At 71.7% G+C, this 53,438-nt stretch carries 59 protein-coding genes and 2 pseudogenes (2 of these 61 only partly in view); 29 read left to right on the forward strand and 32 right to left on the reverse strand.

The features are described from left to right. Both ACFYO8_RS20755 and ACFYO8_RS20760 read right to left on the reverse strand, forming a co-directional pair. Positions 1 to 10 carry the 5' end (the start) of a Gfo/Idh/MocA family oxidoreductase gene (locus ACFYO8_RS20755; protein WP_354868597.1) on the reverse strand. 959 nt of this gene lie to the left of the window's left edge, so the window shows 10 of its 969 coding nt (coding positions 1-10); its start codon is at positions 8 to 10; its stop codon lies off the left edge, out of view. A gap of 61 nt (positions 11 to 71) precedes the next feature. Next, positions 72 to 659, reverse strand: coding sequence for a DinB family protein (locus ACFYO8_RS20760; RefSeq protein ID WP_354868594.1), 588 nt, complete (start codon positions 657 to 659; stop codon positions 72 to 74). A 431-nt stretch (positions 660 to 1,090) separates the two neighbouring features. On the opposite strand from ACFYO8_RS20760, the gene ACFYO8_RS20765 reads away from it, so the two are divergent. Next, on the forward strand, positions 1,091 to 1,918 hold the full coding sequence (locus tag ACFYO8_RS20765; protein ID WP_354868592.1) for an NUDIX hydrolase: 828 nt from the start codon (positions 1,091 to 1,093) through the stop codon (positions 1,916 to 1,918). A 3-nt stretch (positions 1,919 to 1,921) separates the two neighbouring features. On the opposite strand, the gene ACFYO8_RS20770 is transcribed toward ACFYO8_RS20765, so the two are convergent. After that, positions 1,922 to 2,800, reverse strand: a complete 879-nt coding sequence (locus tag ACFYO8_RS20770; protein ID WP_354868589.1) for a WYL domain-containing protein — start codon at positions 2,798 to 2,800, stop codon at positions 1,922 to 1,924. A gap of 63 nt (positions 2,801 to 2,863) precedes the next feature. Between ACFYO8_RS20770 and ACFYO8_RS20775 the strand changes: the two genes are divergently transcribed. Continuing rightward, a complete protein-coding gene (locus tag ACFYO8_RS20775) occupies positions 2,864 to 4,069 on the forward strand; it encodes an epoxide hydrolase family protein (RefSeq protein ID WP_354868586.1) in 1,206 nt (401 codons plus the stop codon). On the opposite strand, the gene pstB is transcribed toward ACFYO8_RS20775, so the two are convergent. The 7 genes from pstB to ACFYO8_RS20810 all read right to left on the reverse strand — a co-directional run bounded on the left by pstB (position 4,050) and on the right by ACFYO8_RS20810 (position 11,103). Continuing rightward, positions 4,050 to 4,826: a phosphate ABC transporter ATP-binding protein PstB gene (pstB, locus tag ACFYO8_RS20780; RefSeq protein WP_354868583.1), complete on the reverse strand. Its 777-nt coding sequence runs from the start codon at positions 4,824 to 4,826 to the stop codon at positions 4,050 to 4,052. The genes ACFYO8_RS20775 and pstB overlap by 20 nt on opposite strands. A 20-nt stretch (positions 4,827 to 4,846) precedes the next feature. Beyond that, positions 4,847 to 5,935: a phosphate ABC transporter permease PstA gene (gene pstA / locus ACFYO8_RS20785; protein ID WP_355094171.1), complete on the reverse strand. Its 1,089-nt coding sequence runs from the start codon at positions 5,933 to 5,935 to the stop codon at positions 4,847 to 4,849. Next, positions 5,932 to 7,017: a phosphate ABC transporter permease subunit PstC gene (gene pstC / locus ACFYO8_RS20790; protein WP_387257410.1), complete on the reverse strand. Its 1,086-nt coding sequence runs from the start codon at positions 7,015 to 7,017 to the stop codon at positions 5,932 to 5,934. Before pstC ends, pstA begins: the two co-directional genes overlap by 4 nt. A gap of 41 nt (positions 7,018 to 7,058) precedes the next feature. Beyond that, positions 7,059 to 8,156, reverse strand: coding sequence for a phosphate ABC transporter substrate-binding protein PstS (gene pstS / locus ACFYO8_RS20795; RefSeq protein ID WP_354868574.1), 1,098 nt, complete (start codon positions 8,154 to 8,156; stop codon positions 7,059 to 7,061). Between the two features lie 230 nt (positions 8,157 to 8,386). Then, positions 8,387 to 9,325: a mycothiol synthase gene (gene mshD, locus ACFYO8_RS20800; protein WP_354868572.1), complete on the reverse strand. Its 939-nt coding sequence runs from the start codon at positions 9,323 to 9,325 to the stop codon at positions 8,387 to 8,389. Between the two features lie 67 nt (positions 9,326 to 9,392). After that, positions 9,393 to 10,235: a polysaccharide deacetylase family protein gene (locus tag ACFYO8_RS20805; RefSeq protein ID WP_354869158.1), complete on the reverse strand. Its 843-nt coding sequence runs from the start codon at positions 10,233 to 10,235 to the stop codon at positions 9,393 to 9,395. Between the two features lie 148 nt (positions 10,236 to 10,383). Next, complete coding sequence (locus tag ACFYO8_RS20810) at positions 10,384 to 11,103, reverse strand: response regulator transcription factor (RefSeq protein WP_176722767.1); 720 nt, start codon at positions 11,101 to 11,103, stop codon at positions 10,384 to 10,386. Between the two features lie 247 nt (positions 11,104 to 11,350). On the opposite strand from ACFYO8_RS20810, the gene ACFYO8_RS20815 reads away from it, so the two are divergent. From ACFYO8_RS20815 to ACFYO8_RS20840, 6 genes are all read left to right on the forward strand, one after another. Then, positions 11,351 to 12,400 (forward strand): hypothetical protein, encoded by a 1,050-nt coding sequence (locus ACFYO8_RS20815; protein ID WP_354868570.1) that lies wholly within the window; start codon positions 11,351 to 11,353, stop codon positions 12,398 to 12,400. A gap of 78 nt (positions 12,401 to 12,478) precedes the next feature. Further along, entirely contained in the window at positions 12,479 to 13,261 is a 783-nt protein-coding gene (locus ACFYO8_RS20820) for a DUF2993 domain-containing protein (protein WP_354868567.1), read from the forward strand. A 136-nt stretch (positions 13,262 to 13,397) separates the two neighbouring features. Continuing rightward, a complete protein-coding gene (locus ACFYO8_RS20825) occupies positions 13,398 to 13,475 on the forward strand; it encodes an Ms5788A family Cys-rich leader peptide (RefSeq protein ID WP_310503780.1) in 78 nt (25 codons plus the stop codon). Positions 13,476 to 13,667: 192 nt separating this feature from the next. Then, positions 13,668 to 14,516 carry a sulfurtransferase gene (locus tag ACFYO8_RS20830; protein WP_354868564.1) on the forward strand — a complete coding sequence of 283 codons (849 nt, stop codon included), beginning with the start codon at positions 13,668 to 13,670 and terminating at the stop codon, positions 14,514 to 14,516. Continuing rightward, complete coding sequence (locus ACFYO8_RS20835; protein ID WP_354868562.1) at positions 14,516 to 14,854, forward strand: DUF1416 domain-containing protein; 339 nt, start codon at positions 14,516 to 14,518, stop codon at positions 14,852 to 14,854. The genes ACFYO8_RS20830 and ACFYO8_RS20835 overlap by 1 nt, the downstream gene beginning before the upstream one ends. A gap of 109 nt (positions 14,855 to 14,963) precedes the next feature. Further along, on the forward strand, positions 14,964 to 15,812 hold the full coding sequence (locus ACFYO8_RS20840; protein ID WP_354868559.1) for a hypothetical protein: 849 nt from the start codon (positions 14,964 to 14,966) through the stop codon (positions 15,810 to 15,812). Positions 15,813 to 15,814: 2 nt separating this feature from the next. Here the strand turns inward: ACFYO8_RS20840 and ACFYO8_RS20845 are convergent, their stop codons facing one another. The 3 genes from ACFYO8_RS20845 to ACFYO8_RS20855 all read right to left on the reverse strand — a co-directional run bounded on the left by ACFYO8_RS20845 (position 15,815) and on the right by ACFYO8_RS20855 (position 18,711). Beyond that, positions 15,815 to 17,890, reverse strand: a complete 2,076-nt coding sequence (locus ACFYO8_RS20845; protein WP_354868556.1) for a glycogen debranching N-terminal domain-containing protein — start codon at positions 17,888 to 17,890, stop codon at positions 15,815 to 15,817. Next, positions 17,887 to 18,237, reverse strand: coding sequence for an SCP2 sterol-binding domain-containing protein (locus ACFYO8_RS20850; protein WP_387188165.1), 351 nt, complete (start codon positions 18,235 to 18,237; stop codon positions 17,887 to 17,889). Before ACFYO8_RS20850 ends, ACFYO8_RS20845 begins: the two co-directional genes overlap by 4 nt. 111 nt (positions 18,238 to 18,348) lie before the next feature. Then, positions 18,349 to 18,711: a DsrE family protein gene (locus tag ACFYO8_RS20855; protein ID WP_354868550.1), complete on the reverse strand. Its 363-nt coding sequence runs from the start codon at positions 18,709 to 18,711 to the stop codon at positions 18,349 to 18,351. 23 nt (positions 18,712 to 18,734) lie between these two features. Between ACFYO8_RS20855 and mtfM the strand changes: the two genes are divergently transcribed. Next, on the forward strand, positions 18,735 to 18,839 hold the full coding sequence (mtfM, locus tag ACFYO8_RS20860; RefSeq protein ID WP_354868547.1) for a small membrane protein MtfM: 105 nt from the start codon (positions 18,735 to 18,737) through the stop codon (positions 18,837 to 18,839). A gap of 55 nt (positions 18,840 to 18,894) precedes the next feature. After that, positions 18,895 to 19,485 carry an FABP family protein gene (locus ACFYO8_RS20865; RefSeq protein ID WP_354868545.1) on the forward strand — a complete coding sequence of 197 codons (591 nt, stop codon included), beginning with the start codon at positions 18,895 to 18,897 and terminating at the stop codon, positions 19,483 to 19,485. Between the two features lie 76 nt (positions 19,486 to 19,561). On the opposite strand, the gene ACFYO8_RS20870 is transcribed toward ACFYO8_RS20865, so the two are convergent. Beyond that, on the reverse strand, positions 19,562 to 20,413 hold the full coding sequence (locus tag ACFYO8_RS20870) for an aminotransferase class IV (RefSeq protein ID WP_354868543.1): 852 nt from the start codon (positions 20,411 to 20,413) through the stop codon (positions 19,562 to 19,564). Between the two features lie 92 nt (positions 20,414 to 20,505). Here ACFYO8_RS20870 and ACFYO8_RS20875 point away from each other — a divergent pair, with 92 nt between their 5' ends. The 4 genes from ACFYO8_RS20875 (at position 20,506) to ACFYO8_RS20890 (ending at position 24,028) form a co-directional block, all read left to right on the forward strand. Next, positions 20,506 to 20,913 (forward strand): Fur family transcriptional regulator, encoded by a 408-nt coding sequence (locus ACFYO8_RS20875; protein WP_354869155.1) that lies wholly within the window; start codon positions 20,506 to 20,508, stop codon positions 20,911 to 20,913. Beyond that, a complete protein-coding gene (locus tag ACFYO8_RS20880) occupies positions 20,910 to 22,019 on the forward strand; it encodes a folate-binding protein (RefSeq protein ID WP_354868541.1) in 1,110 nt (369 codons plus the stop codon). The genes ACFYO8_RS20875 and ACFYO8_RS20880 overlap by 4 nt, the downstream gene beginning before the upstream one ends. 112 nt (positions 22,020 to 22,131) lie before the next feature. After that, a complete protein-coding gene (locus ACFYO8_RS20885; RefSeq protein ID WP_354868539.1) occupies positions 22,132 to 22,974 on the forward strand; it encodes a 3-keto-5-aminohexanoate cleavage protein in 843 nt (280 codons plus the stop codon). Between the two features lie 94 nt (positions 22,975 to 23,068). Beyond that, complete coding sequence (locus ACFYO8_RS20890) at positions 23,069 to 24,028, forward strand: asparaginase (RefSeq protein ID WP_354868536.1); 960 nt, start codon at positions 23,069 to 23,071, stop codon at positions 24,026 to 24,028. A gap of 98 nt (positions 24,029 to 24,126) precedes the next feature. Here the strand turns inward: ACFYO8_RS20890 and ACFYO8_RS20895 are convergent, their stop codons facing one another. Further along, entirely contained in the window at positions 24,127 to 24,924 is a 798-nt protein-coding gene (locus tag ACFYO8_RS20895) for an alpha/beta hydrolase (protein ID WP_354868534.1), read from the reverse strand. A 113-nt stretch (positions 24,925 to 25,037) separates the two neighbouring features. Here ACFYO8_RS20895 and ACFYO8_RS20900 point away from each other — a divergent pair, with 113 nt between their 5' ends. The 5 genes from ACFYO8_RS20900 to ACFYO8_RS20920 all read left to right on the forward strand — a co-directional run bounded on the left by ACFYO8_RS20900 (position 25,038) and on the right by ACFYO8_RS20920 (position 28,511). Next, entirely contained in the window at positions 25,038 to 25,709 is a 672-nt protein-coding gene (locus ACFYO8_RS20900; protein ID WP_355047188.1) for a helix-turn-helix transcriptional regulator, read from the forward strand. Next, the gene (locus ACFYO8_RS20905; protein WP_355047189.1) at positions 25,706 to 26,491 is read left to right on the forward strand and encodes a hypothetical protein; all 786 of its coding nucleotides are present in this window, start codon (positions 25,706 to 25,708) and stop codon (positions 26,489 to 26,491) included. The genes ACFYO8_RS20900 and ACFYO8_RS20905 overlap by 4 nt, the downstream gene beginning before the upstream one ends. Positions 26,492 to 26,563: 72 nt before the next feature. Then, positions 26,564 to 26,878 (forward strand): DUF2516 family protein, encoded by a 315-nt coding sequence (locus tag ACFYO8_RS20910; protein WP_030504568.1) that lies wholly within the window; start codon positions 26,564 to 26,566, stop codon positions 26,876 to 26,878. After that, the gene (locus ACFYO8_RS20915; RefSeq protein ID WP_184688886.1) at positions 26,875 to 27,762 is read left to right on the forward strand and encodes an alpha/beta fold hydrolase; all 888 of its coding nucleotides are present in this window, start codon (positions 26,875 to 26,877) and stop codon (positions 27,760 to 27,762) included. Before ACFYO8_RS20910 ends, ACFYO8_RS20915 begins: the two co-directional genes overlap by 4 nt. Positions 27,763 to 27,773: 11 nt before the next feature. Next, a complete protein-coding gene (locus ACFYO8_RS20920; protein ID WP_184688883.1) occupies positions 27,774 to 28,511 on the forward strand; it encodes an alanyl-tRNA editing protein in 738 nt (245 codons plus the stop codon). 9 nt (positions 28,512 to 28,520) lie between these two features. Here the strand turns inward: ACFYO8_RS20920 and ACFYO8_RS20925 are convergent, their stop codons facing one another. Further along, complete coding sequence (locus ACFYO8_RS20925) at positions 28,521 to 29,192, reverse strand: DNA polymerase beta superfamily protein (RefSeq protein WP_363927471.1); 672 nt, start codon at positions 29,190 to 29,192, stop codon at positions 28,521 to 28,523. A gap of 76 nt (positions 29,193 to 29,268) precedes the next feature. Here ACFYO8_RS20925 and ACFYO8_RS20930 point away from each other — a divergent pair, with 76 nt between their 5' ends. Then, positions 29,269 to 30,183, forward strand: coding sequence for an SDR family oxidoreductase (locus tag ACFYO8_RS20930; RefSeq protein ID WP_184688879.1), 915 nt, complete (start codon positions 29,269 to 29,271; stop codon positions 30,181 to 30,183). Here ACFYO8_RS20930 and ACFYO8_RS20935 read toward each other — a convergent pair. Continuing rightward, complete coding sequence (locus ACFYO8_RS20935) at positions 30,174 to 31,169, reverse strand: helix-turn-helix transcriptional regulator (RefSeq protein ID WP_387189784.1); 996 nt, start codon at positions 31,167 to 31,169, stop codon at positions 30,174 to 30,176. The two genes, ACFYO8_RS20930 and ACFYO8_RS20935, sit on opposite strands and share 10 nt — an antisense overlap. 40 nt (positions 31,170 to 31,209) lie before the next feature. Here ACFYO8_RS20935 and ACFYO8_RS20940 point away from each other — a divergent pair, with 40 nt between their 5' ends. Both ACFYO8_RS20940 and ACFYO8_RS20945 read left to right on the forward strand, forming a co-directional pair. Further along, positions 31,210 to 32,001 (forward strand): EI24 domain-containing protein, encoded by a 792-nt coding sequence (locus tag ACFYO8_RS20940; protein WP_354868513.1) that lies wholly within the window; start codon positions 31,210 to 31,212, stop codon positions 31,999 to 32,001. A gap of 1 nt (position 32,002) precedes the next feature. Continuing rightward, the gene (locus tag ACFYO8_RS20945) at positions 32,003 to 32,521 is read left to right on the forward strand and encodes an O-acetyl-ADP-ribose deacetylase (RefSeq protein WP_354868510.1); all 519 of its coding nucleotides are present in this window, start codon (positions 32,003 to 32,005) and stop codon (positions 32,519 to 32,521) included. Here the strand turns inward: ACFYO8_RS20945 and ACFYO8_RS20950 are convergent. Together ACFYO8_RS20950 and ACFYO8_RS20955 are read right to left on the reverse strand one after the other, a co-directional pair. Continuing rightward, positions 32,514 to 33,419, reverse strand: a complete 906-nt coding sequence (locus ACFYO8_RS20950) for a GNAT family N-acetyltransferase (RefSeq protein ID WP_354868507.1) — start codon at positions 33,417 to 33,419, stop codon at positions 32,514 to 32,516. The genes ACFYO8_RS20945 and ACFYO8_RS20950 overlap by 8 nt on opposite strands. An 84-nt stretch (positions 33,420 to 33,503) precedes the next feature. After that, positions 33,504 to 34,288, reverse strand: a pseudogene (locus ACFYO8_RS20955) (transposase family protein). A 296-nt stretch (positions 34,289 to 34,584) separates the two neighbouring features. Here ACFYO8_RS20955 and ACFYO8_RS20960 point away from each other — a divergent pair. Continuing rightward, positions 34,585 to 35,250, forward strand: a complete 666-nt coding sequence (locus ACFYO8_RS20960; RefSeq protein WP_355015058.1) for a hypothetical protein — start codon at positions 34,585 to 34,587, stop codon at positions 35,248 to 35,250. Positions 35,251 to 35,269: 19 nt separating this feature from the next. On the opposite strand, the gene ACFYO8_RS20965 is transcribed toward ACFYO8_RS20960, so the two are convergent. Next, positions 35,270 to 35,563 carry a hypothetical protein gene (locus ACFYO8_RS20965; RefSeq protein ID WP_354868502.1) on the reverse strand — a complete coding sequence of 98 codons (294 nt, stop codon included), beginning with the start codon at positions 35,561 to 35,563 and terminating at the stop codon, positions 35,270 to 35,272. Between the two features lie 255 nt (positions 35,564 to 35,818). Between ACFYO8_RS20965 and ACFYO8_RS20970 the strand changes: the two genes are divergently transcribed. Next, the gene (locus ACFYO8_RS20970) at positions 35,819 to 36,448 is read left to right on the forward strand and encodes a hypothetical protein (protein WP_354868500.1); all 630 of its coding nucleotides are present in this window, start codon (positions 35,819 to 35,821) and stop codon (positions 36,446 to 36,448) included. A 320-nt stretch (positions 36,449 to 36,768) separates the two neighbouring features. On the opposite strand, the gene ACFYO8_RS20975 is transcribed toward ACFYO8_RS20970, so the two are convergent. Both ACFYO8_RS20975 and ACFYO8_RS20980 read right to left on the reverse strand, forming a co-directional pair. Then, on the reverse strand, positions 36,769 to 37,473 hold the full coding sequence (locus ACFYO8_RS20975) for a hypothetical protein (protein WP_387257415.1): 705 nt from the start codon (positions 37,471 to 37,473) through the stop codon (positions 36,769 to 36,771). Between the two features lie 387 nt (positions 37,474 to 37,860). Further along, the gene (locus ACFYO8_RS20980; protein WP_354868494.1) at positions 37,861 to 38,139 is read right to left on the reverse strand and encodes an SUKH-4 family immunity protein; all 279 of its coding nucleotides are present in this window, start codon (positions 38,137 to 38,139) and stop codon (positions 37,861 to 37,863) included. A gap of 331 nt (positions 38,140 to 38,470) precedes the next feature. On the opposite strand from ACFYO8_RS20980, the pseudogene ACFYO8_RS20985 reads away from it, so the two are divergent. Further along, positions 38,471 to 39,254: pseudogene (locus tag ACFYO8_RS20985) on the forward strand (transposase family protein). A 45-nt stretch (positions 39,255 to 39,299) separates the two neighbouring features. Here ACFYO8_RS20985 and ACFYO8_RS20990 read toward each other — a convergent pair. From ACFYO8_RS20990 to ACFYO8_RS21015, 6 genes are all read right to left on the reverse strand, one after another. Continuing rightward, on the reverse strand, positions 39,300 to 40,307 hold the full coding sequence (locus tag ACFYO8_RS20990) for a LacI family DNA-binding transcriptional regulator (RefSeq protein ID WP_387189612.1): 1,008 nt from the start codon (positions 40,305 to 40,307) through the stop codon (positions 39,300 to 39,302). 19 nt (positions 40,308 to 40,326) lie between these two features. Then, positions 40,327 to 41,703 (reverse strand): GH1 family beta-glucosidase, encoded by a 1,377-nt coding sequence (locus tag ACFYO8_RS20995; protein WP_354868489.1) that lies wholly within the window; start codon positions 41,701 to 41,703, stop codon positions 40,327 to 40,329. Continuing rightward, the gene (locus tag ACFYO8_RS21000) at positions 41,700 to 42,533 is read right to left on the reverse strand and encodes a carbohydrate ABC transporter permease (RefSeq protein ID WP_354868486.1); all 834 of its coding nucleotides are present in this window, start codon (positions 42,531 to 42,533) and stop codon (positions 41,700 to 41,702) included. Before ACFYO8_RS21000 ends, ACFYO8_RS20995 begins: the two co-directional genes overlap by 4 nt. Continuing rightward, positions 42,530 to 43,519 (reverse strand): sugar ABC transporter permease, encoded by a 990-nt coding sequence (locus ACFYO8_RS21005; RefSeq protein WP_354868484.1) that lies wholly within the window; start codon positions 43,517 to 43,519, stop codon positions 42,530 to 42,532. The genes ACFYO8_RS21000 and ACFYO8_RS21005 overlap by 4 nt, the downstream gene beginning before the upstream one ends. 70 nt (positions 43,520 to 43,589) lie before the next feature. Next, a complete protein-coding gene (locus tag ACFYO8_RS21010) occupies positions 43,590 to 44,897 on the reverse strand; it encodes an extracellular solute-binding protein (RefSeq protein ID WP_354868482.1) in 1,308 nt (435 codons plus the stop codon). 177 nt (positions 44,898 to 45,074) lie between these two features. Then, entirely contained in the window at positions 45,075 to 45,830 is a 756-nt protein-coding gene (locus ACFYO8_RS21015; RefSeq protein WP_354868480.1) for a maleylpyruvate isomerase family mycothiol-dependent enzyme, read from the reverse strand. A gap of 70 nt (positions 45,831 to 45,900) precedes the next feature. Between ACFYO8_RS21015 and ACFYO8_RS21020 the strand changes: the two genes are divergently transcribed. After that, on the forward strand, positions 45,901 to 46,992 hold the full coding sequence (locus tag ACFYO8_RS21020; RefSeq protein ID WP_354868478.1) for a UDP-N-acetylmuramate dehydrogenase: 1,092 nt from the start codon (positions 45,901 to 45,903) through the stop codon (positions 46,990 to 46,992). Between the two features lie 93 nt (positions 46,993 to 47,085). Here ACFYO8_RS21020 and ACFYO8_RS21025 read toward each other — a convergent pair whose 3' ends face one another. Continuing rightward, complete coding sequence (locus tag ACFYO8_RS21025) at positions 47,086 to 47,868, reverse strand: class I SAM-dependent methyltransferase (RefSeq protein WP_354868475.1); 783 nt, start codon at positions 47,866 to 47,868, stop codon at positions 47,086 to 47,088. 56 nt (positions 47,869 to 47,924) lie between these two features. After that, the gene (locus tag ACFYO8_RS21030; protein WP_354868473.1) at positions 47,925 to 48,689 is read right to left on the reverse strand and encodes an SDR family oxidoreductase; all 765 of its coding nucleotides are present in this window, start codon (positions 48,687 to 48,689) and stop codon (positions 47,925 to 47,927) included. A 171-nt stretch (positions 48,690 to 48,860) separates the two neighbouring features. On the opposite strand from ACFYO8_RS21030, the gene mshA reads away from it, so the two are divergent. The 3 genes from mshA to ACFYO8_RS21045 all read left to right on the forward strand — a co-directional run bounded on the left by mshA (position 48,861) and on the right by ACFYO8_RS21045 (position 51,911). Then, complete coding sequence (gene mshA / locus ACFYO8_RS21035) at positions 48,861 to 50,222, forward strand: D-inositol-3-phosphate glycosyltransferase (protein ID WP_355015054.1); 1,362 nt, start codon at positions 48,861 to 48,863, stop codon at positions 50,220 to 50,222. A 49-nt stretch (positions 50,223 to 50,271) separates the two neighbouring features. Beyond that, on the forward strand, positions 50,272 to 50,805 hold the full coding sequence (locus ACFYO8_RS21040) for a YbjN domain-containing protein (RefSeq protein WP_354868468.1): 534 nt from the start codon (positions 50,272 to 50,274) through the stop codon (positions 50,803 to 50,805). A 287-nt stretch (positions 50,806 to 51,092) separates the two neighbouring features. Continuing rightward, positions 51,093 to 51,911 (forward strand): hypothetical protein, encoded by an 819-nt coding sequence (locus ACFYO8_RS21045; RefSeq protein WP_387189696.1) that lies wholly within the window; start codon positions 51,093 to 51,095, stop codon positions 51,909 to 51,911. Positions 51,912 to 52,292: 381 nt separating this feature from the next. Here the strand turns inward: ACFYO8_RS21045 and ACFYO8_RS21050 are convergent, their stop codons facing one another. Together ACFYO8_RS21050 and ACFYO8_RS21055 are read right to left on the reverse strand one after the other, a co-directional pair. Further along, positions 52,293 to 52,460 carry a hypothetical protein gene (locus tag ACFYO8_RS21050; RefSeq protein WP_387257417.1) on the reverse strand — a complete coding sequence of 56 codons (168 nt, stop codon included), beginning with the start codon at positions 52,458 to 52,460 and terminating at the stop codon, positions 52,293 to 52,295. A 97-nt stretch (positions 52,461 to 52,557) separates the two neighbouring features. Then, positions 52,558 to 53,438, reverse strand: partial view of an MFS transporter gene (locus ACFYO8_RS21055; protein ID WP_354868462.1) — the 3' portion only. It continues 445 nt past the right edge of the window; only the last 881 of its 1,326 coding nucleotides appear in the window; its start codon lies off the right edge, out of view; the stop codon is at positions 52,558 to 52,560.

Below are 53,438 nucleotides of genomic sequence, written 5' to 3' on the forward strand. Positions count from 1 at the left end.
AACGCGTCATGCCCGGCACGCTATCCCCTGCAGCTCCGCCGCCGGCAGGGTGATCCACCCGTCGGGACGGCTCAGCCGCGGGCGTCGGCGGCGGCCCGGGCAGCCAGTTCGATCATCGCCCGCCGCGCGGTCAGGGTCGGCTGGTCGGGTTCCAGATGCGCGTACTTCGCCCATGCCCCGGTCGAGCCGTCGAGCTGCTCGCGCAGGATGTCGGCGTGCCCCGCGTGCCGGCCGGTCTCGGCCAGTACGTGGACCATGACGTTCAACAACTTGACGTCGGGGCGGGGCCACCACGGCACGTGGCCGGGGGCGTCGATGGCGAGGGCGTCGATCGTCGCGTCCGCGTGCTCCCATGCCCGCCGGTAGCGGCCGATCACCTCTTCGCGGGCCTCGCGCTCGCTCACCCACATGTCGGTACCGTCCGGATCCGGTTCGTCCCACCGGGGCAGGGGCTCCGGGAACGGCCTGCCGAACACCTCGCCGAAGTACCGGGCCTCGACGAACGACAGGTGCTTGACGAGGCCGAGCAGGTTGGTGCCGGACGCGGTCAGAGGGCGGCGCACGTCGTACTCGGACAGCCCGTCGACCTTCCACAGCACCGCCTCGCGGATCTGACGCAGGCCGTTGTGCAGGTATTCCTTCGCGAAGTCGTCGATCACTGTCGCCACCCTGCCAGGCACGACCGGCGGCCGCTGCCCCGCGCTTCCTGCGGCTTCTGACGCTGCTCCCGAACGGCTCATGTCACGTCGATCGAGCACGGAACGTGATGATGGCGCAGCGTGACGGCGATTGCTTCTCTGTTCGCCAGGACGGGGCACCCAAAGGCAATCTAACGGACATAAACCCACGATCCCTCGCGGCCGGGTCGATGCCCTTCCGTCCCCTTTGCTCTGCAGCCTCATGCGCACCGCACACGGAGGGTTGCCATTGCGGATTCGGCTGCAGAGCAAAGGGCGCGGAAGGGTGCCCCTGGGCGGACGGAGAGAACTACGCATCGTGACCAGGCAGCCCGCGCTCGGAGCACGTGTGTCCCGTGCGCCGACGGGAACCGTCGCCGACCGGACTGCTGGGCGGGAACTAGGCTCGGCGCATGACGATCGACGGCTTCGCCGCACCCCCCGCCCTGGTGGAGCACGCCCGCCGGTTCCGGGCCGAGGGCGCCGTACCGGCCGTGCCCCGGGTCGCCGCCACAGTGCTGCTGCTCCGCCCGGCCGGCGACGGGTTCGAGGTCTACATGATCCGCCGGGTCGCGGCCATGACCTTCGGTGGCATGTACGCCTTCCCGGGCGGCGGGGTGGACCGCTCCGACTCGGAGACGCACCTCGACTGGGCCGGCCCGGACCCGGCGGCGTGGGGGGAGCGGCTCCGGCTCGACCCGGCCGCGGCGCAGGCGGTGGTGTGCGCCGCTGCCCGCGAGGTCTTCGAGGAGGCGGGCGTGCTGCTCGCCGGCCCCGACCCGGACACTGTGGTCGGCGACGTGAGCGGCGACGACTGGGAGACGGCCCGGCAGGATCTGGAGGGACGGCGGGTCGGCTTCGCGGACCTGCTGGCCGGGCGGGGCCTCACGCTCCGATCCGACCTGCTGCTGCCGTGGAGCCGGTGGATCACCCCGGAGTTCGAGCCGCGCCGCTTCGACACGTACTTCTTCGTCGCCCTGCTGCCCGAGGGGCAGCGGACCCGGGACGTCTCCGGGGAGGCCGACCACACACTGTGGCTGCGCCCGGCGGACGCCCTGGCCCGGGCGGAGGCCGGCGAGCTGACCATGCTGCCGCCCACAATGGTCACGCTGGCCGAGGTGGCCGCCGCCGGCGACCTGGGCGGTGTGGCCGGCGCGGCGGCGAAGCGTGACCCCGGCGTCCCCGTCATGCCGCACCTCGACCTCTCCGACGTGGAGGCGCCCCGCTTCCGTCTGTCCTGACGGTCAGCCGGCGGCGCGGAGGTAGCGGGCCGCGATGGTACGTAGGAGAGCGGCCAGTTCGGGCGGGTCCTCGACGGTGAAGTCGAGGTCGAGCAGGCCGAGCCAGACCGCGATGGTCTCCAGCCGGTCGGCGCCGGTGTGCAGGAGACAGGCGCTGTCGCCGGCCGGCTCGACAGTGCCGACGGCCGGATTGATCCGGACCCGGTCCACCACGTCCCCGGGCAACTCGCGCGCCGCGAACCGGGGGCCGGTCGGGGTACGCGGGGTGAGCCGGTCCACCCTGAACGTGCGCCAGTCGTCCCGCGCCGGGTCGAAGGCCACGAGGTACCAGCGCCGGCCCCAGTTCACCAGCCGGTACGGCTCGACGTCCCGCCGATCGGCGGTCCCGTCGTGCCGGACGTAGTCGAACCGCAGCCGCTCCCGGTCTCGGCAGGCGGCCCCGATCAGGCTGAGGGTCCCGGCGTCCACGGTCGGGCCGGGCTGGTCGTGCGGCACCCGGATGGTGTGGGTGTGCAGGGCGGCGACGCGCCGGCGCAGACGGTGGGGTAGCACCTGCTCCAGCTTGGCCAGCGCCCGCAGGGATGTCTCCTCGATGCCGGCCACGCTGCCGCCCGCGGCCGTGCGCAGCCCGACCGCCACCGCCACCGCCTCCTCGTCGTCGAGGAGCAGCGGGGGCAGGGCCGCACCGGCGCCCAGCCGGTAGCCGCCGACCGCGCCCCGCGTGCCGTGTACGGGATAGCCCAGCTCGCGTAGCCGCTCCACGTCGTTGCGCACGGTCCGGGTGCTCACCGCGAGGCGCTCGGCCAGTTCGGCGCCAGTCCAGTCACGCGGGGTCTGCAACAGCGACAGCAGGCGCAGCAGCCGTGCGGAGGTCTCCAACATTTCTCGAATCCTGCCAGTTCATTAGGAACGGAATATTCCTAATTGGCTCCTACGTTCCTGGGCATGGCAGACAACACAGCGATCGTCCCGTTCCGCATCGATGTCCCGCAGGCCGACCTGGACGACCTCGCCGACCGGCTCGCACGGACCCGCTGGGCCGAGGAACTACCCCCCGACCCCGAACCGGCCGCCCCCGCCGGCCCGGTCGCGCCCGGCTGGGAGTACGGCGTTCCGCTGAGCTGGGTACGGCGCCTGGCCGAGCGCTGGCGCACCACCTACGACTGGCGGGAGTGGGAGGCGCGGCTGAACGCGTACCCACAGTTCACCACCGAGATCGACGGGCAGCGGATCCACTTCCTGCACGTCCGCTCGCCCGAGCCCGGCGCCACCCCGCTGATCCTCACCCACGGCTGGCCGGGCACCGTCGCCGAGTGGCTGGACGTGATCGGTCCGCTGACCGATCCGCGGGCGCACGGTGGCGACCCGGCCGACGCCTTCGACCTGGTCATCCCGTCGGTGCCGGGGTTCGGCTTCTCCGGGCCGACCCGGGAGCGCGGCTGGAACCGCTACCGGGTCGCCCGGGCCTGGGCCGAGCTGATGCGCCGCCTCGGCTACGACCGGTACGGCGCGGCCGGCAACGACCTCGGCGCTTTCGTGTCGCCCGAGGTGGGCCGGGCCGACCCGGAGCACGTGCTCGGTGTGCACGTCACGCAGATCTTCTCCCTGCCGTCCGGCGATCCGGCCGAGCTGGCCGCGCTCACCGAGGAGGAGCGCGGCAAGGTGGCGTTCGCCGAGTTCTTCGTGCAGCGGCAGGGTGGCTACGACAAGCTGCACTCGACCGCGCCGCAGAACGTGGCGCACGCGCTGGCGGACTCGCCGGTGGGCCTGCTCGGCTGGCTGGGCCAGCTGATGGGGGATCAGATCGACGTCGACCACGTGCTCACCCACACGACCGTGTACTGGCTGACGAACACGGCCGCCTCGGCGGCCCGCTACTACTACGAGGACGCAGAGGTGGTGCACCCGACGCAGAAGGTGAACGGACGGGGAACGGACATGCCGGAGCCGACCACGGTGCCGCTCGGTCTCGCCAACTTCGCCTGGGACTTCCAGTCGATCCGCACGCTCGCCGAGCGCGACCACAAGAACATCGTCTCCTGGCGCACGTACGACCGGGGCGGGCACTTCGCGGCCCACCAGGTGCCCGACCTGCTCGTGGCCGACCTGCGGCAGTTCTTCGCCGCACCGCTCAGCCGAAGCGGCCGGTGATGTAGTCCTCGGTCTTCTTCCGGGCCGGGTTGCTGAAGATCTTCTGGGTGTTGTCGTACTCGATCAGGCGGCCCGGATCGCCGGTCTTCTCGATGGAGAAGAAGGCGGTCCGGTCCGACACCCGGGCGGCCTGCTGCATGTTGTGCGTGACGATGATGATGGTGAACTTGTCCTTGAGCTGGAACATCAGGTCCTCGATGGCCAGCGTCGAGATCGGGTCCAGCGCCGAGCAGGGCTCGTCCATCAGCACCACCTGTGGTTCGACGGCGATGGTGCGGGCGATGCAGAGCCGCTGCTGCTGACCGCCGGACAGTCCCGCGCCGGGCTTGGCGAGGCGGTCCTTCACCTCGTCCCACAGGTTCGCCGAGCGCAGCGCCTTCTCGGCCGCCTCCTCCAGGATCGGCTTGCGCCGTACGCCGTTCAGGCGCAGCCCCGCCACCACGTTCTCGAAGATGCTCATGGTGGGAAACGGGTTCGGCCGCTGGAAGACCATGCCGATCATGCGGCGGACCGCCGTGACGTCCACGTCCCGGTCGTAGATGTCCTGGTCGTCGATGGTGAGGTTGCCCTCGACCCGGGCGCCGGGCAGCACCTCGTGCATCCGGTTGATCGACCGCAGGAAGGTGGACTTGCCGCAGCCGGACGGCCCGATCAGGGCGGTGACGGTCTTCGGTTCGACGGTCAGGTTGATGTTCTCGATCGCCTTGAACCCGCCGTAGTAGGCGGTCACGTTCGTGGCTTCGATGCGCTTGGCCATGGTGGCGGTACCTCCGGGGTTCATCGGCCGAGCCGGTTGCGGCGGGACAGCAGCTTCGCCGCCACGGTGAGGACGAGGACGAGGGCGACCAGGGTCAGCGCCGCCGTCCACGCCCGTGCCGGCGAGTACCTCGACGCCTCGCCGGCCTGCTGGTAGACGAAGAGGGCCAGCGACGACTGGTTGTTCTCGAACGGGTTGAAATTGATCGCCGCGCCGCCGCCGGCGACGAGCAGCACCGGCGCCGTCTCGCCGGCGGCCCGCGCGATGGCGAGCATGATGCCGGTGACGATGCCGGGCAGCGCGGTCGGCAGCACGACCCGCAGGATGGTCTTCCACTTCGGCACACCCAGCGCGTACGCGCCCTCGCGCAGCGGCGCCGGCACCAGCCGGAGCATCTCCTCGGTGGAGCGGACCACTGTGGGCAGCATCAGCACGCTCAGCGCCAGCGCGGCGGCGAAGCCGGAGAAGCCGGGCCGGCCGTCGTTGAACCACGGCGAGACGATCAGCACCCAGAAGGCCAGCACGAACAGGCCGGTGACGATCGACGGGATGCCGGTCATCACGTCCACGAAGAAGCGGATGGTGAACGCGAACCGGCCCCGGCCGTACTCGACGATGTAGATCGCGCAGAGCACGCCGAGCGGCACCGTGATCACTGTGGCGATGCCGACCTGCTGCAACGTGCCGACGATCGCGTGGTACGCGCCGCCGTTGGCGTCCCGCGACCCGATGTTGTTCATCGAGGTGCCGAAGAAGTTGGCGTCCAGCCGTTCGGAGCCCTTGCTCACCAGCGTCCAGACCACCGAGGCCAGCGGCAGCACCCCGAGCACGAACGCGGAGTGGATCAGCGTGCTCCAGGTCCGGTTGCGGGCCGACCGGCGGCCCTCCACCGCGTTCGCCGCGACGAAGAGACCGGCCAGGTAGAGCAGCGCGCCGACCACCACGACCAGGACCGGGCCGCCGATGCCGGCGCCGTACACGATGCCCGCCGCGAGCAGCAGCGCCGCGACGGCGATGGCCGGAGCGGCGTACGCGGGAAGCCGCCTCGCCCGCAGCGTGGCCGGCTGGGCCGGCGGGCGCGGGCGGCGGGGGGCGAGGGTGGTGGTCATGCGGCCGACTCCGTGAACTCGCGCCGCCGGTAGATGATCGCCCGCGCGGTGATGTTGACGATCAGCGTGATCGCGAACAGCACCAGGCCGGAGGCGATCAGCGCGCCGCGGCCGGTGTCGTTCGCCTCGGCGAACCGGTTGGCGATGTTGGCGGCGATCGAGTTGCCGCCGCTCTGCAGGATGTTGAACGAGATGGCGTACGTGGAGCCGAGCGTGAGCGCCAGCGCGATGGTCTCGCCCAGCGCCCGGCCCAGGCCGAGCATCACCGCGGCGATGACGCCGGGCCGCCCGTACGGCAGGACGGCGGTGCGGATCATCTCCCAGCGGGTGGCGCCGAGCGCGAGCGCTGCCTCCTCGTTGGCGGTCGGGGTCTGCCGGAACACCTCGCGGGACAGCGAGGTGATGATCGGCAGCACCATGATGGCGAGCACCACGGAGCCGAGCAGGATCGAGTTGCCGTACGGGCCGTCGCCGAAGATCGGGATCCAGCCGAAGTACCTGTTCAGCCAGGCGGACAGGTCGGCGACCGGCTGGGCGAGGTAGTCCCGGCCCCACAGGCCGAACACGACGCTCGGCACGGCGGCCAGCAGGTCGATCAGGAAGCCCAGGCCGTTGCCGAGGCGCCGGGGCGCGTAGTGCGACAGGTACAGGGCGATGCCCAGCGCGACCGGAACGGCCATGAGCAGCGCCAGCAGCGAGCTCAGGACGGTGCCGAAGGCGAGCGCGCCGATGCCGAACTGCGGCGGGTTGTCGTTCGGGAACCAGCCCTCGAACGTCCAGAACGACTCGGTGTTCGCCCGCAGCGCCGGGACGGCCCTGGCGACCAGGAAGATCGCGATGGCCGCGATGACCACCAGGACCGTGGTGCCGGCGGCCAGGGTCAGGCCGCGGAACGCCCGTTCCGCGCCGAAGGCGCGGGCCCGGGGGAGGGCGCCGCCGCCGCCGAGGCCACCGTCGGGGCGGCCCGGGTTGCCGGGGCGCTCGGCCACACGCGCCGAGGCACCGGTGGGTCGCTCGTGGCTCGTGGCCACGAGGTTCCCGCTGGTGCCGGCGCCGGCCGAGCGCTGAGGGGTGTCACCCATCTGCTCGCTCGCTTCGCGTTGAGGAGGTGTCGGTCGGCGCGTCAGGAGAGGCTCTCGACCGCGGCCTCGACCTTGGTGCGGACGGTCTCGGGCAGCGGCGCGTAGCCCAGCTCGACGAGCTCCTTCTGCCCCTCGGCGCTGGCGGCGTGGCCGAGCAGGCCCTTGACCAGCGGCAGCTTGTCGGCGGCGAGGCCCTTGCCGCAGACGATCTCGTAGGTCGCCAGGACGATCGGGTACGCCCCGGCCTCCTTGGTGTTGTAGTCGATCGACATCTTCAGGTCGTTGCCCTGACCCTCGAACCTGGCGCCGGCGATGGTCTTGCCGGCCGAGTCACCGGTCAGCTCGACGAACTCGCCGTTACCGTTCTTGATCTTCGCCATCTTCAGATCGGAGTTCTCGGCGTACGACCACTCGACGTAGCTGATGGTGCCGTCGGTGCTCTTGACCTTGCTGGCCACACCGTCGGACTTGGCCGCGCCGACGCCGCCCGGGGCCTTCCACGCCTTGGAGTTGCCGAGCGTCCAGTCCGCCTCGGCGGTCTTCGAGAGGTACGTGGTGAAGTTGTCGGTGGTGCCCGACTCGTCGGAGCGATGCACCGCCTGGATCGCTGTCGACGGTAGCGTGGCGTCCGGGTTGTCGGCCTTGATGGCCGCGTCGTCCCACCTGGTCACCTTGCCGGCGAAGATCTTCGCCAGGGTGGCCGGGCTGAACTGGAGGTTGTTCGCGCCGCTGACGTTGTAGACCACGGCGACCGGGCCGATCACCATCGGTAGGTTGAGCGCCTGGCCGCCGGTGCACTTGGCGTCGGCCTGCGGCTGCTCCTCCGGCTTGAGGGCGGAGTCCGAGCCGGCGAAGTCGGCGGTGCCGGCGATGAACGCCTGGATGCCGGCGCCCGAGCCGCTGGGCTCGTAGTTGATCGTCGAGCCGGCGCACTTCTGCTGGTAGGCCTTGATCCACTCGGCCATGGCGTTCTTCTGGGCGGAGGAGCCCTGCGCGTTCAGCGTGCCCGTGGCGCAGTCCACCGCGGCGGTGGAACCGGAGGCGCCGGCCGGCTCGTTGTTGTCCGAGCCGCAGGCGCTGAGCCCGAGAACCGCGGTAAGAGCGAGACAGGCGATGGCGCCGTGCCGCTGGAGCTTCACTTCAGGGTGTCCCTTCACGTCTTTGGTCAGGTCGCCCGGAGTGCCGGGGGCCGGCGCTGACCGGCTGACACGAAAGGTAGGAGGGCCAGGTGGACGGTTCGCCGGACGCAAGTGAACGCACGGTGAACACGTTCAGCCGACGAGATGGCCGTCCGCTGAGGGAGGGTTGTCCATGTCGTGAACCAGCGGCCCGGCATCGCCTGTGGCGATTTTCCGGGGCAGGCGAGCGCTCAGCCGAGCTGGTAGTTGACGTGCGCGGACCAGCGGGCGAAGCCCAGCCGCTCGTAGAGCGCGACAGCCGCGGCGTTGCTCTCGTCCACGTAGAGCATCACCCGGTCCAGCCCGCGCTCGTCGCGCAGATGCGTCAGGCCGGCGGCGGTGAGCACCCGGCCGAGCCCGCCCCGGTGCGCGGACGGGTCCACGCCGAGCACGTACACCTCGCCGATGCGGGCCGAGCCCGGCCGCTCGTGCACCTTGGTCCAGTGGAAGCCGAGCAGCCGCCCGGTGGCGGAGTCGACGGCGAGCAGGAAACCGGCCGGATCGAACCACGGCTCGGCGATGCGTACGCGCAGGTCGTCGAGCGTCCACCTGCCCTGCTCGGGGTGCTGGGCGAAGGCGGCGTTGTTCACCGCCAGCCAGGCCTCGTCGTCCGCGCCGGGACGGAACGCGCGCAGCGTCACGCCGTCCGGCACGACCGGCGCCGGCAACTTGTCGGTGAGCGGGCGGCGCATCTGCCAGAGCACCCGCGCCCGGGAGAAGCCCAGGTCGACCGCCAGCGCGGCGGCCGACGGGTGGTCGCCGTGCGCCCAGGCGCGCAGCGGTCGGGACGCGGCGGCCACCACGCCACGGGCCAGCGCCCGCCCGGCGCCCCGCCGCCGGTACGCCGGATGCACCACCATCTCCACGCCGACTCCGTCGGCCGGTGCGGTGGTGTCGAGGTGCGCGTACCCGGTGAGGGTGCCGTCGGCGGTCCGGGCGGTGAGGTGCACGGCGGGCGCCTCGGGGTCGCGCATCCGCAGCAGCACGTGCTCGTCGAGCGGGTCGGCGCCGTCGGCGTCACCGGCGGCGCGGGCCAGCGCCAGCACCTCGGCGACCTCGTCCGGCGTCAGCCGGTCCGCCCGGTCGATCCGATCGGCCGCGGGACCACTCGTCGGGTCGGTGCTGCTCATCTGAGTCACGGTAGCGGGCGGCGGGCCGTGGTTCGCGGCGCACGACGACGGCGATCAGTGGCGCTCGTCACGGCCGGCCGGCGGGCAGCGGCTCCAACTCGAACCGGGCCAGCAGTTCGGGCAGGAGGTCCTGCAGCGCGCTGACGGTGCCGGACCGGTCCCCGCCCGCGTCGTGCATGAGCACTATCGCGCCGGGCCCCATCTGCGAGCGGACCGTCGCCTCGATGGTGGTGGCGCCCGGCGCCTTCCAGTCCGACGGGTCCACGCTCCAGTGCAGTGGGGTGAGCCCCAGATCGGCGCAGGCCGACATGACGGAGGGCGTCCAGGCCCCGCCGGGCTGGCGGTAGTACGCGATCCGCGCGTCCGGCGCGGCGGCCACTATCGCGTCCCTGGTGCGCAGCAGGTCGGCCCGGATCGTCGCCGGGGATCGCCTGCCCAGGTTGACGTCGTGGCTCCAGGAGTGGTTGCACAGCGTGTGTCCCTCGGCCGCGATCGACCGGACCAGGTCCGGGTGGGCCTCGGCGTTCTCGCCCACGACGCAGAACGTCGCCTTTGCGCCGTACCGGGCCAGTAGCGCGAGCACCTGCGGGGTCCAGCGGGGGTCGGGGCCGTCGTCGAAGGTCAGCGCGACGCGGGACGAGCCGGTAGTGATCAGGGAGCCGTACGGGCCGTCGCCGCCGGGCTCGTCCGGCGCGGCGTCGGGGCTCGGCCGGGCGCTGGCCGTACCGCCCGGGAGGCCGGTGCTGGGGGGTTGGTCGCCGTAGCTCGGGCCGTTGAGCGTGGTGGCGACTCCGGTGTCGGAACGGTGCGGTTCCGGCACCAGGCTGCGGCCCAGCGCGAACGCCGAGCCGAGCAGGCCGGCCAGTACGACGGTCACGAGCCCGGCGGCGCGCAGCGTCGAGCCCCGCATCAGCGGCACCGGCCGTTCGTCGCCCCCGTGTTCACCGCACGCACCGCCCCCCTTAGCCCGACAATTCCGGCAGCCAGGATATGGCTGACTGGTCGGGCAAAAAGGGCGTATGAGAAAAGTGCCCTCTAGTGGGGTGGGGCGTGGGCGGTCAGACCGGCAGCGGGGCGGGCTCCGACTCCGGCAGTGAGCGCGACGGCGGGACGACGAACTTGTAGCCCACCTGGCGGACGGTGCCGATCATCGACTCGTACTCCGAGCCGAGCTTGGCGCGCAGCCGCCGCACGTGGACGTCCACCGTCCGGGTGCCGCCGAAGTAGTCGTAGCCCCAGACCTCGCGCAGCAACTGGTCCCGGGTGAACACCCGCCCGGGGTGCTGGGCCAGGAACTTCAACAGCTCGAACTCCTTGTACGTGAGGTCGAGCGGCCGGCCCTTCAGCTTGGCGGCGTACGTGTCCGGGTCGATGTTGAGCTCGCCGGCCCGGATCGAGCCCCCGGCGCCGGCGGTGGCGTTGCTGAGGCGGCCGACCGCCAGCCGCAGCCGGGCCTCCACCTCGGCCGGCCCGGCACCGGCCAGGATCACGTCGTCGACGCCCCAGTCCGCGTTCAGCGCGATCAGCCCGGCCTCGGTGACGACCGCGACCAGCGGTACGCCGAGCCCGGTGGCGTGCAGCATCCGGCAGGTGGCCCGCGCCTCGCTCAGTTCGGAGCGGGCGTCCACCAGGACGGCGTCCGGTGTCGGGCCGGACACCAGCGTGCGGACGTCGCGGGGTGCGGTGCGAACCGAATGCGGCAGCAGGTCGAGTGCCGGCAACACCGCCGACGGCTCACCGGCCCGCGCGGTCACGAGCAGCAGGAGCTCCACGATCACCTCCGTCCCGGCGGCCTCTCGGCCGCGCGCGACCAGCAACACGCCCGGGGGTGCGGGCGGCACTGTGAACTTGCGTGGGTCCCGGCGTCGTCGACGGGCGGGTAACGGCCTGAGCGTAACCGATGGACCGGCCGTCACCTTCGCGCGATTTACCGTTTGCCCTTTCTGCCCTTGATCGCGCCGCAGGTTTTAACGTCGCCGAAACCGGGACCTCTGCCGAGCCGCCCGGGTCTGGCACGATCGGGGCGTGTCTCCCTCCACCTCGCGCGACACCGGTCGTGAACCGTGGGCCGACGACCCGTCCGCCGGGCCGTCCGGCCCCGCCCGTGTCTACCCGCCCGCGCCGCGTACCGGCCCCGCCGACGAGGAGGGCGGCCGGCCGGAACGCAAGGGCCCGCGCCGGCTGCGCAAGGGCGGCCCCAGCCGGCGTCCCGACGACGAGCCCGAGGAGGAGCCCGAGGAGGAGGTGCCGCCGGTCCCCGTCCGCCGCCCTCTCGCGCTCACCGTGGCCGGCTTCGCCGCGCTGCTCGGCGTCGGCCTGGTGCTCGGCGCGCAGACCGCGGGCCCGGGGCACCGGCTGCCGTTCGCGGTGATCATCTTCGGCGTCCAACTGCTGTTCGTGCTGGCCTGGACGATGGCCATGCGACCGCCCGCGCTGCTCGTCGTCGCGCTCGTCAGCGCCGGCACCGCCGTGATCGCCGACGTCGCCGCCGTGCAGTCGGACCTCGCCGGCCTGGCCCCGCTCGGCTACGCCGCCGCCGGCGGCTTCCTGCTCGGCGTGCTGGGCCAGCTCGTGCGGCGGGTGGACCGGGTCCGGGTGACCGACTCGCTCGGCGGCACGCTGCTCATCGTGGTGGGCGTGGTCGCCTTCGCCACGCTCATCGTGCTCAGCCGGATCCCCAAGGGCACCCAGGCGATCACGGTCTGCCTCACCGCCGCCGGGGTGGCGTTGCTCGTCGCCCGGCTCACCGACGCGGTCGCGCCGTGGCCCCGGCTCGCCCCGCAGGTGCCGCGCGGCGCGGCCGGCGTGGTCGCCGGCGCCATGATCGGCACCCTCACCAGCGCCGTGCTCGGCAGCTACCTGGTCGGCTTCACCCCGACCAGCGCCGCCCTGGTCGGGGTGGTCAGCGCGGCCACCGCCGTCCTGGCGGACCTCGCGGTGGGGTACGCCGAGGCGGGCCGGCTGATGGCCGGCGAACCGCCGACGATGTGGGTGGCCCGGCACATGCAGGGGCCGCTGGGCGGGTTCGCGCTGGCCGCGCCCGCCGCGTACGCCATGTGCGTGCTGTTCCTCTGACGCGGTTGGGGAGGATTCGCCGCGGGTAAGTACGGTTGCGCCGCGAGCGCGGTGACGGCGGCGAGGACAGGAGGCGGCGTGGCAGAGGCGTATCCGGCGGAGGGCCGACCCCGGCGACGGGGCCGGAAGGTGCTGATCGGCTTCCTCGTCCTGCTGTTGGTGCTGGCCGGGCTGCTCGTCGTCGCCGACCGGGTCGCCGCCGGGGTGGCCGAGCGTGCCATCGCCGACCAGGTCCGGCAGGAGGTCGCCAAGCAGGACGCGCAGTCCTCCGCGCCGCAGGTCGAAGTGGCCGGTTTCCCGTTCCTCACCCAGGTGCTCGACGGCCGGTACGAGCGCATCTCGATCCAGCTCACCGACGTGCGCGGCAACGTGCAGGGCGACGCGGTGGAGGTGCCGAAGCTGGACGTGGACGCGCGCAACGTGACCGCGTCGCTGGACACGCTGCGATCCGGCCGGGGCGACGTGGTGGCCGAGAGCGTGGACGGGCGGGGCACCATCACCTACGAGAGCCTGGCCAAGCTGCTGGACCGGCCCGGCCTGACGCTGGGCGAGCGCAACGGCAAGCTCGCCGTGACCGCCCCGGTCGACGTCCTGGGCATCAAGCTCACCGTCAACGGCACCGCCGACGTCACGGTGGCCGGCAACAAGGTGGCGCTGCGGTTCAACGACCTCACCGCCGAGGGCCTGCCGAACCTGCCGCTGGCCCGGGCCGCGCTGACCCGGTACGCGCAGGGCATCTCGATCGACGTGCCGCTGCCGGAGCTGCCGTTCCAGCTCAACCTGCGCAAGGTGGAGCCGAAGCCGGAGGGCCTGGTGGTCACGGCGGACGCGGCGAACGTGCCGATCAACTCCGCCGGCTGAAAGCCGGCCTGCAGATCAACTCCGCCGGCTGAGAGCCGGCCCACCGTCGATTCGGCCTGCTGACCAGGCGGTCAGTCGTCCCGGATGCTGGTCGGCCTGGTGGCACCTGTTGCGTGGGCTGGTAATCTCCCTGCCCATGGGGACCCACCTCACCAAACGGCGCGCGGTCGACCTGTGCCGCGTGGCCACCTGCCTGTGTCGCCCCGTCATCTGACGGCGGGGCTGTCTCCGGCCGCCTGAACGGCGGCCCCAAGGGTCCACGAACCTCCCCTCAACGCCCGGCAGCGGCGCCGTCGCACGTACCCGTGATCCGTTCCTAGCTCTGGGTCCCGCGCGTGGTGCGACAGCCACAGACTTCGATCTCCACGCGTAGGCTCACCAACCATCCTCACCAGGGAGTGATCTGATGAGTCGCGACACCGCACTGGTCTCGGCCGAGTGGGCCGAGAAGAACCTCGGCGCCCCGGGCGTCGTCTTCGTCGAGGTCGACGAGGACACCTCGGCCTACGACACCGGGCACATCGCCGGCGCCGTCAAGCTCGACTGGCGCACCGACCTGCAGGACCAGATCCGCCGGGATTTCGTCAACAAGAGCCAGTTCGAGGCGCTGCTGTCCGACCGGGGCATCGCCAACGACGACACCGTGATCCTGTACGGCGGCAACAACAACTGGTTCGCCGCGTACGCGTACTGGTACTTCAAGCTGTACGGCCACCGCGACGTGAAGCTGCTCGACGGCGGCCGCAAGAAGTGGGAGCTGGACGCCCGTCCGCTCGTCACCGACGCGGTGGAGCGGCCGAAGACGCAGTACGTCGCGCAGGAGCCGGACACCTCGATCCGCGCGTTCCGCGACGAGGTGGTCGACGCGATCGGCACCAAGAACCTGGTCGACGTGCGCAGCCCCGACGAGTTCGCGGGCCGGCTGCTCGCCCCCGCCCACCTGCCGCAGGAGCAGGCGCAGCGGGCCGGTCACATCCCGACCGCGATCAGCGTCCCGTGGTCCAAGGCGGCCAACGAGGACGGCACGTTCAAGTCCGACGACGAGCTGCGCAAGATCTACGCCGACGCCGGGCTGGACGACGGCAAGGAGACGATCGCGTACTGCCGGATCGGCGAGCGCTCCTCGCACAGCTGGTTCGTGCTCCAGGAGCTGCTCGGGCATCGCAACGTGAAGAACTACGACGGCTCCTGGACCGAGTACGGCTCGCTCGTCGGCGTGCCGGTGGCGCTCGGCGACGAGCCGGGGGAGGCCTGATGACCGCCGCCTCCGCCGCCTCGACCGCTGCCGCCGGCTGCGCCGCGCCGGACCAGTCCGCTCCGCTCCCGGCCAGCCTGGACCTGGAGAAGGAGACCGTCATCACCGGCCGCGTGCTGGCCGAGTCCGGTGAGGTCGTGCCGGGCGCGTACGTGCGTCTGCTCGACTCGACGGGCGAGTTCACCGCCGAGGTGGTGACGTCGGCGGCCGGGCAGTTCCGGTTCTTCGCCGCGCCGGGCTCCTGGACGCTGCGCGCGCTGTCCCGCCACGGCAACGGCGACACCGCCGTGTCCGCGACCCGCGGGATCAACGAGGTGACCGTCTCGGTCGCCGCCTGACCCACGCTCTGATCGTGGCCCGCCGCCCCACCGGGGTGGCGGGCCACGAGCCGTTCCAGAGCGCCGAGGCGCGGCCAGGCAGCTCGCCGGTACGTGACACCATTGCCGGGTGACTGCCGTCGAGACGGGCTACGCCCCGCCCACCCCGCCCGGCCCCGGACCGGGCGGGCGACGCCGGCTGCGCTGGCCGGTGGTTGCCACTGTGGCGTGGGCAGTGCTGCTGGCCGGCCTGACCTGGTGGTCGGTGCGCACCGACCCGCCGACGGTCAAGGAACAGCGGTCGCTGGACCAGGCCGGCCCGGTGGTGGACCGGGCGATCGGCGAGCTGACCGCCGCGGTGGGCGGTGCGGGCGTACCGGCGCTCCTGTCGGACCGGCTGGAACGCGGCTGCCGGATCACGCCGCTCGACGACGGCGCCACGCTGGAGCGCGGCGTCGAGGTGGCGATCGGCGGCGACGACGTACGCGCGGTGCTACGCGGCATCGCCGACCGGCTGCCGGCGCAGTGGCGGGCCGGGGTGTCGACGCTCGACGGCGAGCCGCTCCTGCGCGCCGACGCGGGCGAGTTCGTCGTTGTCGAGGGCCGGGCCGGTGGCCCGGGCCGGGTGCTGCTCACCGCCGACACCGGCTGCCGCCCGGTGGGATCCGGTTACCGGGCCCTGTCCGCCGACGCCGCCGCCGAGTCGGCCGTGCTGGCCGCGGCGCTGGGCCGGTGGGGCGGCGCGACCGGCCCGGTCCAGGTGCTGGCCGCGCCCTGCCCGGGCGGCGGGACCGCCCGCACGGTCCGGTCCGAGGCGGCCGCGCCGGCCGACCAGCCGCTGGCCGTCGCGTTCGGCGACGGCGCCGCGCCGGTCGTGGACTCGGCCGACGGATACGCGCGTCCGGGCGACCCGGCGGTGCTGGCGCAGCGGGCCGGCGAGCGGGTCCGGGTGGCGGTGACCACGCCCTGCCCGGTCTGACGTCACTGTCCGGGCAGCGTGAGCGGCGGCGGCGCGGGTTCCTCGTGCGGCTCCCGGCTGCGGCCGAGCGCGTCCACCCGGCCCCAGCGTCCCGGGATGTCGAGCAGTTCCACCCGGCCCATCCCCGGCGGTACGGCCGGGTCGATGATCAGGTGCTCGCCCTGCGGTTCCAGGCCCAGGATCACCCGTAGCAGCAGCAGCGGCGTGCCGGCGGACCACGCCTGCGGGCTGCACGCGGTGGGGTACTCCACCGGGTACTCGGTGAGGTCGCGCGCGTAGCCGGCGAACACCTCGGGCAGCCGCCCGTCGAAGTAGCGCGAGGCGCTGAGCAGGGCGTCGCAGATCCGGCCGGCCTCCTGCCGGAAGCCGTACCGCCACAGGCCCCAGGCGATGATCGAGTTGTCGAACGGCCACACCGTGCCGACGTGGTAGCCGACCGGGTTGTACCGGCCCTGCCCGTCGGCGAGCGTGCGCACGCCCCACCCGGAGAACAGGCGCGGGCCGAGCAGGTGGGCGGCGATCGCCGGGGCTCGGGCCTCGTCGACGATGCCGCTCCACAGCAGGTGGCCGATGTTGGAGGTGAGCGCGTCCACCTGGCGGCCCTGCGGGTCGAGCGCCAGCGCGTAGTACTCCCGGTCCGGGATCCAGAAGTCGCGGTTGAACCGTTCCTTCAGCGCCGCCGCCTCGCGTTCCAGCCGGTCGGCGTACGCCGGGTCGTTCCAGTGAATGCGGGCCATGCGGGCGCCGCGCAGCTTCGCGTCGTACGCGTACCCCTGAAGTTCGCACGTGGCCCGGGGGAACTCGGGCATCTGCCCGTCGGCGTAGGAGACGCCCTCCGGCGAGTCCTTCCAGCACTGGTTCGGCAGCCCGGTCGCCGGGTTGCGGGACATGTACCAGACGTAGCCGGTGCCGAGCAGGTCGCCGTACGTGTCCAGCCAGCTCAACGCCGCACGCGTCTCGTGTTCCAGTTGGCGCACCAGCTCGGCGTCACCGGTCCACCGCTCGTACTCGTCGAGCAGGATCACGAACAGCGCTGTGGTGTCGGCGGCGCCGTAGTACGGCGAGTGCGGCTGCTCCTCGAAGCCGGCGGTCTCGCCGTAGCGCAGCTCGTGCAGGATCTTGCCGGGCTCCTCGTCCCGGAAGTCGTCGACCCGGCTGCCCTGCAGGCCGGCGAGCATGACGATCGTGGGTTTGACCAGCTCCGGCAGGAACGGCAGCACCTGCAGCGAGGTGAAGATGCTGTCCCGGCCGAACAGCGTCATGAACCAGGGCAGGCCGGCGGCGAGCAGCCGGACGCCGAGCGTGATCGACTCGTACCGGAGGGCGGCCAGGTCGTTGAGGCTGCGCCGGTACGCCCCGGCCAGCGGCTCGCAGTCGCAGCCCAGCTTCGGCGCGCGGCTGATCAGGGCGCTCTGTTCCGCGTCGATGTCGTCGGCCGTACGCCGGCCGCCAAGCGGCAGAGCGGCCCGGATGTCCTGGCCCCGGGCGCCGTAGATGACCGTGTCGATGTGCAGCCTGGCGGTCCACTCGCTGTGCGGGCCGACCCGGATCCGGAACGTCATCCCGTTCGCGTCGACGTCGGCCGGCGCGCTGCTCGTCACCAGCGTCTCGCGGTGGAACGCCTGCCTGCGGTAGGTCAGCCGCAGCGCGTTCTCCTCCGCGGTGGGTGTGGTGCGCCCCTTCTTGTCCCGCTTGTGCTTGATCTCGAAGAGGTCGGCGAAGTCGGAGCCGATCTCCAGCCGGAGCCGGAACTCCTTCTCCCGCTCGGAGTGATTGAGCAGGGTCAGTTGCTCGTCGAGGCTGCCGCCGATCGCGCGGGCGCGGATCACCGAGACGTCCGCGTCCAGATAGTGCGTCGGCTCGCCGGGGACCAGGAAGAAGCGCGACTTGTACGACAGCGAGTCGTCGATGGAGAGCGCGTGCAGGCGTTGCCCGTCGAGGGTGAGGAACCAGGTGGAGAGGAACCGGGTGTCGAAGGAGAAGAGCCCGGTGGGGAAGTCGTACGACGGCTCGATGTTGCCGCGATCGTCGCTGACCAGGAACGTGTTGCCGTCGAGAATGCTGACCCGGTCCTTCACGCCGGCCGCCGGACGTGTTCGCGGGCGGTGTCCCGCGGATCCCGTGCGTCGGGCCGGGCCGGCAGGAAGCGGCGGAACGCGAGGAACAGCACGACGTGCCCGCTGAACGTGGCCTCGTTGCGCAGCACCGCTGCCATGCCGTCCTCACGGCCGGTGACCAGCTTCTCGAACAGCTCGGTGGAGAGGGTCAGCACGCCGTCGGCCGGCCGTTGCTCCTCCCGGCTGACCTGGGCTGATCCAGGGCTCAGCGTCACGTACCAGTGCTCGGTGCGGTTGCCGTCGGCCAGATTGATCTGGAGCGTGCCGCCGATCGGGCTGTTGAGCACTGCCGCGGCGCGCGCCGGCATCGACGCGAAGAACCGTTGGATCGCCTCACTCACATTCGCATCGTAGGCGCAATCCGGACATGTCGGGTCAGGATCAGCCCACCGGGCAGAGTGGACAACCTGGCTGGTGGCTCAGTAGACAAGCGCCTGCGCGCCCTCGGCCATCGCCTCCTCGACGAAAACCGCTGCTCCGGCTATGCGTACGCCGGGGATGACGTCGCCCGGGCCGATGTCCCGCCGGGCCGCGCACTGGGTGCAGGCGGTCACCCGGCCGGTGGCCAGGACGACGTGCAGCAGTTCACCGAGCGGCGCGGAGTGCGGCAGCTCGAACGTCTCCGCCCGCCCGGGGAGCGCGAACCAGGTGGACTCACCGGTGAGCCAGAGCGACACCTCCACCCCGGCCGCGGCTGCGGTGGAGGCGACTGTGAACGCCTGGGCGCAGCGTTCCGGGGAGTCCGCGCCGGCGGTGGCCTTGACGACGAGAGTGCGCGCCATGCCGCCAGCATAGGATGGTCCGGATGGTTACCGAGATCGGGTTCGTCAGCCTGCTGGTCGCCGGCTTGGGCGCCCTCGCCGGCGGCCTGGTCTATGTCGCAGTGCGAATCGGTAGAGGTAGATGGTGAGCGCGAGGAGTGAGCCGGTTTTGCGAGCCCCGCAGTCGCGAACGAGGATGGCGCTGTGAACAGTGAGAATCCGCTTCAGCCGCCGTGGTTGAACGCGCCGCCGGTCGACCCGTACCCGTACGAGGAGAGCCACGACCTGCGCGTCGGCCCGAAGCTGCACCCGAGCCTGGACGGGCTGCTGCCGTACGTCGGGGTGTGGCGGGGCCGGGGCCGGGGTGGGTTCCCGACGATCGAGGACTTCGACTACGCGCAGGAGATCCGGATCAGCCACGACGGCCGGCCGTTCCTGTTCTACGAGTCGCGGGCCTGGCTCCTGGACGAGCAGAGCCGCCCGGTCCGCCCCGCCGGCCGCGAGGTGGGCTGGTGGCGTCCGGTGCTCGACGGTGAGCGGGTCACCGACGAGCTGGAGGCGTTGATGACCGTGCCGACCGGCGTGATGGAGCTGCACATCGGCAAGCGCAAGGGCACCCAGATCGAGTTCTCCACCGACGCGGTCGTGCGTACCGCCACCGCGAAGGAGGTCACCGCCGGTGCCCGCCTGTTCGGCATCGTGGAGGGCGCCCTGCTGTACGCCCAGGAGATGGCCGCCGTGGGCCACCCCCTGAGCCCGCACCTCTCCGCCCGCCTGACCCGGGTGGCCGGCTGACCCACCTCGCCGCTGATCCCGGCGATCATGAAGTTGGCGGCGACATATCAGGCAGCCGGCGCCGCCAACTTCATGATCAACGGGGTGGGGGGAAGTGCAGGAGGGTCTGGATGCGGGGGGTCAGGTGGTGCCTGGGGCGGGGGGTTCCGTCCAGGGTGGTCACCTCGACCGGGCCGCGTAGGGAGCTGGTCAGCCAGATGGCCTCGGCGGCGTGCAGGTCGGGCACCGTGGGCAGGTGCTCGCCGGCCGCCAGGCCCAGTTCGGCCGCGCGTTTCAGCAGGTGGTGGGCGGTCACGCCGGGCAGGATTCCGGTCTGTGCCGCAGGCGCCGTGAGGAGACGGCCGCCGCTCAGCCACACCACGTTGGCGGTGGGCCCCTCCAGCACGTAACCGTCGGTCGAGACCCAGAGCACGTCGTCCACGCCGGTCCGTTGCGCCCACCGGCGGGCGGCGGTGCTCAGCGCGTACGAGGTGGACTTCACGCCGCTCGGCAGCCACCCCAGCTCCGGGCGGGACCGGGCGGCCACCCCGAGCGGCAGCGTGGCCACCGTCACCCCGTCGCGCCGGGCCGCCCGGGCCAACGCGGGCACCTCGCCGAGCGTGGCGTACACCGTCGGCGGCCCGCCACCCTCCGGCCCTCGCGTGCAGACCAGCCGCAACGCGCCCTCGGCCTGCGCGGGCCAGCCGGCGCACACCGCGTCCAGCAGCTCGGCCAGCGCGGCGTCCGGAGGCAGCGGCAGGTCGATCACCGACGCGCCGGCCCGCAGCCGGGTCAGGTGCGGCTCCAGCAGCCACGGCCGCCCGTCGCGCAGGTGCAGCGTCTCGAACAGGCCGTCGCCGTGCAGTACGCCCCGGTCGTCGCCGCGCAGCACCGGCTCACCCGCCGGTACGAGCCCTCGGCCGAGCACCGCCACCCGTGTCGCCTCCACCGGCGCAGCGTAAATGGCGTACCCCGGCGGCGGACCGGCCGGCGCGGCGGCCGAACTATGATCGAAGGGTGTCCGAATCCTCCCTCGCGGAAATGCTCCGCTCACGCGGGCTGCGGCTGACGGCGCAGCGGCAGCTGGTGCTCCAGGCCGTCCTGGATCTGGGGCACGCCACCCCGGAGCAGGTGCACACCGCGGTCCGCGAGGTGGCGGCCGGAGTCAACATCACCACCATCTACCGGACGCTGGAGCTGCTGGAACGGCTCGGCCTGGTGACGCACACGCACCTGTCGCACGGTTCGCCGACCTACCACGCGGCGGGTGAGCACCAGCACGTGCACCTGGTGTGCCGGGAGTGCGGGGCGATCGACGAGATCTCTCCCGAGATGTTCCGCCCGCTCGCCGACCAGTTGGCCGAGCAGCGCGGGTTCCAGGTCGACATCGGGCATGTCGCGCTCTTCGGGGTCTGCGGCCGCTGCGCACAGAACGGGGAACGCACATGATCGACATCGCCGGCGCGGTGACCACCGACGCCATCGACGACAAGACCCGGGACCAGCCGGAGCCGGCCCACCGGGCGGCCGGCGTCGGCCCGGTGGCCGCCCACTACGGCGACCCGATGCGCGAGCAGCGCCTCCTGGCCACCGGCGTGGGGCTGGTCGACCGCTCGCACCGGGGCGTGGTCGCGGTGCCGGGCGAGGAGCGGATCAGCTGGCTGCACACGCTGACCAGCCAGCACCTGGCCGCGTTGGCGCGGTGGCAGGGCACCGAGCTGCTGGTGCTCTCCCCGCACGGGCACGTCGAACAGCACGCGATGGTCGCCGACGACGGCGAGACCACCTGGCTGGACACCGAGCCGGGGATGACTGAGGGCCTGCTGTCATACCTGGAGAAGATGCGGTTCTTCAGCCGGGTCGACCCGCGCGACGCCACCGCCGAGCACGCGCTGCTGTCGCTGGTCGGGCCGGAGGCGTCCGGCGCGCTGGACACGCTCGGCGTCACCGGGCTGGCCGGACCCGACGTGGTCGCGGTGCCGGGTCCGAAGTTCCGTTCCGGCGAGCTGCCCGCGCGGCCCTCGGTGGTGTACGACGTCAAGCCGCTCCCCGCTGGCGGCTGGGCCCGGCGGGTGGCGCTCGGCGTCGACCTGCTGGTGCCCCGGGCCGCGATGGACGAGGTGGTCGCCGAGCTGCGGGGCGCCGGGGTGCCGGTGGCCGGGCTGTGGGCGTACGAGGCGATGCGGGTGGCCGCCAAGCGGGCCCGGGCCGGCGTGGACACCGACCACCGGACGATCCCGGCCGAGGTGGACCTGATCGCCCCGGCCGTGCACCTCGACAAGGGCTGCTACCGGGGGCAGGAGACGGTGGCCCGGGTGCACAACCTGGGCAAGCCGCCCCGCCGGCTCGTCCTGCTGCACCTGGACGGCGTGGCGAGCGATCAGCCGCCGGTGGCCGGTACGCCGGTGACGCTCGACGGCCGGACCGTCGGCTTCGTGGGCACCGCCGTGCAGCACTTCGAGCTGGGTCAGGTGGCGCTCGCCGTCCTGAAGCGCAACACGCCCGACGACGCCCGCCTGCTCGTCGGCGAGAGCGCCGCCGCGATCGACGCGTAAGGAAGGGTCCCTTCTCAACGCCTCCGGTGGAGGAAGGGTCCCTTCTTGACGCGGCTCGCACCGGAAATCCTCCGGTCGACCCGGCGTCGGAGGCCGGTCTAGGATCCGGGGCATGACGACAGGGACGTTGATCACGGTTGCCCCCACCGGCGCGGAGTCGGCGAAGGCGGAGGTGCCGGCGCTGCCGGTGACGCTCGACGAGCTGCTGCTGACCGCCAAGGAGTGCGAGGCGCTCGGCGCCGCCGTGATCCACGTCCACATCCGCGACGACGACGCGCGGCCCACGCTCGACCAGGGGCGGCTGCGCGACACGGTGGCGGCGCTGCGGGAGAGCACCGACCTGATCGTGCAGCTCTCCTCCGGGGGCGCGGTGACCGACCCGGAGGCCGCCCGGCTGGCGGTGCTCGACGCCGGGCCGGACATGGCCTCCTGCACCATGGGCACCGTCAACTTCGGCGACGACGTGTTCCTCAACCGGTGGGAGTTCATCGTCGACCTGCACACCCGGATGCAGGAGCGCGGCGTCGTCCCCGAGTACGAGATCTTCGACCTGGGCCACCTCACCGCGTTGCAGCGGCTGCTCGGCAAGTACGGCCTGCCGCACGGCGGGCACGTGCACGTCGACTTCGTGATGGGCGTGCCGGGCGGCATGCCGGGCACCACGGCGACGCTCGTGGCGGCCCAGCAGATGCTGCGCGACCTGCCCGAGGGCACCACGTTCTCGGCCACCGGCATCGGGCGCAGCACCATCCCGGTGATGCTCGCCTCGCTGTCGACCGGCGGTCACCTGCGCGTCGGCATGGAGGACACGGTCACGTACGCCAAGGGTCGCCCGGTGGAGTCCAACATGCAGCTCGTCGCGCGGGCGGTGGGCTTCGCCCAGCTCGCCCAGCGGCCCCCGCTGACCACTGCCGAGGTCCGCACGCTGCTCGGCGTCCCGGCCGCCGCCCGGTAAGCGGCGCAGCGGCCGACGGCCCTGTACCGCCCTGGACGACGTCGCAGGTCACCCCGCCGCCCACCGGGCCCGTTCCGTCGGTACGGTCCATTACGTGGGAAAGACGTACGAGGGCGGCGTGCCGCTCGCCGAGGTGGTCCGGTCCGGCTTCGTGGAGGGCGTCCACCGGGGTTCCGTGGTGGTGCTCGACGCCGCCGGTGAGCCGGTCGCCGGCGCCGGCGACGTCACCTCGCCGATCTTCCCCCGCTCGTCGAGCAAGCCGATGCAGGCGATCGGGATGCTCCGGGCCGGGCTGCCGCTCACCGATCCGGCCGACGTGGCGCTCGTCACGGCCAGCCACGCCGGTGAGGAGTTCCACGTCGAGCGGGTGACCGCGCTGCTGCGCGACGCCGGCCTGACCGAGGACGCGTTGCACAACCCGCCGGACCTGCCGTTCGGCGAGGCCGCCCGGGAGGCGGTGCTGCGGGCCGGCGGCGGTCCGGCCCGGGTGCTGATGAACTGCTCCGGCAAGCACGCCGGCATGCTGCGCACGTGTCTGGCCGCCGGCTGGCCGCTGGACGGCTACTGGCGGCCCGAGCATCCGCTCCAGCGGGGCCTGACCGCCACCATCGAGGAATTCACCGGCGAGCGGGCGGCGGCGGTCGGGGTGGACGGCTGCGGCGCGCCGGTGCTCGCCGTCTCGCTGACCGGGCTGGCGCGGGCATTCCTGCGGCTGGTCAGCGCCGAGCCGGGCACCGTGGAGCGGACGGTGGCGGACGCCATGCGGGCGTACCCGGAGCTGGTCGGCGGCACCCGGGCGGAGGACACCCGGCTGATGCGCGGCGTACCCGGTCTGCTCGCCAAGATCGGCGCGGAGGGCGTGATCGCGGCGGCGGTCCCGGGGGTCGGCGCCGTCGCCCTGAAGATCGACGACGGCGCCGCGAGAGCTCGCACACCCGTCCTGGTGTCCGCCCTGGCCCGCCTGAACGTGCGCGCCCCCATCCTCACCGAGTACGCCGAGCCACCCTTGTTGGGCGGCGGCCTCCCGGTAGGAGCCATCCGCCACGCCTGGTGACCCTCGGCTGCGGCGATCTTGCACTTATCGCCCCGGCAGACTGCCCATTCCGGACGAGCCGAGGGCCACAAGTGCGCGATCGCGCGCAGGAACCACGGTCAGGGGAGGAAGGACAGGAGGGCGGCGTTCGCCTCGGCGGGGCGCTCCAGGGGGAGCAGGTGGGCCGTGTTCGCCACGTCGGGGAGGCGTACACCGTTCGGGGTCTCGTCGGCGATGCGGTCGGCCAGGCGGCGGATGTCGGCCAGGTCGTCCGCGCCGGCGGCGGCCAGCACCGGTGCGCGCAGCTCGCCCAGCCGGTCGATGGCCGGCGGGTCCAGCTCGCCCACCTCGATCGCGCTCAGCGCCTGCTCGGCGGCGAGCGCCCGGCGGTCCATCTCCTCGGCGAACCGGATCAGCTCCGGGCCGACGTCCTCCGGGCGGCGGGTCGGGCCGACCACCCAGAAGCGCACCTCCCCGGCGGCGGTGGCGGTGAGGTCCTCCGGGTCCACGTCCCCGACCAGCTCCTCCCAGAGCTGCTCGGTCTCCTCGGACCACTCATGGCCGGAGATCGCGGCGCCGAACAGGGCCAGCGCCGAAACCCGCTCCGGGTGGGCGAGCGCGGCGTCCACGGCGACCCGGCCGCCGAACGAGCAGCCGACGAGCGCGGCCCGCTCGATGCCCAGCGCATCGAGCAGTCCGATCACGTCGTCGTGGTGGGCGAACGGCGCGGGCGGCAGCTCCGACTCGCCGTAGCCGCGCAGGTCCAGGGCGAGCGCCCGGTGCCGCTGAGCGAGCGCCGGGACCTGCTCGCGCCACATCCGCCGGTCGGCGATGCCGGCGTGCAGCAGCACCACGGCGGTGCCGCTGCCGCTCTCGTCGTACGCGAGCTGGGCGCCGTTGATATCGATCTTGGTCACGGATGAGAACGGTACGGACCGGACATGGGCCCCGCAACCCGCCTCTGGTGACCCTGCTAACTCTGGCTAGCGTTTTGCTTGCAGCAGTTAGCAGCGCGAGCTAGCGTTGAGTCATGGCCACCAGCAAGGACCTTCCCGATGTCGGCGGGTTCATTCGCGACCTGCGGCGCAACGCGAAGATCTCACTGCGTCAGCTCGCCGAGCAGGCCGGCGTCAGCAATCCCTACCTGAGCCAGATCGAGCGCGGGCTGCGCAAGCCGAGTGCTGAGGTGCTCCAGCAGCTCGCCAGCGCGCTTCGTGTCTCCACCCCGGCGATGTACCTGCGCGCCGGGCTGCTCGACGACAAGGAGGGCCAGGGTGTGCTCGCGGCGATCGCCGTCGACCCCGAGCTGACCATGGCGCAGAAGCAGTCGCTCACCCAGATCTACGAGACGTTCCGGCGCGAGAACGCCCGCCTGGCCGAGGCGACCGAGGCGGCCACGGCGTCCGAGGCGGTTACGGCGTCCGAGGCGGCCACCACGGCCGAGCCGGGCGAGAAGGCCACCGCGACGGAGGCGGCCGCGAACACCGAGGCGGCCAGCGCGCCGGAGGCCCCGGCGACGGTCGCGGCGGCCGCCACCGGTCTGGTCACGCCGGCGGGCACCCCGACCGAGGCGGTCCTCGAATCGGTGGCCGTCACCGAAGCGGGCGCCGCGCCGGCCCCGACCACCGCCGCCCCTGAGCACACGACCGCCCGCCGGGCGGCCCGGAAGGCCGCCGGTGCGGCCGAAGAGGAGCAGTCATGACCACCCAGCCGAAGACCAACCGCATCCCCGCACCCCTCTACGCCGCCGCCGGCGCCGGTGAGCTGGCCCTGGAACAGCTGCGCAAGCTGCCCACCGTGGTCAGCGGCCTCGGCACCCGGGTCGTCGCCGACCTCGGCGGCAAGGCCGTCGTCACCGGCTTCGAGCTGCGCCAGAAGGCCACCGAGACGCTGAAGACGGCCAACGAGACCGCCACCGGGCTGCGCGAGCGGGCCGTCGCGACCGACCTCGACCAGCTCCGCGGGGCCGCCAACCTGGAGAAGCTGCGCGAGGCGGCGCACATCGAGAAGCTGCGCGAGGCCGCCACCCGCAACGCCGCCGTCGTGGTGGCCGGTGCGTACGCCGCGCAGGAGCGCGCCCTGGCCGCGTACGCCGAGCTGGTCGCCCGCGGCGAGCGGGTCGTCGGCGCCGGGGTGCTGGAGGCCGCCGACACGGTGAACGCCGACATCGAGGCCACCGAGGCCACCGGCATCGACGTGGCCGTGAAGGCCGACGCCGCGACGAAGGCCGACACCGCCGGCAAGGCCGACACCGCCGGCAAGGCCGACGTGGCCCCGAAGCCGGCCGCCACCGCGCCGGCCGAGGTGCCCAGCCCGGCTGAGGTGGCCGAGGCGGTGGCCGCCAAGCCGGCCGCGGTGAAGCGGACCCGCGCCACCAAGGCGACCGCGACCAAGGCCGCCACCAAGACGACCGCCGCGAAGCCGGCCACCCCGGCGGCGAAGCTGCCGAAGACCACGAAGCGGACCCGCCCGGCCGCCGAGTGATCCGTCGCACCAGCGGGACCCCGGACAACGTCTTGTCGGACGTTTCCGGGGTCTCGGCATAAGCTTGCCCCCATGGCCATCGCCGCGCCGATTTTCGCGTTCGCAGTCCAAGACGTGATCCAGCTGATCCTGCTCGTCTTCGCCCTGGTCGTTCAGGGAGTGGCGCTGGTGCACGCGGTCACCCAGCGCGGCGACGGATTCGCCGCGATCGGCACGCTGCCCAAGGGCGGCTGGGTCGCCATCCTGGCGGTCTGCCTGCTGTTGACCCTGCTCGGCTTCGGCCCGATCAGCCTCTTCGGACTGATCGGTATCGCGGCCGGTCTCATCTACCTGCTCGACGTGCGGCCCGGCCTGCGGGACCTGCACGACGGCCGAGGGTCCTGGTGAGAGGTTTCCGCTGGCCCCCGCCGCCGGACGGCGGTCCCCGCACCTGGGGGCCGGGTCCCGGCGCGCCCCGGACCGGGCGGCCCGCGCTGCCGGAGCCGGAGACGGAGCTGGTCGCGACGCCGCACGGCGTGAGCCTGGAGCGCCTGGTCACCGGCACCGGTGAGCCGGTCACCGTGTTCGCGCACGGGCTGGGCAACGGCATCGCCACCACCCGTCCGTTCGGCAGCGGCGTCGCCGGTCGGCGCATCTTCTTCCAGTTCCGTGGGCACGGCCGCTCCGACTCCCCGCCCGGCCCGTGGAGCTATCTGGATCTCGCTCGTGACCTGCGTGCGATCTCGGACCTGGGCGGCGCGACCAGGGCGTTCGGCGCCAGCCTCGGAGCGGGCGCGCTCTGCCGGCTGCTCGCCGAGAGCCCGGAACGCTTCGAGCGGCTCGTCTTCTTCCTGCCCGCCGTGCTGGACACGCCGCGTGGCGAGGTGGCGCGGGCCCGGCTCACCGGCCTGCTCGACGCGGTGGCCGAGGGTGACGCCTCGGCGCTCGCCGACGTGGTGTCGCTGGAACTGCCGCCGTCGGTGCGCAACACGCCCGCCGGCTGGGCCTATCTGCGGCAGCGGCTCGACCAGTTGCTGCGCGACGGGCTCGCGCCGGGTCTGGCCGACCTGCCCGGGCAGGCCCCGCTCGACGACGCCGGGTCGCTCGCCGCGGTCACCGCGCCGGCGCTGGTCATCGCCGCCGCCGACGACGACCTGCACCCGGTCGCCGTCGCCGAACGGCTGGCCGCCGCGCTGCCCAACGCCACACTGCACGTGTACGACCGGCCCGGTGTGCTCTGGACCGAACGCGCCGACCTGCGGGGGCGCGTCTCGGAGTTCCTGAACGGGTAACGTCGCCGTCCATGGGCGTCACACACCACGGCCGTACGCACCGGCTCGACCTCGCCGACCCGACCCTGCGCGAGTGGACGTGCCGGGTGCTGGCGGCCGATCCCGAGCAGGGCATCGTGCTGGACCGGTCCGCGTTCTACCCCGGTGGCGGCGGGCAGCCGCCGGATCACGGGGTGCTGCTCTGGCAGGGCGTACAGACCCGCATCGTCGGCACCCGCAAGGGCGACGACCTGTGGCTGATCCCGGCCGAGGGCGACCCGGTGCCGCCGGTCGGCACCGAGGTCACCGGCGCGGTGGAGGACGCCCGCCGGACCATGCTGATGCGTACCCACTCCGGGCTGCACGTGCTCTGCGGCGTGGTGTTCCGTGACTTCGGCGCGCTCGTCACCGGCGGCAACATGGAGCCGGGCGAGGCCCGGATGGACTTCAACCTGCCCGAGGTGCCGCCGGACTTCAAGGCCCGCATCGAGGAGCTGGTGAACGCCGAGGTGGCCGCCGACCGGTCGGTCGCCGTGCGGGTGCTGCCGCGCGCCGAGGCGCTCGCGCTGCCGGACATCATCCGTACCCAGTCGAACCTGATCCCGCCGGAGGAGCAGGAGGTGCGGATCGTCGACATCGTCGGGCTGGACGTGCAGGCCGACGGCGGCACGCACGTCGCCTCCACCGCCCAGATCGGCAAGGTCCAGGTGGTCAAGGTGGAGAGCAAGGGGCGGGCCAACCGCCGGGTACGCGTGCGCCTGGCGGACTGACCCGTCCGGTCACCGCGGCAGGTGAGCGGCCCGGACGGCGAGCAGCCAGCGTTCCACTGTCTTCTCGTCCGGGCGCTCCGGCAGCGGCGAGCGGATCCGGTCGAACTCGGCCTCGGCGTCCGCCACCAGGGCCTGCGCATCGTCCAGCGCGCCTCCGGCGACCCGTTCGCCGAACGCGCGGAACCAGTCCGGGTCGGCGAGGCGGATCTCCAGCACGCCCGTGGCGTACAGCGCCCGGCCCTGGTGCAGCAGCCGGGCCAGGTGCCGGGCGTGCTTCGCCGAGCGCCGTCGCCCACCGGTGTCCGTCGGGGTGGCGGCGAGCCTGCGGAACTGCTGCGCGGCGTACCCGAGGTAGGCGTCGCGGACCCGGGGCGCGCTGAGGAACGCCGACCGGATGGCGATCAGCTCCTCGCCGAATGCGGTACGCGTCTCGTAGCAGTCGTCGGGCAGCCACATCAGCTCGGTGGCTGTCGGGTTGCCGCTCAGCGCCAGCAGCGCGTACTTGCGGGCCTCGTGCAGGGTGACGTCCGGCTCGGTGGTCACGACCGACTCGCGGGGCGGGCGCAGGCCGTGGAACGCGACCGTGGGCGCGGCGAACACGCCGAGCCGGTCGGTGTCCGAGCCGGGACCGGCCAGCCCGTACGCGACCGAGCCGACGATCCCGGACAGCAGCAGGTGCATACCGGTGATGATCGCCCATCCGGGTCTCCCGGGAAACCGGACTTCCGCTGTCAGGTATCTGTTACACGGTGATCCCATGAACTCACCACTGACCGGAACTGTCGCGCTCGTCGCGGGCGCGACCCGGGGCGCCGGCCGGCAGATCGCCGTGCAGCTCGGCGCCGCCGGAGCCACCGTCTACGCCACCGGCCGCACTACCCGGGAGCGCCGCTCCGAGATGGACCGGCCGGAGACCATCGAGGAGACCGCCGAGCTGGTCACCGCCGCCGGGGGCACCGGGATCGCCGTCGCGGTCGACCACCTCGACCCCGAACAGGTACGCGCCCTGGTCGAGCGGATCGACGCCGAGCAGGGCCGCCTCGACGTGCTCGTGAACGACGTCTGGGGCGCGGACCCGCTGATCACCTGGGAGAAGCCGGTCTGGGAGCAGCCGCTCGACGCCGGGTTCCGCACGCTGCGGCTGGCAGTCGACACGCACATCATCACCAGCCACTTCGCGCTGCCGCTGCTGATCCGCAACCCGGGCGGGCTGGTCGTCGAGGTCGGCGACGGCACCAAGGAGCACAACGACAGCGAGTACCGCCTGTCGGTCTTCTACGACCTGGCGAAGGTGTCGGTGAACCGGCTCGGCTTCAGCCAGGCGCACGAGTTGGCCCCGCACGGCTGCACAGCTGTCGCGCTCACGCCCGGCTGGCTGCGCTCGGAGGCGATGCTCGAACACTACGGCGTCACCGAGGCCACCTGGCGCGACGGCGCGAAGACCGAGCCGCACTTCGTCATGTCGGAGACGCCGGCGTTCGTCGGGCGCGCGGTCGCCGCTCTGGCCGCCGACCCGGACCGGGCCCGCTGGAACGGGCAGTCCCTCGACAGCGGCGGCCTGGCCCAGGTGTACGGCTTCACCGACATCGACGGCACCCGCCCGCACTGGGCCCGCTACTACGAGGAGGTGGTCAAGCCGGGCAAACCGGCCGACGACGCCGGCTACCGCTGACCGGCGTCCTTCGACGGTTCGGTGTAGAGCGCCGCCGCGCGGCGGGCCGCCTCGGCGAAGCGAGCCCGCAGCTGCGGCGGCGCCAGCACCTCCACCTCCGGGCCGAGCGCCAGCAACTGGCTGTACGCCACGTCCACCGACTCGACCGGCAGTCGCAGCACCAGCCGCCCCTGCTCGTCCGGCGGCCCGGCCGCGTCGACGGCCTCGGTGTAGACGAACGGCGCGTCCACCAGGCGCTGCAGCGCCCGCAGCCCGGCCGGGCCGAGCCGCACCGTCACCCGCTCCCGCAGCAGCTCCCGCAGAAACGCGCCGGCCTGCCCCCGCCAGTACGCCCCGAGGTCGAAACCCTCGTCCCGGTCGAAGCCGTCGGCGCTCACCTCGACCGCCACCACCCGGTCCGCCCGGTACGTCCGCCAGGCGTCGCCGACCCGGCCGACCAGGTACCAGACCCCGTTCTTCAGCACCAGCCCGTACGGCGCCAGCGTGCGGGTCACCTCCCGGTCCCCGCGCCGGTAGCGCAGCTCGACCATCCGGTCCCGCCAGACCGCCCGGGCCAACTCGGCCAGTGCCGGCGGCGGCGCGGTCTCCCGGAACCAGCCGGGCACATCCAGGTGGAACCGCTGCCCGGTGCGCGCGGGCGCGTCCCGCAGGCTCGGCGGCAGCGCGGCGAGCACCTTCAGCTCGGCGGCGGCCACCGAGTCGGCAAGCCCCATGTCCCCGGCCGGACCGGGCAGCCCGGCCAGGAACAGCGCCTCGGCCTCGTCCCGGCTCAACCCGGTCAACCGGGTCCGGTAGCCGCCCAGCAGCCGGTAGCCGCCGGCCCGGCCCCGGTCGGCGTACACCGGGACACCGGCGGCGGAGAGCGCCAGCACGTCGCGGTAGACGGTGCGCTCGGAGACTTCCAGCTCGCGGGCCAGCTCGGCGGCGGTCATCGTCTCCCGGGACTGGAGCAGCAGCACAAGCGAGATCAGCCGGGACGCACGCACAGGCCCATTGTGGTGCACCGGCAGATTAGGCTGTGCCGTCGTGAACGCCTCCCGTACCGTCGCGCCCGTCACCGGCGCGGCCACCCGCTTCCTCGGCGGCGCCGGGCTGCTGCTGCGCGGCTTCGGCATGTACGTCCGCAGCCCGAAGCTGATGCTGCTCGGCGTGATCCCGGCGCTGATCACCGGCGCGCTCTACGTCGCCCTGTTCGCCACGCTGCTCTACTTCGTCGACGACCTGGCGGGCTGGCTGACCCCGTTCGCCGACGACTGGTCGTCGCCCTGGCGCGGCCTGCTGCGGGGCGCCGCCGGGCTGGCGGTGGTCGGGGTCGCCGGGCTGGTCGGGGTGCTCACGTTCACCGCCGTCACGCTGGTCATCGGTGACCCGTTCTACGAGGCCATCTCGGAGCGGGTCGAGGACCGGCTCGGCGGCACCCCCGGTGCGGTGGACGTGCCGTTCTGGTCCTCGCTGCGACGCAGCCTCGCCGACTCGCTGCGCCTGGTGGCGCTGTCCGCGCTGATCGGCGTACCGCTGTTCGCGGCCGGTTTCATCCCGGTGGTGGGGCAGACGGTGGTGCCGGTGGTCGGCGCCCTGGTGGGCGGCTGGCTCCTGGCGCTGGAGCTGGTCGGCGCGCCGTTCTACCGGCGGGGGATGCGGCTGCCGGACCGGCGGGTGCGGCTGCGCGCCGACCGGGCGACCGCGCTGGGGTTCGGGGTGGCGGTCTTCCTGTGTTTCCTGATCCCGCTCGGCGCGGTGCTGGTCATGCCGGCCGCCGTCGCCGGGGCCGCCCTGCTGGCCCGCCGCTCGCTCGGCCAGCCGATCGAGGAGAGCTGACATGGACACCGTGCTGATCGAGGGGGACATCACCGCGCAGCAGGTCGACGCGATAGTCAACGCCGCCAATTCGTCGCTGCTCGGCGGCGGGGGAGTGGACGGAGCGATCCACCGGCGCGGCGGTCCGGCGATCCTGGAGGAGTGCCGGGCGTTGCGCGCCTCCCGCTACGGGCGCGGGCTGCCCACCGGCCAGGCCGTCGCCACCACCGCCGGCAACCTGCCCGCCCGCTGGGTGGTGCACACTGTCGGCCCGGTCTTCTCGCCGCGCGAGGACCGGTCCGCGCTGCTGCGCGACTGCTACGCCAACGGCCTGCGCGTCGCCGACGGGCTGGGCGCGACCGGGATCGCGTTCCCGCTGATCTCCGCCGGGATCTACGGCTGGCCGGTCGAGGACGCGGTGGCGCAGGCGCTCACCGTGCTGCACGCGGCCACGCCGGCGCACGTCACCGAGGCCCGGCTGGTGCTGTTCGGCGCCGACACGTACGCCACGGCGGTGCGGGTGGCCGCCGGGCTCAGGTGAGCGTGCGCCGGCACGACCACTGGCTGTCCACCGGCCGGTAGCCGAGCCGCTCGTTGATCGCCAGCATCGGCGCGTTCGCCTCGTCGTTGGAGGTGTACGCGGTCCGCACCCCACGCCGCGCGGCGACGTGCAGTGCGGCCTGCTTGGTCAGCCGGGCCAGCCCTCGCCCTCGGTAGGCGGGCAGGGTGCCGGTGAAGTCCGACCACATCCGGTCCCCGTCCCGCTTCACCAGGCTCAACGCCACGAGTTCGCCGCCCACCTCGGCGACCGTGCTGGCCTTGCGGTCCAGCCCCGGGTTGTCCCAGCACTCGTGCCGCCACAGCTCGAAGTCGAGGGAGTCCGTCGGCACGTCCCCCGGCTCGTCCCGGGACGCCTCCGCGTCGACCCGGTGCACCTGGTGCGCGTCGAGCCCGGCGATCGCCCGCAGCCGTACGCCCGGCGGCGGTTCGGGCATCGGCGGGGCGGGGTCCAGGTCCAGCGCGGAGTAGCGCATTTCCCGGCTGGGGGTGAAGCCGTGCCGTTGCGCGAACGGCAGCGACTCGGTACGCGCGTGGATGAGCACCTGGGTGGTCCCGAGGGTCCGCAGGTGACCGAGCGCGGTGTCGAACAGCGCGGTGCCGGCGCCTTGGCGGCGGTGCTCCGGATGCACGTGCAGCAGGGCGATCTCACCCACGCCCGGTGTGGAGGTCTGCGTGTTGCGGAACGCCGACACCCAGCCGACGATCTGCCCGTCCGCCTCGGCGACCCAGCCGGCCCAGCCCTCACCGGGCGGCGGTTCGGCGATCATGCGGCGGGTCGACACGACGCCGCGCACCAGGTACGGATAGACGAGCGCACGCAACGCCACCACGGCGGGCGCGTCCTGGGCACGGGCGGGACGGATCGTGGCTTCACTCATCCGGCGGACCCTAGCCCTCGCGTCGGCCGCTCCGCGACCGGTTAACGCGCGGCGGGTGGTTAAGAGGGGCCCCCTGAGCCATTTTCATCCTGCGTATCGGTTGGCTTCGACGTGGTGCAGGACGAGGATGGCCCGCACGATGCCGCTCGCTCGGCGTGGGCAGCAGCGCAGCTTTGTCAGGATTTTCCAGGTCTTCCAGTGTGGCGATGGCGCGTTCGCCGCGGGCGCGGATCTTCGTGTGGGCGCGGTTGACGGCCTTCTGCCGGCGTGACAGCTTCGGCCGGAAGCGGCGTCGCTTGAACGGGGTGCGCGCGCTGCCGCGGGCGCCTTGATAGCCCTTGTCCGCGAAGGTCATCACGTCGGCGTTGGTCAGGGCGTCGATGATGCCGTGGGTGCGGGCGGCGTTCAGGTCGTGCGTCGAGGCGGGCAGCGCGGCCGAGGCCCAGACGAGACGCCCGGCTGCGTCGGCGATGACCTGCACGTTGACTCCGTGACGTTTGTGTTTTCCGGAGTAGTACGGCTTCTGGTTGGCGACCCGGTCGATCGGGATCAGGGTGCCGTCGAGGATTGCGTAGGCGAGCAGCCGGATCCTGGTCATGGCCGTGGCCAGGTCGCCGGCGGTCGCGGCGGGCAGGTCGATGGCCTCGCGGACATCACGCCAGGCGGTCGTGACGCTGATCTCGAATCCGGTGGCCAGGCAGGTCAGGGTGTCGCCGTTGCGCAGGTGGGCCAGGGCGAGCAGGGCTTGCCGGCCGGGGTCGAGGCGTCGCCACCGGGACCGTCGCTGCTGGCGGCGGGTTCGGATGAGGGCGGGCGAGGTGGTTCAGGCTGCGGGTGGACAACGGAATCGCGGCAGGGTAAGACAGCACAGCGAGGCTCCCGGTTGAGGCATCTGATCTTGGCCGATTGCTGTCTTACCGGGAGCCTCGTCCCTGCATAGACACCGGCCTCCCACACCGCCCGTTACCTGCACCGCCACGATGAAAATGGCTCAGAGGCAAGTTGAACGCCGAAAGATCGAGCTGGAACCCAGCCGGCCCTCACCCGGGATCCAACTGGAATCTCTGCCCAGGAACGCGCACCCACAGTCCACACCTGGCGGATATGTCAAGCAATCGTGGACGGCCAGCCATCGACCACCAGCGAGAGGACCGGGAGATCTACCATGACCGCGAAATCCAACTCCGACGCGACGACGCCGGACCTCGGCCCACTCAGCTTCAAACTGTGGTTTCCTCAGTGGGAAACAGTACAGGGCAATCTGCACTGCAGATTCTATGTCACAACGGCTGGATTAACTCAACTGCACGAAGGAAGCGCAGACTGCATGACTCATTTCCTGGCCGATCTCGCGCATCCCGACACGCAGGTCACCGACTGGTGCGTCAACCGGCACAGGACTACATACTTTTCGGATTATCCACACGCCGCCAACTGGCAGGATCGACTGACACTAACCTGGGCCGTCGAGGTTCAAACTGACCTGAAAGCAGATCCCGAGGACGCTGGAACACATTCTCCCGGCCCGCATGGAAGCTATGCCTACGACATTACCTTCGAGGACGAAGATGACGCCTGGGAACGGACACGCGAGCGCGTGCTCGTCATCGCCGGCACCCCTTACGGCACTCAGATCGACGAAGCCTCGCTCAATCTTGGTCAAACCTTACGCGCACTGAGCATCCCGGCTTTCCAGGGAATGACCGTCTTGGACCTGGGCGAACTAGATCTTCCGGAAGATCTACCGCAGGTCGATCACGTCCTCGATCAGTGCAGCGAGAGAGGGCTTTGCACCAACTGGAAGAATCCGGTTCCGCCGTGGGACCGGTGATGCTTTTCGCAACCCACTCTCAATCCACGACAGACGATCGCCGGGTTGGCCTTGTACAGGCGGCCTCGACATCGATGCCACACTCGGCCAAACCGGCGTGGACCGTCTGCACGGCTTCCGATTCGGAAGCGAGCTCCACCAAGTCGGCGATCCAGAAGTCCAAGGCCAGGTGGTCAGCCGTGCCGAGCTCGAGGCTGCCCTTGCTCCCGCCGGTGGCGCTCACCGCGGCGGCCGGATGACACTCCACATTGTTGAGAGCGGCAACGACTGAAGTGTCCGCGCCACGGCCGGCAAAGGGCACCAGACACGCCACCGCCGAGAATGGCAAGGACCGGATCGCAAAGGGCTCGGAAGGCCTCTCCTGGTACGCAGCCGAAGATCTCACAGCCTTCCAACCGTGGAATCATCGACCACTCCTTTGCCCGGCTCGCCCAGGACAAGCCGGGCGGAGGCGGGGACCTACGCACCACGTACGCCAAGTAGGTCGCCTCAGCAAGGTCCCAAGAAACCTGGAGCAAGTTGAGTTCCATCCTGACCAGATCATTGCCGAGGACCCGGGACAATAACCATGGCAGCCGAACGACGTGACACCTACACCGCCATCGCCACACAGGCACAAATGCTTTACGATCAGGGTGCCCCCCCTGGCGAAGCCCTGCGTCAATGCTACGGCGTCGACCTGCCCGATGAGATCTTCATCATCGCCGACTCCGAACTCAGGACACGCGCGCCATCCATCCGATTCCCCATCCAGCCGTGGCGACTGATCCCACGTCCGGGCAGCATCGAGATACCGCGCGAACCGACCGGGTCGGACAGCATCGAGAAGGAACTCTTCCGTCGCGACTCGGACCTGTTTCCGCTGGCCTTCCTGACCAGGAGGGAAGCCCGGCACGGCGACGTCCTGGTCTGCTACCGGATGAGTGAACTCGCGGCCGGCCGCCATACGGTCCACGGAGTCCCCGGCGTGACTTACCGCGTCCCCGCCTCGCTGGATGTCAGATCCGCCCTCATTTCCCTCGGAAGTTCCTTGTTAACTGTCCTGCACGAGTATTTCACGGACATTTTCGAGAGCTTGGAGGCAGAAGCAGACAAGGAACGGGCATGGGGCACGGACGCGATCGACGATGAATCACTCGACCGCGCAAAGGGGTTCGTCGACCTGATCGAGGAGTTGCTGCGCAGAAGCCGCACCTGAGCCATGGGGAAGGCTGATCTCTGTGTCCAGACCGAACGCTCGTGGTCGGGCTCGGCGTCGCGCAGGTTCGCCAGCGCCTCGGCACGGGCCTCCAACGCAGCACAATGCTCATCTTCCGGTGGACGAGAGATCTCTTCTCTCAGCAGGTCTAATACAGAAATACCAAGGTGTTCCAGATCCCCAAAATCAAGGCAAGGATCGGGTGTGGACTACCGCTGCGTGACAGAAGAAACGCCGGCAACGACGCAGGTAAGAAGTGGAGGCTTGGCTCAAGCAGGCCAAGGTCTAATCGAAGCCGGACAACAGTTCAGGAGCTGATCTCAGATCAGAATGTGGCGGAGCTTATCTGCCGCGCTGATGGCGCCAGTCGGCGACTCATCGATCAAGCGCCATTGCGCGAGGAAGGCGACGGTGTCGTCGACGGCAGCCTGGCTGCGGGCGAGTTCAATGTCGCGGGCGCGAGATTTCCTGACATCCTCGTGATCGGCGCTACTGTGCAGTTCGTCGAGGCGTTGCCGCAGCAGCGACCGCAGATCATCTCGCGTCGCCTCAGTCACATCGTTTCGCAATATGGTGGCAAGGCGGAAGGCGATGGCATCCAGGTTCGGCATGACGAGGGCGTGCAGCGGTGGTGCCGACTTGGCGGTTTCACGGATAGCAACGACCAGCGCGTTCAATCGTTGCAGTTCGACGTCCTCCGAGCTTCTCGGATCGAGCCACAACTGCGTACCTGAAACGACGACGGCGATCTTCCGAAAGGTGCCGCGCCGCCCGCGCGACAGGCTGCGGTCGCGATACTGAATCAACAGCGGTTCCAGCGTGACCAGAAGCGCTTCCATGCCGGTCTCGTCAATTATCTGATCGGAGCAGCTGCCCCTGCTCGACTCAGGGAGTAGAGGGGTGTCGCGCAGGCGGTCACGCACCGCTGGCCAGAGTGGCTCGGCCAGGTTGAGTCGGAATATAAATCGATGGTTTCCATCGAAAGCCTGGATCTCCGTCGCGCGCCGATAGGTCCAAATCGCCATTGCTGCCTTCTCTGGGTTGCGGTGTCCCGCCGGGTGGTGACATATGCCCTGAGGTTGTCCGAGATGGGCCCGCGGCCGAGCTCCTTCGAGGCGTATCGGCCAAGGGTAAACGATCGTCGGCCACGGCCCGGTGCTCGGTCGTAAAGTGTTCGATGGCGAGCCTGAACGTGGCGGTTCCGACGCCCCTGATGCCCGCATTCGCAACGTACGGAGGGATGTAGAGGTCCAATGCCAGCGTCGGCAGCGGCTCAGAATCGGGTGTGGGCGTCATGGGTTTCACGTAGGCCTCACCGAGGAAGATGCCCTTGGAAGCCGGCTCGCTGTACCCCACCGATCTTCGCCGCAGGATCGACGTGTAGGCCGAGCGTCCTGTAGGCAAGCCTCGGGTTACACGAAGATGGCCTTCAAGATTGTTTCCCAAGAGCTCCGTGCCTGCGGAAACGGTTCCGGATCGACCTCTTGGATTTCTCGCAGCAGGCGCTGCACGTACCCATCTGTTCGCTCTTCTTCGGGCCCGCCCTGTTCCTCGAATGAGTTGATCTCAAGCTGGATGCGGCGGAGGAATTCGACGAATATGTCCAGCTTGCTGTTGATGAGCCTTGCGCGTCCCCTCCATCCATGAGTGGACGGTGCCTGTGGCTCCGTCGAGGAGGATGATCCCCGCATTCGGTCCTGGTCCGAGGGAAAACATGTCGTCCACTTCTATGACCTCGGATCGTCCGCGCTCCCGGGTGCCTTCTCCTTTGGTGATGAGTCGTCGGTGGATCGCGCTGAGAAAAATCTCGTACCCAACTGCTCTGGTAGGCCGACATTCACCAGCGAATCCGCTGATTCCTGATCTGCTACTCTTCCTTGCAATTGGTTCACGTCTACCTTGAGGCATTTTCATCGTGGCGATGCAGGTCGCGGAAGGCTTTGGTCTGATGTGGACATGGGGCGAGGCTCCCGGTAAGACAGCAGTCGACCAAGATCCGATGCCCCAACCGGGAGCCTCGCTGTGCTGTCTTACCCTGCCGCGATTCCGCTGTCCACCCGAACCCTGAACCACCTCTCCGACCTCATCCGCCGCCACCGCGACCAGCACCGATCACGATGGCGTCGCCTCGATCCCGGCCGGCAGGCCCTGCTCGCCCTGGCCCATCTGCGCAACGGCGACACCTACGCCCGTCTGGCCTGGGGGTTCCAGATCAGCATCGCCACCGCCTGGCGGTACGTGCGCGAGGCCGTCGACCTGCTCGCCGCGACCGCCGATGACCTGAACACCGCGATGGCCAGGATCCGCGTTCTGGCGTACGCAATCCTCGACGGCACCCTGATCCCGGTCGACCGGGTCACCGACCAGAAGCCCTACTACTCCGGGAAACACCGGCGCCACGGCGTGAACCTGCAGGTCATCGCCGACCCAGCAGGTCGGCTGATCCGGGTGTCCGCAGCCCTGCCCGGTTCCACCCATGACCTGACCGCTGCCCGCACCCACCAGATCATCGACACGCTGAGCAGCGCCAACGTGATGACCTTCGCCGACAAGGCATACCAAGGCGCCCGCGGCAGCATCAGGACCCCGTTCAAACGCCACCGCCACCGGCCGAAACTGTCCCGTCGGCAGAAAGCGGTCAACCGCTCACACGCGCGTATCCGCGCCCGCGGTGAACGCGCCAACGCCACCGTCAAAACCTGGAAAATCCTAGCCAAGCCGCGCTGCTGCCCCCGCCGAGCCACCGCGATCACGCAGGCCATCCTCGCCCCTGCACCACGTCGAAGCGGACCGCTACGCAGGATGAAAAAGGCTCCCTGTTATGCGGAATGCGTTAACAGGGGGCCCCTCCTTACGCGGACTCGCGCCGCACCAGTTCGGTCGGGAGCAGCAGCGCCGGCTCGATCCGCTCGCCCGCCGCCATCCGCAGCAGCTGCCGGGTCATCGATCGGCCCAGTTCCACTATCGGCTGGCGCACCGTGGTCAGCGGCGGCTCGGTGTACGCGGCCGTCTCGATGTCGTCGAACCCGATCACCGCCACGTCCTCGGGCACCCGCCGCCCGGCCTCCCGCAGCGTACGCAGGGCGGCGTGCGCCATCAGGTCGGAGGCGGCGAACACGGCGTCCAGCTCCGAGTCGGCGGCGAGCAGTTCGCGCATCGCGGCGGTGCCCGACTCGCGGGTGAAGTCGCCGTACGCGACCAGCTCGGGCAGCCCGGCGTCGGTGAGCGCGTTGCGGTAGCCGATCAGCCGCTCGATCCCGGCGACCATGTCCTGCGGCCCGGCGATGGTGGCGATCCGCCGCCGTCCGCTGGTGATCAGGTGCTGGACCGCTGTGCTCACACCGCCGGTGTGGTCGACGTCGACGTACGGCACGTCGGCGCCGTCGAGCGGCCGCCCGCTGCACACCACCGGGATGCCGAGGCGGGCCAGCCGGCCGGGCAGCGGGTCCTCGCCGTGCAGCGAGGCGAACAGCACCCCGTCGACGTGCCGGCCGGTGGTGTACCGCTCGACCCGGTCGTGCCCCGCCGGTGAGCCGGCGAGCATCAGCACGAGCTGCTTGTCCGCCGCCTCCAACTCCTGCGCCGCGCCCCGGATGATGCCCGGGAAGACCTGGTCGTCGGAGAAGACCCGGGTGGCCGCCTCGGGCAGCACCAGCGCCACCGAGTCGGTCCGCTGGGTGACCAGGCTGCGCGCGGCCAGGTTCGGGACGTACCCGAGTTCCTCGACCGCGCGGCGCACCGCCAGCCGGATCGGCTCGGCCACCGTGGTCGAGCCGTTCACCACCCGGGAGACCGTGGCCCGGGACACGCCGGCCCGCCGGGCCACCGCCTCCAGGGTCGGCCGTTGTGCCGTCGTCATCCCCGTTCCCACCATTTCGTCACAGCCCGTTCCGGGCGATCACCTCCTGGTACCAGCGTGCGCTGCGCTTGGGTGTGCGCCGCTGGGTCAGGTAGTCGACGTGGACGATCCCGAACCGCTTCCGGTAACCCTCGGCCCATTCGAAGTTGTCCAGCAACGACCATACGAGATAGCCGCGCAGGTCCACTCCGCGGGCGAGGGCCCGGTGCGCGGCACGCAGGTGCCCGTCGAGGTATGCGGTCCGGTCGGCGTCGGCCACCCGGCCCTGTTCGTCGCGGTCGGTGTCCGGGAACGCCCCGCCATTCTCGGTGATCATTAGCGGTAGCCCGGGGTGGTCGGCGGCCACCCGTTCCAGCAGCCGGGTGAGCCCGTCGGGTTCGATCGCCCAACCCATGTCGGTGAGCGGTCCGGCCGCCGGGAGGACCTCGACCGCCCCGGCGGTGCCCGGGTACACCTCGCTGCCCGCGCCGTCGGCCCGCCCGGCCACATAGGTCGGCGCGTAGTAGTTCAGGCCGAGCAGGTCCAGCGGCGCGGCGATCGCCTTCTCGTCGCCGTCGCGGATGAAGTCCGGCGTGGTGAACCGGCTCAGGTGCGCCCGCATGTCCTCCGGGTAGCCGCCGCCGGTCAGCGGGTCCAGGAAGATCCGGTTGTGCAGGCCGTCCACCAGTCGTACCGCCTCGGCGTCGGCCGCGCTGGCGGGGTCGGCGGGTTGCACGTCGGCCAGGTTGAGCGTGATCCCGAGGGTCTGTGCGCCGGCCGCGCGCAACGCCCGCGCCGCCAGGCCGTGGCCGAGCAGCAGATGGTGTACGGCCCGGAAGGCGTCCCCGGCGTCGCGCCGGCCCGGGGCGTGCAGCCCGCAGCCGTACCCGAGGTAGGCCGAGCACCACGGTTCGTTGAGTGTGGTCCAGGTGCGGATGCGGTCGCCGAGGCGGCCGTGCACGGCCAGCGCGTACTCGACGAAGTGTTCGGCGGTCTCCCGGACGGTCCAGCCGCCCCGGTCCTCCAACGCCTGCGGCAGGTCCCAGTGGTAGAGCGTGACGATCGGGTCGATGCCGGCGTCCAGCAGCGTGTCGGTGAGCCGGTCGTAGAAGTCCAGCCCGCGCGGCTCGACCGGGCCGGTGCCGTCGGGTCGCACGCGCGGCCAGGACACCGAGAACCGGTACGCGCGCAGCCCCAGATCGGCCATCAGCGCGACGTCCTCGGCGTACCTGTGGTAGTGGTCGCAGGCCACGTCGCCGGTGTGGCCGGCGTGCACCGCGCCGGGCGTGCGGCTGAAGGTGTCCCAGATCGACGGGCCGCGGCCGTCGTCGCGGGCGGCGCCCTCGATCTGGTACGCGGCGGTGGCCGCCCCCCAGACGAAGCCGTCCGGGAATCGCAGCTCGCTGTTCGCGCTCACGCCTTGACCGCACCTTCCATGATTCCGCCGATGATCTGGCGGCCGAAAACGATGAATACCAGCAGCAGCGGCAGCGTGGCGATGGCCGTGCCGGTGAACACCTGCGACATGTCCTGGTAGTACCCGTCGGAGAGGGCCCGCAGCGACAACTGCACCGTCGGGTTCTCCGGGTCGTTCAGGACCGCGTACGGCCACAGGAAGTCGTTCCAGGTGGTCATGAACGTGAGCAGGCCGAGTACGGCGGCGGCCGGGCGCAGCGCGGGCAGCACCACGTTCCAGTAGATCCGCACCGTGTTGCAGCCGTCCATCCGGGCCGCCTCGACCAGTTCGGTGCTGACCGCCTGGCCGGCGTACTGGCGCATCATGAAGACCCCGAAGCCGGTGACCAGCGCCGGCACGATCACGGCGGGCAGCCGGTCGTTCCAGTTCAGCTTCGTCATCAGCAGGTAGAGCGGGATCACGCCGAGCTGGGTGGGCACCATCATGGTGGCGACGATGACCAGCAGCAGCGCGTTGCGGCCACGGAAGCGCAGCTTGGCGAACGCGAACCCGGCCAGGGTGGAGAAGAACACCACCGAGATCGTCACGGTGGTGGCCACGATCGCCGAGTTGATCAGACCGGTCAGGAAGTACGCGTCGGTGTTGTCGAACAGGCGGGCGATGTTGGCGCCCAGGTTGCCGCCGGGGGTGAGCGGCGGCGGCACCTGTCCCATCGTGTCGCTGGTGCGGCTGGCGACCACGAACATCCAGTAGATCGGGAAGATCGACAGGACGGCCGAGAGCATCAGCGCCAGATAGGTGAGCCGGCTTGCCGACCAGAGGCGGGTCATCGGGAGACCTCCTTGCGGGAGCCGCCGCCGAGCCGGCGCAGGAGCAGGACGTTTATCGCCGCGACCACGGCGATCAACGCGAACAGCAGCCAGGCGACGGCCGAGCCGTAGCCGAAGTTGTAGTGCGGCGCGAAGGCGTTCTCGAACATGTACATGGTCACCGTCTGGGACTCCCGCAGCGGCCCGCCGCGGATCGCGTTGGTGCCGGAGTTGAACATGCGCGGCTCGGTGAAGAGCTGGAGGCCGCCGATGGTGGAGATGATGACCGCGAAGATGATCGTCGGCTTGAGCAGCGGCACGGTGATGGACCAGAACTGCCGGGCCCGGCCGGCGCCGTCGATCGCCGCCGACTCGTACAGGTCGCGGGGGATGGCCTGCATGGCGGCCAGGAAGATCAGCGCGTTGTAGCCGGTCCAGCGCCAGTCGACCATTGTCGAGATGGCGATCCAGGCGGCGAACCGGTTCGCCTTCCAGTCGATCGCGTTGATCCCGATGTGGTCGAGCAGCCAGTTGATCATGCCGAACTCGCGGCCGAACAGCACCGCGAACACGATCGCCACGGCGGCGGTCGAGGTGACGTTCGGGATCAGCACCGCCATCCGCCAGGTCGTACGGGCCCGCAACTGCCGGTTGAGCAGGTTGGCCAGCCAGAGCGCGGCGAGCAACTGGGGGACCGTGGAGATCACGAAGATGCCCAGCGTGTTCACCACCGAGTGCCAGAAGTCCGTGTCGGCGAGCAGTTGGGTGTAGTTGTCGAAGCCGATGAACGGGTGTTCGGCGCCGAGCAGGTCCCAGTCGTGCAGCGAGACCCAGAACGTGTATGCCAGTGGATAGGCCCCGAAGACGCCGAACAGCAGGAAGAACGGGGCGACGAACAGGTACGGCGAGTACTTGGTGTCGAGCCGGCTGAGCCGGTTGCCCAGGCCGGGACGGGTGGGGCGGGGTGCCGGTGCGACCGGCGGGCGGGCGTCGAGCTGGACGGCCATGACCCGGGACTCCTTTCCGCCGTGCGGGCGGCCCCCGTGGCCGGGTGGCCGCCCGCACGCGCTGCTCGGGTTACTTGGCGGCGGCCTTCTCGGCGTTGGCGACCGCGTCGGTCCAGCCCTGCTCCGGGGAGCGCTTGCCCAGCTCCACGCTGCGGACGGCGTTCTCCACCTCGGTGCGTACGGCCTGGTTCTTCGGTCCCATGTAGACCGGCTTCAGGCTCTTGGCGCCGGTGGCGAAGATCTTGCCGACGGGCGCCTCGGAGAAGTAGGCGTTCTTCGAGTCGACGATCGCCGGGTCCTCCAGCGCCTGCGGCGAAGAGGGCAGGGGACCCTTCGCCTTGAACGCGCCGATCTGACCCTTGGCGCTGGTCAGGAACTTGGCCAGCTCGATCGCCTCGGCCTGGTGCTTGCTCTGCTTCGGCACGGCGAGGAACGAGCCGCCCCAGTTGCCGCCGTTGCCGGGGATCTGGGCGATGTCCCACTTGCCCTTGGCGGCGGCACCCGCGTTGCCCTCGATGACGCCGGTCATCCAGGCCGGGCAGGCGATGGTGGCGAACTTCGACTGCTTGAACGCCGACACCCACTCCTCGGACCAGGAGCCGTACTTGCCGGAGAGCCCGGAGTCGATGATGTCCATCGTGGTGTCGTACGCCTGCTTCACCGCCGGGTTGCCGCCCACGACCAGGTTGTTGCCGGTGTCGTAGTAGCTGTAGCCGCTGCTGTTACCGGCGGTCTGGAGCAGGATGGTGTTGAACGTGTTCGTCGCGGCGTCCAGGAACGCCGCACCCGTCTTCTTCGCGGTGAACTGCTCGCCGACCTTGATGTAGTCCTGCCAGGTGGGCCAGAGCTTGGACACCGCCTCCCGGTCGGTGGGCAGGCCGGCCTTGGCGAACAGGTCCTTGCGATAGCACATGGCCATGCCGCCGACGTCGGTGCCGAGGCCGATGAGCTGCTTGCCGTCGGCGGTGAGCCCCTGGTTCCACTTCCAGTCGAGGAAGTTGCCCTTCAGGTCGGCCGCGCCGTGGTCGAGCAGGTTGACGAAGTTCTGCGGGTTGGCCTTGTACTCGACGAGCAGGCCCTCCTCGATGGCGACCACGTCACCGGCGCCCTTGCCCGCGGCGAGCCACTGGGTGAGCTTCGGCGAGTACTCGTCGAGGTTGCCGCCGGTGCCGCGCTCGACGATCTTCACGCCGGAGTGGCTGGCCATGTACTCCTGGTAGAGATCGGCGTAACCGAACTGGCCGAAGACATCGACGGTGAGCGTTATCGGCCCGTCGGCGGCGGCGTCGTCGTCGCCGCCGCAGGCGGTGGTGCCGAGCAACGCGGTGGCGGCGACCAGGGCCACCGCCGCCAGGCGGCGGCGCGTGAAGGTGAGCATGGCTGTCCTGACCTCTCGGGTCGTCGTATCGGGTGGTGGAGGGCGGTTCCGGAACCAAGAGAGCGCTCTCACGACAGCGTGGGGGAGCCCCGTGGACCTTGTCAAGAGAGCGCTCTCAGCGGTTGTGAAAAAGAAGGAGAGGGGCGGTCGCCGCCCCTCTCCGCCGGGTGCCCCTCGTCAGCCGGCCCGCAGGCCGCCCAGCAGGGCGGGATCACCCGCCACGTCCAGCGCGTCGAAGCTGATCCGGCCCATCAACGCCAGCAGCAGATCGCTCGCCGTGCCGGACACCTGCGCCCGCGCCCGGTGGTCGTCGTGGTCGAGGATCGTCGCGGTGTCCAGCAGCGCGACCCCCTCGCCCCGCAACCGCAGGTACCACTCCTGCGCGGCGTCGGTCGCGCTGAGATGCACCACGCCGTGCCACTGCCCGGGCTGCACGCGCCGTCCCGCCGGCAGCCAGGTGTCCAGCACCTCGCTCACCCCGTCGGCCGCGAGCTTCGCCTCGATCGGATCACCCGCACCGATCGCGAGCTGGGCGTCCCAGCGGTGCACGGCGGTCTCGTGCGCGACCCGGCGCGGCCAGAAGGCCGCCTTCTTCGGCTGGGGCGCGAAGTTCCAGGCCGGCGCCTCCGGATCCGTCGCCTCCAGCAGCGCGCTGACCCGCTCGTACTCCCGCGTGTACCACTGCGCCGCGGTCAGGCCCGCGGGCGGCTCCGGGTCGTGCCGCTCCGGGCGGGTCGTCCCGCCGGCGGTCAGCACGGTGCCCACCCACAGGTAAGCGCGGGTCAGGTGATGAGCGAGGTCGGTGACCGTCCAGCCGGGACAGGACAGCACGGGTGTCTCGGGCGGAGCCTCCGTCACCGCCGTGGCGAAGGCGGGGCCCTCCGCGCGCAGCGCGCCGATCCAGAAGTCCTTCGTGTGGTGCAGTCTGCTCATCGCCATCCTCCCGGGGGTGACCGGGCCACCAGTGGGTGCTCCGGCTACCCCTCAGCCTAGGGTGAAAGGCGTGTCAGACGTCTACGCCGAACCGGCGACTGCCGGCGACCCGACCGATCCGGCCACCCTGGCGCGCTACACCACGCTCCGGCTCGGCGGCCCCGCCGGGCGGCTTGAGGTCGCCGGGGATGCCGCCCAGATCGTACTGAAGGTGCAGGAAGCGGAAGCCCGTGAACAGGCGGTGCTGGTCCTGGCGGGCGGCAGCAACGTCGTGATCGGCGATCAGGGCTTCCCCGGCACCGTCGTGCTCGTCCGCTCCCGGGGGTTCCAGACCGTCGCCGAGGACGGCGACACCGTCACGGTACGTGTGCAAGCCGGCGAGCCGTGGGACGACCTCGTCGCCGCCACCGTCGAACGCGGCTGGTCCGGGCTGGAGTGCCTCTCCGGCATCCCCGGGTCGGCCGGCGCCACCCCGATCCAGAACGTCGGCGCCTACGGCCAGGAGGTCGCCGAGACGATCGTCGCCGTCGAGGCGTACGACCGCACTCGCCGCGAGGTGGTGCGGATCGCCGCGGCGGACTGCGGGTTCGCCTATCGGGGCAGCATCTTCAAGTACAGCGACCGCTGGGTGGTGCTCACCGTCGACTTCCGGCTCACCCGGTCCCCGCTCTCCGGCCCGGTCCGCTACGCCGAACTGGCCCGGGCGCTCGGCGTCGAGGTGGGCGACCGGGTGCCGCTCGCCGACGCCCGGGCCACCGTGCGCGAGCTGCGCGCCGGCAAGGGCATGGTGCTCGACCCGGCCGACCCGGACACCTGGTCGGTGGGCTCGTTCTTCACCAACCCGGTGCTGCCGCTTGAGGCGTTCGAGCAGGTACGGGAACGTGCCGCCGACCTGGGGCAGCCGCCGCACTGGCCGGGCGCCGACGGCACGGTGAAGCTCAGCGCGGCGTGGCTGATCGACAAGGCCGGGTTCGGCAAGGGGTACGCGGGCCCGGAGGGCGTCGCCATCTCCAGCAAGCACACGCTGGCGCTCACCAACCGCTCCGGCACCGCAAGCACTGCCGCGCTGGTGGCGCTGGCCCGGGAAATCCGCGACGGCGTGCAGTCCCGCTTCGGCGTGCCCCTGCACCCCGAACCAGTCCTCATAAACTGCACAATCTGACCCGCTCACCCACCACCCCGGCGATCTTGCGCTTTCGGCCCTCGGCGCGGATGATTCGCCCGCTTTGCCGGGGCAGCAAGTGCAAGATCAACGTCAGCGGGGGGATACGGCGGGCCAGGGGAGGGTCAGGTAGCCGTGACGCCAGGTGCGGGGGGTGTCCTGGATCGGCCAGCCCGCCTCCTTCACCGCCGCGGCCGTACGCAGCCAGCGCTGGCGAGGGCCGAACGGGGCGTAACCGGCGGCCGAGCGCCAGGCGTGTTCCAGCGCCTCGATCAGGTCGTGGATGCGTTCACCCGGCACGTTGCGGTGGATCAGCGCCTTGGGCAGCCGCTCGGCGAGCGTCGCCGGGCTCTCCAGCGTGGCCGGTTTCGCCGACAGGGTGAGCGTGCGCGGGCCGCCGGCGTCCAGCAGCACCCACGAGCCGAGCCGCCCCAGCTCGTCGCAGGTGCCCTCGACCAGCAGCCCGCCTGGCGCGAGCCGCCCGGTGACGGTACGCCAGGCGTCGGCCACCTCGCTCTCGTCGTACTGACGCAGGACGTTGAACGCCCGGACCAGCGCGGGACGCAGTCCGGCCAGCTCGAAGCCGCCCCGGGCGAACGTCAGCCCCGGTGGGTCGGCGGCGGGACGGGCGTCGGCGACGCGTACCGGATCGATCTCCAGGCCGACCACCCGCACGTCGGCGCGGACCCCGGCCGCGAGACGGGCCCGCAACTCGACCGGGGTGACCGGGGTGGCGCCGTAGCCCAGGTCCACCACGAGCGGGTCGGCGGCGGCGCGCAGCGCGTCGCCGCAGGTCTCGACGATCCAGTTGTCCACCCGCCGGAGCCGGTTGGGGTTGGTGGTGCCCCGGGTGGCCACGCCGAGCGGACGCTCCATCAGTGCCTCCGGGTCAGCGACTGCGGGGCTCGCAAGACCGGCTCACTCCTCGCGCTTCACGACGTCCGGTGCACCTTGTGCTGCGCGGCCTGAGCCAGCGGGCGGACCACGAGCCGGTCGATGTTGACGTGGTGGGGGCGGGTCGCGCACCAGGCGACGCAGTCGGCCACGTCGTCGGCCACGAGCGGCTCGGCGACTCCGGCGTACACCGCCTCGGCCCGGTCGGCGTCGCCGCCGAAGCGGACCAGGCCGAACTCCTCGGTCTTCACCATGCCGGGGTCGATCTCGACCACCCGGACCGGCCGGCCGCACAGTTCCAGCCGGAGCGTGCCGGCGATCGCGGTCTGCGCGTGCTTGGCGGCCGTGTAGCCGCCGCCGCCCTCGTAGACCACGTGCCCGGCGGTGGAGCTGACGATGACGACCGTGCCGGTGCCGGAGCGCTCCAGCGCCGGGAGCAGCGCCTTGGTGACGCGCAGCGTGCCGAGCACGTTCACGTCGTACATCCATTGCCAGTCGTCCACGTCGGCGGACTCGACCGGGTCCAGGCCGCGCGCGCCGCCGGCGTTGTTCACCAGCAGCGTGACCGGCCCGGGCGCGGCCTCGGCGGCGGCGGCCAGGCCGGCCACCGACTCGTCCGAGGTCACGTCGCAGGCCACCGCTGTCGCCGCGCCGCCGGCCGCCTCGATCTCGGCGACCAGCGCGGCCAGCCGGTCGGTACGCCGGGCGGCGGCCAGCACATGGAAACCCTCGGCGGCGAGCCGGCGGGCGGTGGCCGCGCCGATGCCGCTGGACGCCCCGGTGACGATGGCGACTGAAGTCATCCGGTCATTGTCTCCCGTCGCCGGGCCGGGCCGGGGGATGAGGTCCGTCACGCCCGGGACCCGGCGGAAAGCATTTCCGTACCCCGATGGGGAAGATGACATCCGGCACACGGGTTGACCGAGAAGCGCCGGTCGTGCGGGACGGCATCAACCGTGACAGAGGGAGCGGACGTGGCGGATTTGCACACCGGTGTCGGTCGTCAGCGAGGTGCCCTTCCGTGGCCGCGGCCCCGCCGTATCGCCACCCTGTCGGTGCACACGTCGCCGCTGCACCAGCCCGGCACGGGCGACGCGGGCGGCATGAACGTCTACATCCTGGAGGTGGCCCGGCGGCTGGCCGAGGCCGACGTCGAGGTGGAGATCTTCACCCGGGCCACCGCCGGTGACCTGCCCCCGGTGGTCGAGGTGGTGCCCGGCGTGTCCGTCCGGCACGTCACCGCCGGGCCGCTGGAAGGGCTGACCAAGGAGGAGCTGCCGGGTCAGCTCTGCGCCTTCACCGCCGGGGTGCTGCGGGCCGAGGCCGCCCGCCCGCCGGGCCACTACGACCTGATCCACTCGCACTACTGGCTCTCCGGGCAGGTCGGCTGGCTGGCCAAGGAGCGCTGGGGCGTACCGCTGGTGCACACCGCGCACACCCTGGCCAAGGTCAAGAACGCCCGCCTCGCCGCCGGGGACCGTCCCGAGCCGAAGGCGCGGGTGATCGGCGAGGAACAGGTGGTCACCGAGGCGGACCGGCTGGTCGCCAACACCCGGGTGGAGGCGCGCGACCTGCTCGACCGGTACGCGGCCGCCCCGGACCGGGTGGCGGTCGTGGAGCCCGGCGTCGACCTGGACCGGTTCCGCCCCGCGACCGGCGACCGGGACGCCGCGACCCGGGCCGCGCGCCGCCGGCTCGGCCTGCCGACCGACGGGTACGTGGTCGCGTTCGTCGGCCGGATCCAGCCACTCAAGGCGCCGGACGTGCTGGTCCGCGCCGCCGCCGCGTTGCGCGAGCGGGACCCGGCGCTGGCCGACGAGCTGACCGTGGTGATCTGCGGCGGGCCGAGCGGCAGCGGCCTGGACCGGCCCACCGCCCTGATCGAACTGGCGCACGCGCTCGGCATCGCCGACCGGGTGCGTTTCCTCCCGCCGCAGACCGGCGCGGACCTGCCCGCCCTCTACCGTGCCGCCGACCTGGTCGCGGTGCCGTCGCACAACGAATCGTTCGGGCTGGTCGCGCTGGAGGCCCAGGCGTGCGGCACGCCGGTGCTGGCCGCCGCCGTGGGCGGCCTGGTCACCGCGGTGCGCGACGGCGTCAGCGGCGTGCTCATCGACGGGCACGACCCGGTCGACTGGGCCCGGGCGCTGGCCCGCCTGCTGCCCGATTCGGTACGCCGTGCCGCGCTGGGCCGGGGCGCCGAACGGCACGCCCGGGACTTCTCCTGGCAGCGCACCGCCTCCGGCCTGCTCGCGGTCTACGGGGAGGCGATCACCGAGCACCGGGCCCGGCTGGCGCGGCGGTGCGGCGACCCGGCCCTGCTGTGCTCCTGGTGACCCGCCGGCCACCGGGCGGCCCCGGTCCGCCGGTCGTAGAGTGGGTGCGATGAGTCGCAGGAGTGAGGTCGCCGCGCTGATCGAGTCCGTCTGCGCGGAGCGTGAGCTGGAGTGGGAGTCCACGGGCGAGGCGTCGTACGCGGTGACGCTGCCCGGCACGCACAAGCTCAAGACGATCTGCAACCTGATCGTGGGTGAGCACGCGCTGCGGGTCGAGGCGTTCGTGATGCGCCAGCCCGACGAGCGCCGCGAGGAGCTGTGGGCCTGGCTGCTCCAGCGCAACGCCCGCATGTACGGCGTCTCGTTCTCCATCGACTCGGTCGGCGACGTCTACCTGACCGGGCGGGTCAACCTGGCCGGGGTCGACGCCGACGAGCTGGACCGGCTGCTCGGTTCCGTGCTGACGTACGCCGACGAGTCGTTCGACAGCATGCTGGAGATCGGCTTCGGCACCGCCATCCGCCGGGAGTGGGAGTGGCGGGTCAAGCGCGGCGAGTCGACGGCGAACCTGGCCGCGTTCGCGCACCTCTTCGAGCCCTCCGCGACTGCCGGTTCGTCCGCCGGAGGTTCGGAGCCCTCCTGACGGGTATGCCGCCCCGCGCGGTGCGGAGCACTGGGACCCACCGCGGGCCGAGGACGGACTGTCGAGGAGCGTGTCCCATGGCTCAGCGCAACAGCTCAGGTCGCGGCACGACTGCGACCCGGACCAAGCGGCAAACCGGCAATCAGACGCCGAACACCCCGAGGGTGTCGGAGTCGGCGATCTCCCGGATGAAGGTCGACGACCTCCGCAGCCAGCTCAAGCGGCGCGGGGTCTCCGGGATCTCCGCGCTGCGGAAGCCGGAACTGGTGAAGACCCTGGCGCGGACCATGCGCGGGGAGGGCGGCGCCTCCCGGCGGAGCACCGGCCCGGCCGGCCGGCCGTCGGCGACCCGCAAGAGCACCGCCGCCAAGAAGACCACTGCGGCGAAGCGGACCACGTCGGCCCGCCGGGGCGCCACGTCGCCGGCCAAGGCCGCGCCGGCCGCACGCGCCACGGGTGCCAGGGCCAAGGCGTCGGGTACGCGCAAGGCGGCACCCGCCCGGGCCAAGGCGACCCCGGCACGGGCCAAGGCGACCTCGTCGCGGGCGACGACGTCCCGCGCGAAGGCTGCCCCGTCCCGCGCGAAGGCTGCCCCGTCCCGCGCGAAGGCGGCACCCGGCCGCGCCACAGCCGCATCCTCCCGTGCGAAGGCCGCGCCCGCTCGGGCGAAGGCGGCTCCGTCGCGGGCGAAGGCGGCTCCGGCTCGGAAGGCGTCGTCCGCCCGGGCGCAGGCAGCGCCGACCCGTGGCCCGGCGTCCAGCCGGTCGATCGGATCGTCGCAGCTCATCACGTCGCTCGCGGACCGGCCGGAGCGTCCGGGCCGGAGCCTGGTCACCCGCAACCACGAGGTGATCCAGCGCTGGGCGCGGGCGCGGGGCGCGAAGCCCGCCACCATCGCCGGTACCGAGCGCGAGGGCCGGCCCGGGGTGCTCACGTTCAACATCCCCGGTTACCGGGAGAGCAGCCGGATCCGCGAGATCAGCTGGGACGACTGGTTCCGCACGTTCGACCTGCGGCGGCTGAACCTGATCTATCAGGAGCAGATGCGGGACGGCCGGCAGAGCAACTTCTTCCGGACCGAGAACCCGAATCGCGAGGACGGCTGAGGTTTACGGGAATGGCGGACGGGAACGCCGTGTTTGCCACTCCAGGGACGACAACAGGGTCAGGCGGGTTTCCGACAGGGCGCTGTGACGGGCAAGACAGCGATCTGGGTTGAATCCGGAATCCGGGCGAACTAACTTTATTGCACCGCGTCACGCTTGTTTCCGTTCGGGGGAGCGGTGGATCGATCAGGTCCGCGCAGGCGAGATGCGAAGATCGGGTGGAGCACACCGTTGGGGGATGGTGCCACCCGTGGAACCGGCGGCGCGAGCGGGCGACGCTTACGGGGGTGAGTGTCGCCCGCCGCCGCCGGGCGTACGGTATGAGCGCCCATCTCGACGGAGGTCGGGGTGGGCGCTCTGCCGTTGTCTCCCCGAGCCCGTTCAGTCGGTGACGCCGATCGGCTCCGCAGCCGCCGCCCGTAGCGCGGCGACACGCCGTTCCCGGCCCGGCCCGGCGAGCAGGTGCCCGGTGGCGGCCAGCAGGCCCAGCGCGCCCACCACCCGCCAGTGCCGCTCGCCGAGGTGTTCCAGGCTGTGTCGTCCCACCATCGCCGCAGGCCGGGCACACGTTCCTCCAGGAACGTTTCCTTGCGGTTCCTTCCCGTACCGTATCCATCCGCCTCGGGGCGGTCGCGTCGGGGCGTACTCAGGAACCGGCGCGGACCGGCTCGGCGGGTCCGGTCGCCGCGGCCTCGGCCGCCTCGGGCGCCGGGGCGGCCGTGACGCTGACCGGCGCGACCGGCGTGCCCACGGCGCGCAGCGCTACCGCGCGGCGTTCCCGGGCCGGGCCGGAGACGAGGTGGGCGACCGCCGCCACGACGCCGATGCCGGCGCAGCCGAGCCAGAGCGCGCTGTTGCCGGCGTTCTCGCGGACCAGGCCGCCGAGGATCGGCGCGGCGGCGCCGGCGAGCTGCCAGGACAGCGAGAAGACGCCCTGGTAGCGGCCGCGCAGCGCGGCCGGGGACAGCTCCGCGATCAGGGTGGCGTTCGACGGCGAGTTGAGCATCTCGCCGACGGTCCAGATCAGCACGGTCAGGCCGTAGAGCCAGACCGTGTCGGCGAACGCGGTGAGCCCGAACCCGGCACCCATCACGAGCGCCGCGAGCGCCAGCACGTGCGAGCGGCTGCGGCCCTTGATGAGCCGGGGTACGAACAACTGGCCGAACACGATGAGCACGCCGTTGAGCGCGATCACCGAGCCGTACGTGGCCGGGCTGAGCCCGGAGTCGCCCATCGCGATCGGCAGCATCGAGATGTGCTGGAGGAAGACGAGCGCGGCGAGCAGGTTGAGCGCGACGAAGCCGAGGAACACCCGGTCGGCGAGGATGGTGCGCAGCGCGCCGGCCGGCGCGTTCATCCCCTTGGTCGGGAGCACGGTGACCGGCCCGCGGGTCTCGCCGACCTTGGCGAAGATGATCAGCGCTGTCACCAGCGTGGTGGTTGCGTTGACCAGGAACAACAGCAGATAGCTGCCCTGGGCGGCGAAGCCGGCGAGCACCGCGGCGCAGGCGAATCCGAGGTTGATGG

Source organism: Micromonospora sp. NPDC005257 (assembly GCF_042872445.1).
In the GTDB taxonomy this organism is placed as follows: domain Bacteria; phylum Actinomycetota; class Actinomycetes; order Mycobacteriales; family Micromonosporaceae; genus Micromonospora.

Coding starts and splice junctions, on each gene's coding strand:
- ACFYO8_RS20765 (WP_354868592.1), top strand. CDS start 1,091: ATGACGATCGACGGCTTCGCCGCACCCCCCGCCCTGGTGGAGCACGCC.
- ACFYO8_RS20770 (WP_354868589.1), bottom strand. CDS start 2,800: ATGTTGGAGACCTCCGCACGGCTGCTGCGCCTGCTGTCGCTGTTGCAG.
- ACFYO8_RS20775 (WP_354868586.1), top strand. CDS start 2,864: ATGGCAGACAACACAGCGATCGTCCCGTTCCGCATCGATGTCCCGCAG.
- pstB (WP_354868583.1), bottom strand. CDS start 4,826: ATGGCCAAGCGCATCGAAGCCACGAACGTGACCGCCTACTACGGCGGG.
- pstA (WP_355094171.1), bottom strand. CDS start 5,935: ATGACCACCACCCTCGCCCCCCGCCGCCCGCGCCCGCCGGCCCAGCCG.
- pstC (WP_387257410.1), bottom strand. CDS start 7,017: ATGGGTGACACCCCTCAGCGCTCGGCCGGCGCCGGCACCAGCGGGAAC.
- mshD (WP_354868572.1), bottom strand. CDS start 9,325: ATGAGCAGCACCGACCCGACGAGTGGTCCCGCGGCCGATCGGATCGAC.
- ACFYO8_RS20805 (WP_354869158.1), bottom strand. CDS start 10,235: ATGCGGGGCTCGACGCTGCGCGCCGCCGGGCTCGTGACCGTCGTACTG.
- ACFYO8_RS20825 (WP_310503780.1), top strand. CDS start 13,398: ATGGGGACCCACCTCACCAAACGGCGCGCGGTCGACCTGTGCCGCGTG.
- ACFYO8_RS20830 (WP_354868564.1), top strand. CDS start 13,668: ATGAGTCGCGACACCGCACTGGTCTCGGCCGAGTGGGCCGAGAAGAAC.
- ACFYO8_RS20835 (WP_354868562.1), top strand. CDS start 14,516: ATGACCGCCGCCTCCGCCGCCTCGACCGCTGCCGCCGGCTGCGCCGCG.
- ACFYO8_RS20850 (WP_387188165.1), bottom strand. CDS start 18,237: ATGCCGGCGCGCGCCGCGGCAGTGCTCAACAGCCCGATCGGCGGCACG.
- ACFYO8_RS20855 (WP_354868550.1), bottom strand. CDS start 18,711: ATGGCGCGCACTCTCGTCGTCAAGGCCACCGCCGGCGCGGACTCCCCG.
- mtfM (WP_354868547.1), top strand. CDS start 18,735: ATGGTTACCGAGATCGGGTTCGTCAGCCTGCTGGTCGCCGGCTTGGGC.
- ACFYO8_RS20875 (WP_354869155.1), top strand. CDS start 20,506: ATGCTCCGCTCACGCGGGCTGCGGCTGACGGCGCAGCGGCAGCTGGTG.
- ACFYO8_RS20880 (WP_354868541.1), top strand. CDS start 20,910: ATGATCGACATCGCCGGCGCGGTGACCACCGACGCCATCGACGACAAG.
- ACFYO8_RS20885 (WP_354868539.1), top strand. CDS start 22,132: ATGACGACAGGGACGTTGATCACGGTTGCCCCCACCGGCGCGGAGTCG.
- ACFYO8_RS20900 (WP_355047188.1), top strand. CDS start 25,038: ATGGCCACCAGCAAGGACCTTCCCGATGTCGGCGGGTTCATTCGCGAC.
- ACFYO8_RS20905 (WP_355047189.1), top strand. CDS start 25,706: ATGACCACCCAGCCGAAGACCAACCGCATCCCCGCACCCCTCTACGCC.
- ACFYO8_RS20910 (WP_030504568.1), top strand. CDS start 26,564: ATGGCCATCGCCGCGCCGATTTTCGCGTTCGCAGTCCAAGACGTGATC.
- ACFYO8_RS20920 (WP_184688883.1), top strand. CDS start 27,774: ATGGGCGTCACACACCACGGCCGTACGCACCGGCTCGACCTCGCCGAC.
- ACFYO8_RS20925 (WP_363927471.1), bottom strand. CDS start 29,192: ATGCACCTGCTGCTGTCCGGGATCGTCGGCTCGGTCGCGTACGGGCTG.
- ACFYO8_RS20930 (WP_184688879.1), top strand. CDS start 29,269: ATGAACTCACCACTGACCGGAACTGTCGCGCTCGTCGCGGGCGCGACC.
- ACFYO8_RS20945 (WP_354868510.1), top strand. CDS start 32,003: ATGGACACCGTGCTGATCGAGGGGGACATCACCGCGCAGCAGGTCGAC.
- ACFYO8_RS20950 (WP_354868507.1), bottom strand. CDS start 33,419: ATGAGTGAAGCCACGATCCGTCCCGCCCGTGCCCAGGACGCGCCCGCC.
- ACFYO8_RS20960 (WP_355015058.1), top strand. CDS start 34,585: ATGACCGCGAAATCCAACTCCGACGCGACGACGCCGGACCTCGGCCCA.
- ACFYO8_RS20970 (WP_354868500.1), top strand. CDS start 35,819: ATGGCAGCCGAACGACGTGACACCTACACCGCCATCGCCACACAGGCA.
- ACFYO8_RS20975 (WP_387257415.1), bottom strand. CDS start 37,473: ATGGCGATTTGGACCTATCGGCGCGCGACGGAGATCCAGGCTTTCGAT.
- ACFYO8_RS20980 (WP_354868494.1), bottom strand. CDS start 38,139: ATGCGGGGATCATCCTCCTCGACGGAGCCACAGGCACCGTCCACTCAT.
- ACFYO8_RS20990 (WP_387189612.1), bottom strand. CDS start 40,307: ATGACGACGGCACAACGGCCGACCCTGGAGGCGGTGGCCCGGCGGGCC.
- ACFYO8_RS21000 (WP_354868486.1), bottom strand. CDS start 42,533: ATGACCCGCCTCTGGTCGGCAAGCCGGCTCACCTATCTGGCGCTGATG.
- ACFYO8_RS21005 (WP_354868484.1), bottom strand. CDS start 43,519: ATGGCCGTCCAGCTCGACGCCCGCCCGCCGGTCGCACCGGCACCCCGC.
- ACFYO8_RS21010 (WP_354868482.1), bottom strand. CDS start 44,897: ATGCTCACCTTCACGCGCCGCCGCCTGGCGGCGGTGGCCCTGGTCGCC.
- ACFYO8_RS21015 (WP_354868480.1), bottom strand. CDS start 45,830: ATGAGCAGACTGCACCACACGAAGGACTTCTGGATCGGCGCGCTGCGC.
- ACFYO8_RS21025 (WP_354868475.1), bottom strand. CDS start 47,868: ATGGAGCGTCCGCTCGGCGTGGCCACCCGGGGCACCACCAACCCCAAC.
- ACFYO8_RS21030 (WP_354868473.1), bottom strand. CDS start 48,689: ATGACTTCAGTCGCCATCGTCACCGGGGCGTCCAGCGGCATCGGCGCG.
- ACFYO8_RS21040 (WP_354868468.1), top strand. CDS start 50,272: ATGAGTCGCAGGAGTGAGGTCGCCGCGCTGATCGAGTCCGTCTGCGCG.
- ACFYO8_RS21045 (WP_387189696.1), top strand. CDS start 51,093: ATGCGCGGGGAGGGCGGCGCCTCCCGGCGGAGCACCGGCCCGGCCGGC.
- ACFYO8_RS21050 (WP_387257417.1), bottom strand. CDS start 52,460: ATGGTGGGACGACACAGCCTGGAACACCTCGGCGAGCGGCACTGGCGG.